Here is a 57,671-nt window from a genome sequence, read left to right on the forward strand (position 1 = left end):
CCGCTGAAGCGCCCGGAGTCACCGGCGCGTTCACTCCGCCACCACCCCGGGGATCTGCAGCACCGTCTACGCCCCGCCTGCTGCCAGGCCTGTCTGACGGGTTACCCGGCGTGGAAGCCGGCCCGTCACTGCTGTCGGCCCCGTCTGTGGTGCCATTATCCGTTCCGGTACCGGCATCATTCTTCGACACGGACCGCCCTGCAGTCTGCCTGTCGGTNGTGGTGCCATTATCCGTTCCGGTACCGGCATCATTCTTCGACACGGACCGCCCTGCAGTCTGCCTGTCGGTTTGAGAGCCCTGTCCTGCTGTGTTATTCCTGTCCGCTGAAGCCAGACCGCCATCCGGGACATCATACTGCTCTGGACCTTCATTTTTCATATCATCGGCATTTATATTCTTAAAGGCCCGTTTTTTCAGCCGACCGTCTATGACATCATCTGTTTGAGATGATGCACCCTGGGGTTGAGGGTTTTCTTTCCCTCTATCTACATTAACTTCCGCGTCTTTAGGACTCGCAGTAGTATTATTTATATTTACGGTACTAACAGGCGCATAATTAACATAAATTATCGGCTGTTGGGGCTGTTGGGGCTGAGTGGGAGAAGGTTCTGTTGGGTCCACAGTTTTTGCTGTAGGTGAGACAGGATCAGCACCATTTTTCTCAAGCCCTTTTAGTAAATCAAGGACAAGAAGTTCATGCCCTAATCTTGATTGCATCGCCTCAAAAGGATCCAAATTTGATTGATTCGTTTGATTCCACATTTCTTGATGCTGTTCAAATGATGATCGAAATATATCCCCGATGGGATCACCATTTATCAATTTATCAGGTTCAAAAGTGGCGACGTGGCCTAAAATACGTTTTGATAGCTGCTCATTGAAACTGAACACCACCCCCTTTGAAGGCTTATTTAACATAGCGATTTCATTACAGGCTTTATTTAATTCCTTTAATTTATTCTTGCCAGAGCCATTAGACTTCATTGATCCTGCAGCATAAGAGTCCATACCAAAACCGTCAGCAGCAATAATTTTAATAAACTTATTCGACAGATCATCAAGGGTTTTTAATACTTCGTCATTATTAACCAGATTATCATTCTTAATCTCTTTACGCAGAATTAAAAAAAATTCGAAACGTTTACGCGCTGTATCACTTTGATTAGTATCTGTATAATATCTTTTGAGAGCTTTATCAACGTGTGAATTTTTTTTACTACTACCATTACGTACATCTTCTAGAGCAGTATTTAATTTTTCTGTGTAAAAAGTGTGTGATGATGGCAATTCCTCTCGGCATTCTTCACTTTTATCAGTTCCTGCTGCTACGTGCGGAGATTTTGTCTGATGCGGGCCATAAACATTTGAAAAATTTTGTTTCTGAATATTTATATGTTCAATGCCCTCAGATATGTGCTTGACTAAATCATTCTTATTGGCATTTGAGGCGGCAGGTGATTTATTAGTTATGAGCGTATTGCTTACACCATTAAGCCCCTCACTTAATAAGGTAGAATTAGCTCCATAATGTTGGACTTTTGGGATGAGTACTTTTGTACTTGCGTCAGCTATTTTTGTCATTTACCTCTCCCCTATTAAATATTAAAGAACGACTTATCAGATTCCAATAAAGATGAAATAGTACCACTCAACACCTTGACTAAATTATCAAAGGTGGAGTTAGCATTAGAATATTTTTGCGTCAGGGTCTGCATTGCAGTTTGTATACTGTCTTTTTGCATATCAAAACCACTTTGCCAGGCGGCCCATTGAGCAGAATTGCACTTCATGTCCTCCCATGAATGGCTATAACCTGGCAACGTCTTTTTTATATTTTCCAAAGGTAACACATCGATGTGAACAATATAACTTCCATCTGCAAGTCGTGTAACACTTTTATCCGAATTAAGACCCATTTCTTTTGCCCATGCCTCACATTCTTCTTTATCACCACCAATCACTGCGTTGCCGCTTTGTACAGGATATAAAGTTGTTGCGGAAGAAGGCACTTTATACTTATTGATTAGTTTATCAAGTTCTGCAGCAAAGGCTGCGGTTTTGAGAATTGTTTTATCGCCATCTGCTTTGATGAATTGACTGAGCTTAGACATGAAATCAGAAAAGTCACTGTAAAATTCAGCATTTTTCTCAACCGCCTGCTGGAAGACATCGAGATAATCTTCTCCCATGGCCCCGATAGAATCAGCTACGGAATCACATATTTCCCAACTTGAAGAGGGACCGGGCCGTTCTGCCTTAACCATAGAACTCAAACTGTCAGGCCGATATAGTGGATCGTTCGTTTCATCAGGCGCCGACCGAACAGGATCAAACTTTCGTAGGTTTTGACCAAAGCTAAGCGCATCTGTAGATGTAGTAAGAGGTTGGTAAATTTTCAACATGTCTGATGAATAAGGTGATGAAATATCAGAATGCATTAATTTAACTAACGCCTTAAGCACGGTAATTTGTACTTCTCTTTGTTTTTTTTCCAGAGCAAGACTTGCCTTTATGGATTCAAGATCCTGGTGGTTTTTTTTATCCAGAGATGTACGTGCCGTTCCTGTGCGAGGAACATCTCTTAGTAGAATCTCTGACTCTTTATTTGATGTAATATTGATTTTGTCTGATGATTTTTCTGAAGTGGCATGAGCTGAATAAGAGAAGCCGGACTGTATTTTCATGATTTTTTCTCGAAAAAAGCCCCCTGCATGAGCAAAAGGCTGCCTTAGTAGGTAAGGGAAAATAGGCTATCCTTTGATGTTACTAGCCATTGCACTGATGGTATTGGAATTATTTTGAGCCACCTGTGACCACATTTCCATCAGCAATGCTCTGAACTGCATTGAAAATTGCGCACGGCGCTCATCAGCTTCTTTAGCGGCTTGATAGATAGCTTGATCTGTGCTGGACAAGCTGGCTTTAGCTTCAGCCTCTGCTTTGGCAACGTGACTATTCGCAGTGACAAGCCCGGCACTATTATTTCCAACCTGACCTGTCGCCATCCCAATACTCGCTTGATTATTGGCATCGTTCATTCGTAGCTGTAACTGTAAATCATGGGCTGCGGCATTGAATGCCAAATTGTCCGAAGTGTTTTTCAGAATCTTTGTATCTGATGCTAATGAAGTATCCGTTTTAGCAATTTTTGATGGAACAGTTTGATTTTCTAGCTTTGTCGCTTCGCGCTTAAGCTCGTTTGATTTATTCCCGTGTACTTTAATTGCATCATTCTTAGCGTTAGAAGCTTTAATCTGAAAACCAGTTGATAATGCGGTTGAGGTAATACCCACAGCGCTCTGCGTTAGAGCCGCGTTCTTGCTAATCTGGCCACCATCAACGATAGCCGAAGCACCGTTCTCCGCCTGTTTTCGGGCCATCTCATTATTCGCATTAGCTTGATTAGTAATACTTTGTGTATTCTTAAGCTCGGTCGCAAAAATAACCTGGATCAAATCCACCACTCTTCCGGTGAAACCGTTAGCAAGCGCTGAAATATTTATTTTAGATTTTTCGGATAATTCTTTAACGTCATTCTGCATAGTCTCAATTATTTGATCTCTCCTCTGCTGAGGTAAATTTGCGAATGAAGGTAGTAACTGTGAAAGTTGTTTATCCAGCAAAACTGGGTCTGCTATTCTCAGAGACTCACGAAGGTCGGGAGCCTCATCAGCCAGTTTATTGATATTTTCAATATTATTTACGGCAGCCCTGATAATAGAGTCTACGGACTCCTTAGATACATCATTTTTAAAGCCACCCTTACCTACTGGAACCGTTTCGTTACTTAATCGTGAAGGTTGCACATGGACGTCATAGCCTGGGACTGTTACTTTCATATTAGCTTCAGATATAAAACTCATATTATTTTCCTTATTAATTAATGCTAAGCTTTTATATTTCTCACTATGGAGCGGCTTGAAGAATCTGCATTCTGCAAGCTATGATTAAGCTGTTGCCCTACCGATTGAATGAGCTTTTGATCTTCTCGGAAGCGGGAAAAAATTGTAGACAACAAGTCGCGTAAAATTTTTACATCACTATTAGCAAGCTGAAATTGCGCTAATGCTTTAGAAGCTTCGAAACGAATATTAGCAATATTAATATTCATGCCGTACTGAACAATAGCATTTGAGCCTTCCACTCCAGTGCGAAGCATATTAATATGATTTAAATTGATCTCAGCCAAATTTCGCATTACTCCCGAATCGCTACTTTTTAATACTCCAGTAATATTTTTTGTGACCTGTTCAGAAATCTTATCAATTTTTTTTGTAATCTCTGAGGTAAGCTTATTGATCTCTTTTGCAGCCGCTTTCCCCGCGTTGCTCAGTGCGGAGGTGCCTTGTTTTGCAGCGTTTCTGACAATTTTGGGGATGATTTTTTTAATAACTTTCGCAATAGCACTTTTTATCGCCTGCATAATTGCAGAAGTCATTGCCTGGGTCATTTTTTCGATCAAGAATTTCGCTGCACTTTTAGCAACAAGTGCGATAGCTACAATAGCTGCAATCGCAACCGCTGCCGTCACGATGGTATGAATAGTGTCCATCATATTCGCGCCTGTTGCCTGATCAATGGCCTTTAACAGCAGCCCAATTGGGGTGGAATCAAAAATCTTTGAAACGATATCTCCCAGGAAATTCATCAGAGGCATGAGAACATGTTCCATCAATGGGTTCATAATCATTCCAGTAAGAGATTGCCCGCTGATGGCCTCAACAATAGGGTCAGCGATCATTAATGCAATGCCAACTGCCATTAAAGCCGTTCCACCTCCGCCGAATAATGTAGTTATCGCTCCCAGAGCGATGGCAATACCGCCAAGAATTTTACCAATACAACCGGCCATTTTTTGTGCTTCTTCAGCCTTACGAACCTGCTCTTCGTACTCATCAGATTTACGCTTCATTTCAGCCTGACGAGCTTGCATCTGAATGCGGTTCATTTCGAGATCGCTTTGCAGCTTATCCGAAGCAGATTCATCCATTTTCATGATGAATTCGGTAAGCAACATGATCATGATGGAAGTGCGAGTCATTGCCTTTTCCGATTGTGCCATTGCGGTACTGACCGGGCTCGCGGCGGGCAAAATAATATCGGCGTACTCTTTATTCATCTCGGCCGTTTTAGCATTAATGACATCAATAACTTTTTGTCCGGCCTCCAGGGCTTTCCGCGTTTTATTTTCGGCGACAACGAGAATGTTTTTTGCTTCAGCTACAGTATCAGACGCTTTGGCGACCTGTTTTTCCGCATTGGCGATATCGTCAGGGCTGGCATCTTTGTCATTCTGAAGATTACTAAGATTTTTTTTCGCTTCACTTAGCTTTTCATTAGCGTCACTCCACTGCGCTTGCGCACTACTTTCATTTTCCTTTGCTGTAATGATGTTTTTTTCACATGCATCGAATTCTTGATGCAGGCTATTCAGATATTCTGACATTTCATGTGCTTTATGGATTTTCGCCTCTGACTGAGCTAAAAATACTGCTAACGCATTAGCCAGCTTATCCTGATCCATATTATCGCTGAGTGACTGGTAGCGAGCCATTGCCAATAGCACCTGAGCCTTATTCGTCAGCCGACCTTCGGAAGGTCTAAGAACGGGCTGTTCATTATCATCCTCAATACTGCGGTCATAGTCTTCAGAAATACTTTTCGCTAACGCCTCCAGTTTTTTTTCCTGGGCTTTAATATGTAATCTCATCCCATTTGAAGGCGAAATATGTGTTTTATTAATCACCAAACTGTCAAGCAAAGGAGCAGCCTTAGGGAGTTCATTGGCCAGGCCTGCCGTTTTAGAAAAGCTCAGATCCATATTTTGTCCTTAATATCGTTGCTAGATATTTTCTTCGTAAATTTCCGTATTTTCATCTCGCTGGAGATCATCCTTGTTCAGTCGGATGGTATCCATGTAGATTTTTGCTTTTGTCACCAGTTTTTCATCGGGGCAACGCTGGCAAATAATATCAAAGCATTGCAGGGCTTTAACTACATTACCCATTAATAACTGGCACTGACCTGAATAATAAACAGGGTTAAAATCAGTTTCAGCCATAACATAAGCAAGAGAGTAGAAATCACAAGCCTTAATATAATTTTTCTTTAACTGGTTAACAGCACCAAGACCGATAAAATAATCTGGATTCTTCAGGTCATACATACAAAGAAAGTTGAAAAAATTCTCCGCCTCATCAAGGCGCCCCTCTTTATAATATTGGTAAGCATGTGCATAGATATTTTCCATTACATCATTCGGAATCCCGTGAATTTCACGTAATGTTGCACCATGCTCCATTGTCGCCGTCATGATTAGCTCAGCTTCTTTTTCAGTGATATTACCCTTCATCGTGCTCATCTTTCTCTCCCAGGTAGGGCCACCTCAAGCCTTGATGACCTCATTAAACCATGCATGTGTTATATGTTCTCATAGATAACGCTCATTTATTCTCTTCGTGATCCGGTTGGAGGTGCTCATTTACCCAGGCATTTTCTACCTGCTCAAGCCAAATCAAGATGTCAATGACCTCATCCAGTTCTTCCAGACTTACAAAAGAATATCTGCGATGTGATTTCAGTATACGTCGCGCCAGTTTAACGTTCTCCACCACCGGTACCCCCACTTTCTCAGCGTAGGCACGTACTGCAAGTGCCCGCTGATTCTTCTCCAGTACCGAGATAAAAGGTATACCCACTACATCCCTATTCATATAGATGCCCACGGCGATATGAGTGGGGTTAGCGATAATAACTTTGGAATTATTAATATCAGATTTAACCTGTTCAGAAAGCAATTCCATATGAAGTTCTTTACGTCTGGCTTTGATTTCCGGATCACCATCCTGTTCTTTGTATTCTCTTTTTACCTCCTGCTTTTCCATTTTGAGATCTTTGATATGTAGAAAGTATTCTGCCAGGGCATCCAGAATTAACACCAATAGCGCACAGCTCAGGCACAATTCAACTAACGAGCTAAAGAGTTCACCCCATACAGGTAGAATATGCCGAGCAGTGCCGTTAACTTGAGAAAATATAGTAGACTTATTATTATTCCAGAATATGCTGGCGGCTGCGATAAAGCTTGTCAGGAACAGCGATGATTTAATAACGTCTTTAGCTGTTCGAAGGCTAAATAATTTCTTAAATCCATTGACAGGGTTTAGCGCACCAAAGTTGATTTTTAGTGCCTTACTGGCAAGCATAAATCCAGTTTGTAACAGAGTGGGCAAAGCTGACGCAGCCACACATAATATAAGAAATGGTAGGAATATTTTAACACCTGTCCACAGTACAGCCCGTGCATAACTTTCCATGTTATTCGTAAAGTTGTTTTCAATAATGCGGCGCCAAAAAAGCATAAGCTCCATAACATCAGAGAAATTAACAAGATACTGCACGCCAACCAGAATGAGGCAGGATATAATTAGATCTTTACTTTTGAAAGATTGCCCCTTCTTTGCGGCATCCTTTTTCTTTTTAGGGGTTGGTTTTTCTGTTTTACTCCCGGCCATTAATCTCTCCTCATAATAAGAATCTTTCAGCTTATTAGAAAATTTTACCTGACCAGCCAGTTAGCGTATCAGGGAGCAATTCCAACAATATAATTTTCCCCGGCAATACTGGTGTGAAATAGATAAGTAATAAAAAGAAAGCAATTATACTCTTCACCGTCAGTGCCAACGCAAACGCATTTAACTGGGGAGCAAATCGTGCCAGCAGTCCCAGACATAATTCCGAAAGTAAAAAAACAACAATGAGTGGACTGGCCAGAATAAAGGCATTCCTGACCATCAAACTCAGGAATTCCAATACAACATTAAGGGCTGGCATACTTAATTGGTAGGGTTCCCACAGTAGATAACTCTTTTCAAATACTTCTAGCATGATAAGTAAGCCACCATTTTGTAATACCACCACGGCAGCAAACAAATTAAAAAAGTTGGCCAGCTCAGAAGTATCGACACCCGATAAGGGATCGATACTACTACTCAAAGTCGCTCCTCGTTGGTTATCAATAAAACTACCTGCTGCATGTAACACCCAACATGGCAGACAGAGGAAAAAGGCAATGATAAGACCTACGGCCAGCTCTTTTCCGATGAGGGTTAAAAACCAAATATTATCATAATCAGCAACAGGCCCCCCGGCATGTGGCCACAATCCAACACCCACGAGCATCGCCACGGGCAGCCTGATTGCACCCGTCAATGTATTAGTATTGAAGAAAGGCAATAAAATAAAAGCGGGCATTAGTCGGGCGGAGACCATTGCCATTTCGTATAGCCAGGTATGTACATTAAAAAATAATGCAGTAGACATCTTTAACGAACCAATGCCATGCGGATTACCTCACGTGAAAAACTCACCAGCACATCGCCATACCAGCCCGCGACCAGAAACAAACATAAGGTCACGCTTAATAGTTTCAGACCAAAGGGCAGCGTTTGCTCCTGCAGTTGTGTGACCGTCTGAAAAAGGCCAACTAAAAGTCCTACTATCGTCGCAACCCCTATGGGTAAAGCGGAAAGCATCAATATCAGATAGAGCGCTTTATTGCCTGCAAAAGTAATTTCGTTCATAGTTTAGTCCGACTTATCAGGAGGCCAGCTCTATATACTGCAGTATTAGGCCTTTTGATAATAAGGTCCAACCATCCAGCACGACGAAAAGCACAAGCTTAATAGGCACAGAAATAGTTACCGGACTCATCATCATCATCCCCAGAGCCAGTAATATACTGGAAATCAGCAGGTCAATAACGACAAAAGGTAAATAGAGATAAAATCCTATTTTGAAAGCACTCTTTATTTCGCTTAAGGCATATGCTGGTAGCAAAGAAAGAATAGACGCTCGCTGCTCTTCCTCAGCAGTCCCATTTTCCTGGCTATCGCGTTGACGTTGCACGTGTTCAAAGAAATTAACAAGCTCAGGATCGGAATGTTTTTCCAAATAATTACGATAGCTGTCCAACCCATGTTCAATAAAATAGGCCATAGACTGCGGATTATCCACATCCTTTCCTGAATGCTGATACTCTTCATAGCCATTTTTGACCACGGGCATCATGACGAAAAACGCAAGAACCAGGGCAATGCCGTTCAACGTCATATTCGATGGGATCTGCTGCAATCCCAGCGCATTACGTACCATGACAAATACAATAGAGAACTTAATATAACATGTACCACACGCGATGATAAAAGGGAGCAGCGTAGAGAATGCCAGCAGCGCTATAAGTGAGATATCATTACCTTGAACCATCACTGGCCTCTTGATAAAGCTCTTTAATTTCAACTCCCATGCGATCTTCGATCCAAACCAGTTCACCGCGGGCAATCGCGGCGCCGTTCGCAGTGATTGTTACATTCTTTTCAGCATCTATTTGGCAAGGCAGCACTTCACCCTGATATAACGATTCAAGCTGGCTAATGGAAAGTTTTTTTTGTTGCAGAACAAACCCCAGCCGAACTGATATTTTGTCGCAGGGAATGAGTCTTTCTGAATCGCTATTAACGGATTCATCACCCAACGCCTCTTCCTCATATGCATCAGAAAGCATTTCCTCATTATCCTCTTTAAACATAAAACCTTCCTCACCGTAGACAAAACTGCCTATTACAGCCTGGTTATTAATAATTAAATTTTTTTTAATGCTAATGAGTAGCAAATCACCCTGATGCACCTGTCTTAGCAGGGCAACGGAGATAGCGCTATGCCCTATCTCAAACTGGATATCAACAGGTACGTAGTCTAATAATATCCGTTCCTGCTCGTTTATAATGGGTGTAAACCTGGGCATTTTGCTGATCCACACGCGGCCTTGCGGGGTCAATAATGAATACATTGAATTGACTATTTGCGTGTTATCAATATTCCCTTTACTTTCCATTCGTTGATAGTCAAGTTCGGCAGGTAATCCTTCAAGAGGGCGTTCACAGCTGATGAACAGGGTTTCAAGTTGGTTCACAGACCAACAGCGACTTGCCATTTTTGCACTCTGTGGCATTACGCTTGCAAACCAGCTTTGAAGATCTATGATCCCCTCCCACCCCGTATCGCTAGTAAACTGGAACAAACGTTTTCCCGGCGGCATATTCTGCTGAACTTTAAATCCCTCTTTTACCCAGGCTAAAATCTGCTGACGCCCTAATAGCTTATTAGTTGAATAGTGGCGAAAGTGATGTCTGATCACGTTTGTTCCTCATCCGGTTGAGGTTGCTTAGGCGTACGTTGTGATTGCTCATGTTCATCGTCAAAAATCCATTCAGGCTGACCATGATGCTGTCCACCCTGGTCAGACAGCCGTTGATGTACGAGCGTGTCAGAAGGATGTAATACAATAGGTAAACCCTGATTGCTATTAATCTGGACGTTAACCTGATGGCCTTTCCCCCAATCCGAGAAGGTATAAGTCAGTTTACTGTTTCCCGACCCCTCATTTACCCCGGAAGGAGTATCAGCAACCCGTGGGGTTTCAACCATTCTGCCCCATGAAGCGGCATCCTTTGCCACATCCGTCTGCTTAAGAACTTTTTCCTGTACTGGGTCATTGACTCGCTGGGACAGGGCAGATGTATTACCCGATAGGTGGTGTAGCAAATTCTCCCTCTCAGAATGTCCTTTCCTGTCACGGGTTTGCGGCACTACTCTGTTTTCGGCAGCTTCAACTTTTTTTGTGACAGGTTCATCTCTTATTGATGACGAAGCTAAACTAACCTGCGAAGGATGCAGAGATGTTCCGTTCGCTGCCTTTATAGCGTCTGATCGGTCTGTGACAGACTGGGGTTGCTTTTTCTGCTCCGGGTTAATCATTATCCGGTCATGCAAAAGGCCCGTAGTCGTTTTTTTCTTTTCAGTCTCCATCACTGTAATGCCGTTGCTTTTTGGACTAGTCTCAGCGTTTTCTTGTAAGCGCAGAATCCTGGATAGCATTGGGTTATGCGCCTGTTTAGCCCTGATCACAGCCAATGTCCCGCCCTGCTGAGATAAAGAGGCCTCCCTGACCTCACGCTGCGGTGGTAGGTCTACGTGCTGAAGCACAGGCAAGACAGTTTTTTTGCTGGCACTGCCTTTTAGTTTTCTCTTGACGATGTCATCCAGACTTTTTGAAACCGTCTCGCCTGCTTTCTCCTGAAAACTGCTATCCGTAGTTTTGACACTATTCACCGTAGCCATGAAATCCTCTCTTCTGTTTCAGACTCTTCAATTCGTGCATCTTTGAGACGTTTTTTGTGACGCTCGGTTGTATGCAGATAACTGTATTTATCCTTCTTCCTAATCAGGGATTTTCTTTTGTCAGAAAGTTCGACTTTTTCCTGCTGGCAGGCTTCAAGTTCAAGCGAAATCTGAGCCTTCTGCATTTTCATATCTGCCAGTTTTCTCTTAATCCCCCCCTGACGACGCTGAATAGATAGCAACTGCTCCCTGGTCAACTCCCCCGTCGGGTAAAGGCTACGGCTAAGGTTAACCAGTGCTATCATTTCTTCTCTAATAGAATCAATGCGCGTAGTTATGGTACGGTGCTCACTCTCATTTCTGGCAAGGAGGAGGTCGTTCATTTCAATTTTTAATTCTGAACGAACCATTAAATTTTTAATATTAAGACGCAAGGTGTGCTAACTCCTGCATAATATCGCTAAAATCCGCATGCTCATCGCCTTTTTGATTTAACCACGCGAGTACGGCATCACGCTTAGCCATTGCGCGATCGTTTTCCTTATTTTCTCCCGGATGGTATTCACCTAAATCTATAAATATTTGGAGCTCGGCAAGCTTTGCTAAAACACGGCGTACCTCACCCGCCAGACGTAAATGCTCTGGTTCGCAGACCTGACTAACAACGCGACTAATGCTGCCCAGAATATCTATTGCTGGATAATGATTCTGTGCAGCTAATTTCCGGCTCAAATAGATGTGCCCATCAAGTATGGAGCGAATCTCATCGGCAATCGGATCGGGTTCATCATCACTTTCAAGTAAAATTGTGAACCATGCCGTAATACTTCCAGAGTGCGTACAACCTGGCCGCTCGAGTAACCTGGGTAAGGAGTCAAATACCGAAGCAGGGTAGCCGCGCCGCGCCGGAGATTCCCCCGCAGCCAGCGCTACATCTCGCAATGCTCTGGCATACCGGGTTATAGAGTCAAAGAATAACACCACGCTCAAACCAGCATCACGGAAATACTCTGCAACTGTGGTAGCCACGAGCGCTGCGTTGCAACGGTCAAGTGATGAATAATCAGACGTTGCATAGACCAGAATGCATTTCTGCTGACGACCCGACTGACGCAAGGTTTCGGTAAATTCAGTAACTTCTCGCCCACGCTCGCCGATCAAAGCGATAACAAAGACATCCGCATCCGAGTGCTCAATCAGCATGTGCATGAGGGTTGTTTTGCCACAGCCCGCTGAAGCAAAGATCCCGATCCTCTGGCCGATACCGCAGGTAATCAGTCCATCAATAGCACGTATTCCAGTGTAAAAGGGCTGACGAATGCCGACGCGATCCTGGTACGAAGGAGGTGGTGAATCTATTGGTCTGATTTCAGTAACGAATCTCCCTGCATTATTCGCAAAACGCTCCACAATCCGGCCCGAAGGATCCAGTACACAACCCAGTAAGTCCGGGCTAAGTATTACGGAGAGTCCTGATCCTGTTGGGCTGATAATTGCCTCGCGGGAAAGGCCTTTTGAGGTACCAATCAGGCTCAAAATGGTACGTTCGCCATTAAACCCTAGTACCTGGGCACGAGCCACAACCGCTGACTGACTCCAGCTTTCGCGGATTTCACAAAGCTCCCCCACTTTCACATGAGGTAACACGGCTTCAATAAGAGGACCTGAAAGCCGTAATGGGTGAGCCTGATGCCGTAATAACGCCCGCGTTGCCATTACCGAATGATCCCCAGAAATGCTTCCTGCTGAGTGAAAAATTCATCTAACGCTTCTGCAAAACGTGAGCTGTTTTCCAGAAAGTTTGGATGCACCATCCCTTTAAGTTCGATATAACCTTCATTTAAAGAAATATGAAGCTGACCGGTGATTGAGAATTGACATCCCTCTATCATTTTTTCAAGGAGAGCACTCGCTTTATATTGCATAATGCTGTCGCTAACTTCACAAAGCCGTGACCAAATCCAGACATAATTATCATCTACACTAATAAACATGCTTGGATGTTTCTCAAAATCGAGGGAAATTGTTGAATGGCTATCAAAATCACCTAGTAAGGATTCATCGCATCCATTTTCAAGTAAAGCCCCGCGAATCAATGAAACAATGTCCGTATACATTTTTTACTCCCTATTAAATAGTTTTAATAACACTAATTGATACTGTATCGGTTACCTCACCAAAAGACATAACCTCAAGATCTTTAAATCGCGCTTCTAAAAATCTTTTTAGAAAACGCCTGATATCAACGGAAGACAGAACGACAAGATCGAGACATGAAATTGTCACACTTTCCATAGCAAGTGAAAACTTATCCATAAGCTCGTCAGCGACTGCTGGCTCCAGATTGAGAAATGTTCCTGTAGAGGTATTCCTGATCCCCTGCCTGATTTTCTCTTCAAAATCACTCGAAAGCATGATTACACGTAATGTGCTTCCCGCCGAGAACTTATGGCAAATGTATCGAGCCAGCGCTCCTCGAATATGTTCAACCAGCGAAATAACATCCTTCTCTCGCGGAGCCCATAGCGCAATAGCTTCCATAATAAGTTTCATGTTACGCACGGAAATACGTTCACTTAGCAAGCGCTGTAATACCTCAGAAATTCTTTGTATGGTGGCATGCCGCATCACCTCTTTCATCAAATCAGGATATTTTTCTTCGAGTTTGTCCAACATATTTTTAGTTTCCTGAACACCAAAATACTCGCCAATATACCTGATCATAATAGCGGAGAACGCGTAGTAAACTTCATCAATACTATTTCGTAATTGGTACCCTAGCGTAGAAAGCGATTTTTTCTGCCCTTTGTCAACCCACACCATATTATCGATTGTGACAAAGGGGATTCCCATGTGCTTCAGTTCGTCAGAACTGTTAACAACCCGACAATGGGTAAATTTTACGCGAAACTGATCGGCCTTTATCTCATTAATCAGGATTATTACCGTGCCTGGTTCAGTGTTGACCGAGGGTTTTAATGTGATTTCAGGAAGATTTATACCGTAATCAATGAAGAACTGGCTGCGATAGCGATCGGTAAGTTTCTCTTTTTCGAAAATAGCTACATCACTTTCGTTGACAAGAATAATTACAGGTACTGTTTCAGATCGAATACTGTCCAGATCAGTTATAAAGCCAAGAGAACTCTCACTGTCGCCCGAGGCTGAATCAGGATCAAAACTACTTTCTACCTGCACGTCTGATTCTCTCTGAGATTTCTTCTTTTTCCAGTACTGATAGTAAAGAATGCTGGTAAGTGACGCAGCTAAAATGAGAAATACGGCAAAAGGAAAACCAGGTAAGCTGCCTATGCCAAGCGCAATGATTGCTCCAATAACCAGCACAGAGGGATTCTTGAAAAGCTGATTTATTATGGTTCGGCCCATATTGTCGCCATCGCCATTAACGCGCGTAACAATAAATCCCGCACCAATAGCAATCAATAATGCAGGTATCTGTGCGACTAAACCATCGCCAATAGTCAGCAAAGTATAAGTAGAAAGCGCGCTTGACATATCCATGCCATGCTGCGACACCCCTACGCTAATTCCCCCGATAAAGTTAATAAAAATAACAATAATACCTGCAATGGCATCTCCTTTGATGAATTTCATTGCTCCATCAAATGAACCATATAACTGACTCTCACGTTCAACCACGCTCCGGCGTTCTGATGCGCCAGCAGCATCAATTGATCCAGCACGCAAATCAGCATCAATGCTCATTTGCTTTCCGGGCATGCCGTCCAGGGAGAAACGTGCCGCCACTTCAGCAACACGCTCCGCGCCTTTGGTGATAACCATAAACTGTACAATGGTGACAATTGAGAAGATGACAAATCCCACCACCAGGTTGTCACCAATCACAAATTGTCCAAAGGTGGCAATGATTTCACCTGCGTCTGCATCATTTAAAATCAGACGACTGGTGCTTACCGACAGCGCTAAACGAAATAATGTCGTTATAAGCAGCACCGAAGGAAAGGTTGAGAAATTCAAAATCCTGTCGATGTAAAATGATGCCAGAAATACCATGATTGAAAGAACCATATTCAACCCGATTAAAAAATCGACCAGATAGGTAGGCAGGGGGATAACCAGCATTGAGATAATAACAACGACCAGCACCAGTATAAATAATTCTGGATGATTTCTTATTTTACTTAAAAATCTATTCATTTATTACGCATCCATTTTAGAATTTATTCTGCTTCCTGGCGACGTTCAATATTCTCTTCAAGCAATGTTTTGTCAGCTATATTTTCAAACGTATTCAGCATAATTTCCCGATTTCCCGGCTCGCTGAAAGCTTCATGCGGGATCCTCTTACAGGCCATGTAAATAGTTTGCAAGAGTTTTGCGCGATCATTTTTCCTGGTAAAACTAAGGTAACCCCCTAATATATCCATCAAAAGTGAACTGACATGACTGGGGTTCTCCAATACACCAAACATGAAATATATCCAGTCACACTCTTCCTTGTTAAAATCACGTATTAAAATGTTATTAACAATATTATTAATAAAGATAATGTCGCATGAACGTATTAGCTTTATCTGACCAATGCGGCCCAAAAGATACCCAAATTCAATATGACTACAGCTTGGATCGGCTGAATCAATATCTGCCAGTACAGCATCTTCCATAAAATTAATAACTATCCCACGCTTTTCTACTCCGTAGAGGCTAATCCACTCCTTATAAAGTTCAATCTCGCCCTCATTACTTTCCAGAAAGTCCCGATAGCTTTCACGCATCAGGGCGGGACTCATCATCAATTTCTTTCCAAACAAACGCGCCTTCAACGCAACGTTGATGCCCGCTTTCAAGCGTTTGGGATTTGCCTCTTTTTCTACCTGAGAGAGAAGATTTTTGAGTCGCTTACGGACAATTTCATCGAGATTTTTTCGCCGCAGCATCTCGCGCAGAACGAGTACAAGATCGCTATCATCAGGAAAAAAAGCTCGCGCCTGGCGAAGTAGATTCTCAATATTGCTTCCTTCAGCACCCTTGAGAATCTTCACCAGCTTATCGAATTTCGGTGCAATGTCCTCATCCAAAACCTGATCGAAGACAGTATCGCCCGAAGCGCCCGATTTTTTGTCATAGTCACGCCGGTTGCGAAACTGCGCCATTGCCGCTGACATTTCATCTGTAGCCTGCGCAAATTTTTGCAACATCGCTGCCGGCGACTCATCCTCAGCGATCTGTACCTCTCCTTCTGAAAGAACATCACGCCGCTCTGTCAGATCTGAGTTCACTTCCATTTCCGTAGAAAGTTTGTCTCTGCGCTGCATATAAAGCTGCATGCCCGCGCCGTCTTTACCTATCCCTAGCGCCATTTTTGACTGTCCAGGTAATTCATCATCCAGTTTTGAAGCTTGTCACTGGCAAAATCATTCTTCATCTCGCCGACCAGGGTGCTTGCGTCCGGACTGAGAGGAGCTTCTATCTCACGTGGCTGAATCAGGAAAACGCGCACCATGTTCGACGTCCTGTCTCGCGAGTAGCGGAAAAGCTTTCCGACCCAGGGGAGATCGCCCAGTAAGGGAATTTTTCCCTCAACCCTGGTATCTTCATCACGCGTATACCCCCCGATCAGCAAACTTTTACCCCTGGGTACCCTGGCAACAGTACTGATATTCGTGCGGCCTACCTCCGGTAAATCACCCACTTTGACCTGCGCGTTATCGTACTGATTGCCATCTTCGACGTTCAACATCATCTCAACCTCGCCGTTTGCAGTGAAACGAGGAAGTACACTGACCAGGGTGCCGTAAGTCACACTTTCAAGCTGTGCGGTACGCTCTCCCACCAGTTTAGAATAGAAGGTACGACTATTATCAAATATGGCAGGAATATTTTCCTGGGTAAGTAGCATGGGCCGAGACACAATATTCGCCAGGTTTTTCTCACTTAACGCCAGTGCCGTTACCATAAAGCTTGCACCATCTATGGTGCTGGAGCCGCCATTCAATGAAATACCGAGATTCGAACCCACATTGAGATTTCCGGTCCACTGAACACCTAAGTTCTCAAAAGCCTCTTTTTGCAGGTCAACAATCCATACAGAGAGTTCTATATGTCGTTTCTGTTTGTCTAATGAACTTACCAGATTACGAATATAATCAACCTGCTCTGCGCTTCCCCTTACCAAAAGACTGTTCGTTCCTGGGTCAGAAATTATGCTCATACCATTACCCGTTAGCGGGGTTCGGACCTGCCCATCAAGCATCTGAATATCTCTGGCGACCACCGCGTCTACTGAATCAGGAAAATCCTGTAGCCCCATATCATCATATTCAGCCAGCTTCGTTTTTGTGTTCTGAATACGTCCTCCCGAACTCTTACCATTCGTCATGACACGATTAACCACAGAGGATATTCCAGGGATGATGATTTTATCATTCCTGTAACTATATTCCCGGTCTTCAACGAAAGTATTATAAAGAGGTATTACAGCGATATTTTCTCGCCCATCATAACCATCACTTTTTTGATCAAGATACTTAGCTGCATTCGAGATTAAATCGATATAGATCGGTGGCCCTGAAACGTAAAATGTTGAGTTACGCAGATCAGAACGAAGCGGATAACGTGTATCATATAAGCCAGAAGTTTTCAGGAAATCACTAACCACACTGAACGATGTGTTACGCAATACAATGACGGCATTACGAATTTCTGATGCATCGTAAACATAAATAGCCTGACCATCGTTATACCAGATCAAACCAAGCTGATCGGATATAGCCGTAAGTACTCCCTGAGGTTTGGTTATGTCAAACTCGCCGCTAATTTTCTTGCGAACGGCAACTTTACTCAATATAACAGGCTTACGCATGATTGAAGAGATGGCGTCAAATATACCTTTGACGCCCTCTTCCCGCGCGATATAACCCTGTTGATTTTGCTCAGTGGCATAACCGTTTTGCGGCGCGCAAACTACCAGTAAGGCAGCAAATACAATACTCAATCTTATATGCCATTGGGATAGGGTCATGAATCATCTCGCATGTGTAAATTTTTTAATTTTCGCGGAGACACTCCGAATTCTTCCTTTACTTCATTAGAGAAATGAGACAGGGAGGCGTACCCGTGCTTCAACGCGATAGTCGTCAGATTGTTATTTTTACTTTCAATGAGATCCAGTATTGCTCTTACCAGCCTCCAGTCGCGCATTTCTACCTTGGTCGTGTTTCCTAAAGCCTGACGGGCAAGCCGCCGGAAATGGGACACAGATAACCCATAACGTAGGCTAAGGGTACTTATGCGCTGAGTTGAGCTCTCACATGACTCATCCAGCAGAAATTCAACCAGATCGTACCATTCATTATTTCTTAATGCCTCGCTGAATGACTTGATGGAATCAGCGTTTGTCAGTGATTGATTCAGGAAAAAATACTCAATTTCCCTTGTCGTCGGCTGCATACTCAGGTCCGCTGGCAAATAACCATATGTCGCGTTATGGGGTTCTTTTTTATTACTCTGAGCTTTATCAATAAAAACCTGCAGTTTGGACAGGTGAGGGAGATCAAGCATTGTATAAAACAGATTACCCATTTCAAGGGTAAGCATGCAGGGAGTCAATACCAGCATTCCGCCCTCATGCATTTCTATACAAAGTCTTTCTTCTTTGTCTCTTGAATTGATCCTTATATCACACCCAACGTGACCGGCTTTGATAAGCAGCAAAGAGTGACCTGGGAATTCGTAACTCTCCCCAAAAGTTAAGCAATCGCTCTCGATGTTACTTTTCATCACTGTCTCTTTAATAGAACAAATATCATACTTTTAGTATAGATAGTTAAGAGAGTACAATCCTGATGAAATAATGATGAGATACCTATTCAACAGATCTTATTATGTATACAACTTTTATAATAGCGCTAATTTAATAAGAAAAAATAACTTTAGCCCAATGCCTCACCGCCGAAAAAATCCGATAAATCTGGGCCGTTACGGTAACGGCTCCTACTCCCGGGAGGAGAGGTTTACATGGGTCAATGTTAACCATATTAGCTTAGACTTCAAAGCACAGAGTTAAGTTGACATTCCAATTGTAATCAATTTTTTTATAATTTCATTTTTTAGCAATTTCACCCGAGAAGAATATAATTGATCTTTATCAAGATCTTGAACCAGGTTGATCGCTATTTTTATCTTATCATTCCTGTTGAGCTGACATGAATGATAAAGTATAACTGCAGACTCATCATCATGAGCGATGTTTTTAGGCAGTGGCAAAGAAGAAACGAATGTCGCCTCCCCTTCATTTAAAACGTTAACCAACCCCACAATTTCAGGTATATGTGTCACTTTAGCGTTGTTCGCAACGCTGACAGGATATACAAAAACATACCCTTTACCGTAAAGCGTTTTTATATACTTTCCTTTTGGGTTCTCGCCGAGAATTTTTCTTACGGCATAGACACATCGTGTAAGTGACTCTCCGTTTACTTCATCATACCTCCAAATAGTTCTAATAAGCTCTTCTTTATTAACTACCTGCCCCGCGCATTCCACCAAAATGCTCAAGAGATGCATCTCCTTTGGTGGAACAGATACGACTTGCTGAGATTTATATAAAACTTCGTTACATTTCAAGTAGAAATCCCCGAAGCAATATCCTTTTATACGACTCCCCTGCATTCACAGCCCCTTATTCTCTTTTACAGAGAATATTTTCTCATAATACGTCACTGAGTACTTATATAAAACGCGGAAACATGCCTTATGCTGGGTAGTTGGACGAGACGTTCTAACTTAGATTTGATATTTATCTTCGATGCAACATCAGGATTAATTGATGAAATCATTGTCATAATCACTGAAAGAAGCGCCTGATAGTAAATATTCATATCGTCATATAAATATACCGCTTCGCGCTGCACGACGGAATGGTCTTTTGCTCTTACCAGCTCCATCCTGATAATCCCTTGATCCTTATAACTAATTTCAGTGCCCGTAATATAGTAATCTGCCTTCGATTTTTCAAGAAGCAATAGGAAATTACTGTAGCTTTTCAGGGATTCAATAAAAAATGAAGAGACAAGCTGAATTGACAAATCATTTTCTTTTTTTAAATATTGCATCCATTCAACCAGCTGATCATGCAGACAAATCGCTGTGTTTTCCCGCTTCATTTTAAAAGGAAACAATGCAATACTGCATTCTTTGACTAAATCCTCCTGAAGTGTACCTGAGTGGGTTCTATTTTCCAGCTCCTGTACCTCTGTTACATTCACCTGAGCAAGAAACCGATAACCTTTTCCATAAACTGTCTCAATGAAACGCCTGCCATCCGTTTGACCAAGGGCACGGCGCAGCACATAGATACAGCGTGTCAATGATTCATCTGATACCGCTCCTCCTTTCCAGACATCCCGGATTAATTCTTCTTTAGAAATTACTGTATTCGCCTGCTCCAACAAAAAAAGTAGAACCGATGCTTCTTTGGGGGCCAGCGCTATTTCTCCTTTATCTTTACTCAGCAAACGCCCATTTATGAAGCGAAACTGATCAAATTCATAGTAAATTGCACTCATGATGATAATTCCTTTTAATGGTTTGTCTGAATGCCGCTGCACATTATCCAGCCTGACCAGACGTTCGACATTTTCCCGATGTCCTGGCATGCGCGGTAGCAATTAATGGTCCTTTTTTTTCTTACCTGACGTGCATAAATTACTGTTTTAAATAGTTTTAAGTAAAAACATTGATGCCTTATTTAACAATAAAAACGGTTATAGATTAATTCATATTTGCATTACACAGAAATGGAGCGACCATTTTATTCTCCTTACTTATAAAGTGATTTTTCAACATTATTATACCAGCCTCATAATACATTAGAATCTTTTATATTTTCAGAGGGAGTGTATCTGTTCTGCCAGATGTTTCCAGGTCTGGACAGATTAAGGCATTAAGAGTAAAAATAATCAGATATGCGCAAATTATCGTAAATGTGCTCACATAACATCGTTTTTTTAAAAAAAAACAAACACTAATTGATATAGGATAAGTTTCTCAGTGTTCTTTTCAAAATCACCCGTAAGGATTCATAAGAGATTATGCAAAATTTGTCAACATATTCAAGGTCGTTCGTTAAATACAGCTTTACTAATAATGATCTGTCACTGAGGAGCCTGTACTCTTAATCTCGTATCTGCCTGTTTTTCATATCATCATTCCAATAACGGGGATAAAGAATTTTGTATGGAACAAAAGAAACTAAAACCCTTGCGGCTGAACGAGTTAAAGACCTTAACACCGAAGCTAATCTTAATCATTTTTCCACTATGGTGATTAAACTTACTGACAAAGATGTACGATTCCGACGTGTCGCGCACTCGGGTATCTAAAATCACCGGATTTCCTGATTATCGGCGTGGACGGGCTGAAAGCGTAGCATCAGGCAGCAAGAGAAGATGCTGAGCTAATGACTTCGAAAAATCACATAAGTTTCCGGCAAGTTCAATCTCCACAAGACAACGAGAGCTGGCGTGCGTACTGGGGAATTATCAATACCTTCCTCGGCTGCCCGCCAGGAAATATAAAAACTAAAGTGTTAACGTCGAACACATTGATACATAGCTTTGTTTATCTGGGAAGACTGTCGCCTAAAAAATGGAATAGGCCGTTCCATAACGGGTTGCTGGCGATGAGTCACTTTATTATCGAGTTCGGTGACCGCCGGAGCGATCACCTTTAATGCGGTGGCAGTTACCCAGAATTATTTACAGGGTCATTTGAAGGTCGATGCAGGCCGGTTTTTATGCTCTGCCCTTCATATCTAATTTGGTTATCTCATCCAGAACACGATAGCCGCCATAATCGGCGTAAAAGTAATTGCCAGTGGAAAGGCCAACTGAACGGTAATATTTAGCCATGCCACCAGCTTGTTTATTCTGTTTATATTACCCACGTTCTCATGGGGAAAAGCATCAGCTGACAGGAAGATTTAGAATGTAAAAAAATTTATATTTAGCTCTATGCTTCAGCGGTTAATAATGAGATTGGTGTCTGTCACTGCTTAGTGGAGGCTCAAGAGAAGCCAGTGAACAGACTTCTCTTCACGGCAGGAAACGACAGAATTAACCGTCAGCAGCACACTTAATCCTTTAATTCCCATCGTTCCGCCAGGCCGTAGTCAATATGTCATTCTACTCTGGCTACTCGCCAACAAATCCACCGGTTTGATGATGCCACAGCCGCGCATATAGCCCGCCCTTCGCCAGCAGTTCGCTATGGCTTCCTATCTCCGCAATGCGGCCCTTCTCCAGCACCACCAGTCGATCCATTTTCGCGATAGTGGACAGACGGTGGGCGATAGCAATTACCGTTTTACCGCCCATCAGCGTTTCCAGGCTCTCCTGGATCGCCGCTTCCACCTCGGAGTCCAGCGCGGAGGTCGCCTCATCCATAATCAGGACAGGGGCATCTTTCAGCAGAACCCGGGCAATAGCGATGCGCTGCCGCTGGCCGCCAGAGAGTTTTACGCCGCGCTCGCCAACGTGCGCATCCAGCCCATAACGTCCTTCGGAGTCGGAAAGCAGAGGGATAAATTCGTCCGCTTTGGCACGGTGGATGGCCTGAAGCACCTCCTCCTCAGTGGCATGTGGCCGACCATACAGCAGATTGTCGCGGATCGAGCGATGCAGCAGCGAGGTATCCTGAGTAACCATGCCTATCTGTGCGCGCAGGCTCTCCTGGCTGACCTGAGAAATATCCTGTCCATCAATGGAAATCCTGCCGCCATCCAGGTCATACAGCCGCAGCAGCAGGTTTACCAGAGTCGATTTACCCGCTCCGGACGGGCCAATCAAACCAATTTTTTCGCCCGGACGGATAGTCAGCTGAAGGTTATCAATCACCCGGCGGTCGTGACCGTAGTTAAAATCAACATTCTCATAGCGAATTTCACCGCTGTGGACCTTAAGCGTTGGCGCCTGGGGTCTGTCGGTGACGCTGACCGGCTGGGCAATTGTTTTCAGCCCATCCTGTACCATACCAATATTTTCAAAAATGCCGTTCACCACCCACATGATCCAACCCGACATATTCACAATGCGTATAACCAGCCCGGTCGCCAGCGCAATGGCCCCCACGCTTATCAGCGACTGCGTCCACAGCCAGAGCGCCAGGCCGGTAGTACCGACGATCAGCAGGCCGTTCAGCGTGGTGATCGCCACATCCATATTGGTCACCATACGGCCCTGCTGGCGGGTTTTCTCGGTCTGATCGCCAATCGCCTCACGCGCATACTGACGTTCCAGATCGCTGTGAGCAAACAGCTTAAGGGTGGTGATATTGGTGTAGCCATCCACAATGGTGCCCATCAGCTTTGAACGGGCATCAGAAGAGGCCACCGAGCGGGATTTTACCCTGGGCACAAAGTAGATCAGACTGATGATGTAGCCCACTATCCAGACCAGCAGCGGGATCATCAGCCGCCAGTCCGCTTCGGCAAACAGCACCAGCGCGGTGATGGCGTATATCAGTACGTGCCACAAAGCGTCCACCGCCTGTACCGCAGAGTCGCGCAGGGCGTTGCCGGTCTGCATGATGCGCTGCGCAATGCGTCCGGCAAAATCATTCTGAAAGAAGTTCATGCTCTGGCGCAGCACATAGTTATGATTCTGCCAGCGGATCATACTGGTCATCCCGGGGTTAATGGTCTGGTGCACCAGCAGGTCGTGCAGGCCGATAAAGAGTGGCCGCAATACCAGCGCAACCACGGCCATCCAGATAAGCGTCGACGCATGATCGCTGAAAAAGGTCGCGGCCGGGGTGGCGTTGACCATATCAATAATGGTGCTGAGATAGCGAAAAAGGGCGACCTCAATCAGCGAGGCAACCAGCCCCACGACCAGCAGCAGGGCAAAACTCTGCCATACCTGGCGCAGGTAGTAGACATAAAAGGCCCAGACGCTATTGGGCGGCGTAGAAGCAGGGGCATCCCGGAAGATATCAATCAGTCGTTCAAAGCGGCTGTACAGCATAGTTAAGGCTCACATCTACGGCTAAAGGAATTAATTTTAGTCCATTGACGCGTCGTAAGGTGGACATTTGGGCTGTGTATAAATCCGATACCACACCCTATTTGATGACATCCATGACTTCACACTCTCTGTGAACCCGGTCCGCCTTTAACAACATTACCCGTTAAGCCGGTGAAATGGTCCTTAAACAAAGCTTACATATTTTGCGCACTAACCTTACGTTTGGTAATATCCTAAGCGCTTCTGGCTACGTACGACATGGCAAATAAGAAAAACAGGCCTTAACACTATGATCTATGATTGCTTCACCTATTATGATGAAGACATGCTTCTGGAATTACGTCTTAACACCCTTCACCAGCACGTTGATAAGTTTGTTATCGTTGAATCGCGTTACACCTTTACAGGTAAAAAACGTGAAAAACTTAATTTCGATATTGAAAAATTCTCCCGCTTCCGTGATCAAATTATTTATGTCGTTAATGAGCACGTCCCAACTGTTCATCAGCATGAATTTGTATCGAATGGATCCGTTATTGCCCCTGGCGAATCCGATCCCTGGGAAAACGAAAGGGTGGCGCGCAACGCGATTATGCGCGGATTAACCTGTGCGAAGGATAACGACATCATCATTGTGTCCGATGTTGATGAGATACCCCGCCCGGAAGCCATCGCGCGATTCAGCCCACGGCACCTGTGCACCACGCTCTATCAACATTTCCATAACTATAAATTCAACGTACAGGTTTTTAATGATGACGGCTCCCCCCGCTGCGCAACGTTAACCAAAATGGTGCATTTCAGTACGCTACGCGACTTCTTTTATGGGCAACCCGAACTGCTGAGGAATGTGAAACGCCGGGGCAATCCCATTCGTGATAACTGGTTTCGCTGGAACTGGTTAAAATACCGAACCCAGGTAGTTAATAACGGAGGCTGGCATTTCTCATGGGTAATGACCGATGCCCGTATCAGCGAGAAGATGTCTACCATCGCCCATACCGAACATGACCTGCCGGAGTTTAATAACCCGGACCATATTCGCCGCTGTGTCGAAAATAATATTGATATCTGGAACCGCCCTCGCAGAATGGAAATCATCCCGGTGACAAAGGAGAATCTTCCTGGCTGGCTGGTGGAAAATCGTCAGCGCTTTGCCGAGTTTTTCAGAAGCTAAATCCCGACGTATACTCAGCGCTGCTCACCCGGCTCATACTCTTCAATCATCGGCGGCGTCTGCATCGTCAGGGTAATAATGAAACGGGCACCGCCCTCAGGGCGGTTCTCCGCACGGATCTGCCCGCCGTGGATATCAACAATGGCATGGCAAATGGCCAACCCCAGACCGACGCCCGGCACCGCTGACTCTTTATCCCCGCGTGAGAACTTCTCAAATATCTGCGCTTCCTGCCCACCGGGGATCCCCGGCCCGCCGTCCCAGACCTCAAGGGTAAGCTGCTGCATCCGGTTCTCAGCCTCGTTCATCGCTGCCCCACGCTGCATCCGGTTTCCAGCATCGCGCCCTGTTGAGCCGCCCGGCCTCTGGCCTTCGCCAGCCATCATCTGTGGCTCGACGCGCGCGCGAATGCCGATGTCAGCCACTGGCCCGGCATACTTGAGCGCATTCTCCAGCAGGTTGGTCAGCACCCTCTCCATCAGCGGGCCGTCCACCTGAATCAGCACGAGCTCAGGCGGCAGATCCAGTGCGATATGTCGTCCGGCCAGCGACGATGCCATCATTCTCAGCGTACTACCGACCAGCTCATCCAGCGCCATCCATTCGGTACACAGGCTGAACCCACCGGACTGCAGGCGTGCCATATCCAGCAGATTATTCACCAGCCGGATGGTATTCAGCGTCTGCTCCCGCATCGCGCTGGCCTGCGGCGCATGTTCAGAACCCGCCGTGGCCAGATCCAGCGTCAGTATTTCCGCCTGGCCAAACAGTACCGTCAGCGGCGTGCGCAGGTCGTGAGACAGCGCCGACAGCAGCGCGTTACGCAACTGCTCCCGCTCGGCGGCGAGACGCGCGGCGGCTTCCCGCTGGCTGAGGGCCATGCGCTCCAGCGCATTAGCGATCAGTACGATAAAGGTCTCAATCAGCCGCTGCTGCTCGGGGATCATCAGCTGGCGCAGGTTCACGGGCTCCAGCACCAGCAGCCCCAGCGTTCCGGGGCCACTTTTTAGCGGCAGGATCTGCCAGGGTACGCCCGGCAGCGTATCGGTTCCTGCACCGGCGGGCTGGCCCCGATCAAAGCTCCAGCGCGCGATTGCCCTGTCCGGGACGGTACTGAGTTCTGGCACGCCCGCTGCGATAAGTTCGCCCTGCTCATCCGGCAGTAGCAGCTCGCTACGCGCCTGAAGCGTAATGTGCGCGCTGCGCTGTAGCGCCGCGGCAATGTCCTGCGGCGTCAGTGCGCGACTGAGTGATTTCGCCATTTCATAGAGATGCCGAACACGCCGTTCGCGGTAGCGGGCGACCCGCGCCTGATAGCGTACCCCCGCCGTCAGATTACCCACAATCACGCCAACCGCCAGCATCACGCCAAAGGTCACCAGGTACTGCACATCTGACACCGCGATGGTGCCGGTCGGCATAACAAAAACCACGTCAAAAGCGACAATATTCAGGATAGTCGCGACCACCGATGGCCAGCGGCCATAGCGCAAGGCCACCACCACCACCGCCAGCAGATAGACCATTACCAGATTAACCGAGTCGACGCCCGGCAGCAGCCAACGGCCAGCCAGCGTAACCAGCGCGCACAGCGCCGCTGCCGCCGTGCAGCCTTTCATCTGCATGCGCCATTTATCCTGGGTGAGGCGCTGACCCTCTGCCGGGCCGGGCGGCAGTGGGGTCGACTCATCCAGCGCCACAATGACCAGATCGAGATCCGGCCCGAGCTGGCCCAGGCGATCGGCGAAGCTGTCGCGCTTCCAGCGACGTGCCGGCCGGCGACCAATAATGATTTTCCCCAGATTATTTTCGCGCGCGTAGCGCAGCACCGCCACCGCCTCGCTGGGATCGGAAAGGGTCGCCGTTTCGGCACCCAGATCCTGCGCCAGCCTTAGCGTCCGCAGAATATTGCGCCGTCGCGCTTCATTCAGCTTGTAGAGCCGGGGCGTCTCAACGTAGACGGCATGCCATACGCAGTCGAGCCTGGCGGCCAGCCGTGCTGCCGTCCGCACCAGCTTTTCGCTGCCGGTATTATCGCCAATGCAGAGCAGCAGGGCATCGCGGGTATGCCAGACTTTTTCCCGACCCTGGCCGTCGCGCCACGCACGCACCTGATCGTCAACGCGATCGGCAGTGCGCCTTAGCGCCAGTTCGCGCAGGGCATATAAATTTCCCTTGCGGAAGAAGTTCTCAATGGCGCGTTCGGCGCCCTCGCCGATGTAAACCTTGCCCTCTTTCAGGCGCTGACGAAGATCGTCGGCGGGCAGATCGACCAGTACCACCTCGTCGGCGGCATCAAAAAAGGGATCGGGAACGGTTTCACGCACGCGGATGCCGGTCACGCCGCCGACCACATCATTCAGGCTTTCCAGATGCTGAACGTTGACCGTGGTCATTACGTCAATCCCCGCCTCCAGCAGCTCATCAATATCCTGCCAGCGCTTAGGATGACGCGAACCGGGCGCATTGGTATGCGCCAGCTCATCCATCAGGATCACCGCCGGATGGCAGGCCAGCGCGGCGTCCAGATCAAACTCCGGATGACGGTTCTGGCCAGTGGCGCGGCGCGGCAGGAGGGTTAGCCCCTCCAGCAACGCCGCCGTTTCGACCCGGCCGTGCGTTTCGACCACGCCCACCAGTACCGCCAGCCCCTGCGCCCGCAGGCGCTGCGCCTCCTGCAACATGGCCCAGGTTTTGCCCACACCCGCACAGGCCCCGAACCAGATTTTCAGCCTGCCGCGCCCCGTGTCGCGGGTTTGCATCAGCAGTGCGTCCGGATCCGGGCGCTGAAGTTCATCGTTCATCCTGTTCCTTATGACTGGCAGACCCTTTATCGTTCCCGCTTAATCACTGCGCCGTCAGATCGTCCAGCGCCAGGTTCAGCGTCACCACGTTCACCCCCGGCTCGCCGATAAAGCGGGGAAAGGGCGTTTGGATATTGTCGTTAATCAGCCGCTTTACCTCTTCCAGCGGCAGGTTACGGGCCGCCGCGACCCGGGCCGCCTGCCACAGCGCCGCCTGCGGCGAGATTTGCGGGTCCAGCCCGCTGCCGGAAGCCGTCACCAGGTCCACCGGCACCCTGTCGCTGGCCTGCGGGTTCGCGCGACGAAGCGCCGTCACCCGCTGTGTTACCGCCTCATCCAGCGCCGGATTGCTGACCGCCATATTGCTGCCTGACGAAGCCAGCGGATTATAAGGAGAATCGCCGGTCGCGGAGGGTCGGCTCCAGAAATAGTCCGGTCGGCTAAAATTCTGCCCGATCAGCGTCGAGCCAACCGGTTTATCCTCTCTGTAGAGCAACGAGCCCGTAGCCTGGGAGGGAAACCACCACTGTGCCAGCAGGGTCGTCATCAGAGGATAGAGTAAACCGGTTATTAAGGTTAGTAGCAGCAGCAAAATCACTGCGGGTCGTAACTGACTCATGATGATAATTCCTTAAAACAGACCGGTCAGGGTCAGCAAGATATCAATAAGCTTGATGCCCACGAAGGGCACCAGCAGGCCGCCAACGCCGTAGATCCACAGGTTGCGTCGCAGCAGCGCGGCGGCACTCAGCGGGCGATAGCTCACCCCTTTCAGCGCCAGCGGGATGAGAAAGACAATCACCAGGGCGTTAAAGATCACCGCCGAGAGGATCGCCGAGTCCGGCGAATGCAGCCGCATCACGTTCAGGGCGTTTAGCTGTGGATAGGTCACGGCAAACGCCGCCGGGATAATGGCGAAATACTTCGCCACGTCGTTGGCGATGCTGAAGGTGGTCAGGGAGCCGCGGGTCATCAGCATTTGTTTACCGATATGCACCACTTCCAGCAGCTTGGTGGGGTTGGAGTCCAGGTCGACCATATTTCCCGCCTCCTTTGCCGCCTGGGTGCCCGAGTTCATGGCGACCGCCACGTCGGCCTGAGCCAGCGCGGGCGCATCATTGGTGCCGTCACCGGTCATCGCCACCAGCCGTCCTTCAGCCTGATACTGGCGGATCAGCGCCAGCTTGGCCTCCGGCGTCGCTTCGGACAAAAAGTCATCCACGCCCGCCTCGGCGGCTATCGCGGCGGCGGTCAGCGGGTTATCGCCGGTGATCATAATGGTCTTGATGCCCATTTTACGCAGCTCGGCAAAGCGTTCCTTTATGCCGCCCTTAACGATGTCCTTAAGCGCCACCACGCCCATCACCTGCGCGCCGTCGCACACCACCAGCGGCGTACCACCGCCGCGCGCCACCTCTTCAACCTGACGGTTGACCTCCAGCGGGAACTGTCCGCCGCCGCTGTCGATATGACGGCGCACGGCATCCACCGCCCCTTTACGCACCATTCGATCCTGGACGTTCACGCCGCTCATGCGGGTTTGTGCCGAGAACGGGATAAAAGTGGCCCCCATGCTGGTCAGATCGCGCTCACGCAGGTTAAATTTCTGCTTCGCCAGCACCACAATGCTGCGCCCTTCCGGCGTTTCGTCAGCCAGCGAGGCCAGCTGCGCCGCGTCTGCCAGCTGTTCTTCACTGACCCCCGGCGCGGGAATAAACTGCGTGGCCTGGCGGTTCCCGAGGGTAATGGTGCCGGTTTTATCCAGCATCAGCACATCCACGTCACCGGCGGCCTCCACCGCACGACCGCTGGTGGCGATCACGTTCGCCCCCAGCATGCGGCTCATCCCGGCCACCCCAATCGCCGACAGCAGCCCGCCGATGGTGGTGGGGATCAGGCAGACCAGCAGCGCTACCAGCACGGTTACGCTGACGGCATGACCGCCCCAGGCGGAAAAAGGCCAGAGCGTGGCGGTCGCCAGCAGGAAGACGATAGTCAGCGCCACCAGCAAAATAGTGAGGGCAATCTCATTCGGCGTTTTACGGCGGGTCGCCCCTTCTACCATGGCGATCATCCGGTCAAGAAAGGTCTCGCCGGGATTAACGCTGCACTGAATAATCAGCCAGTCAGAGAGGATACGGGTGCCGCCTGTCACCGAAGAGAAGTCGCCGCCGGATTCCCGGATCACCGGCGCGGATTCACCGGTAATGGCGCTTTCGTCCACCGACGCGCCGCCTTCCAGGACTTCACCATCGCACGGAATAATGTCCCCGGCCTCCACCAGTACCACGTCGCCTTTACGCAACGTATCTGCCGAAACCTGACGATGAGGCGCACCGTAGCGCGTCCCGGCCAATTTTTTGGCGTAGCTGGTTTTCTGCACGCCCTTCAGGCTGTTGGCCTGCGCCTTACTGCGTCCCTCCGCCAGCGCTTCAGCAAAGTTGGCGAACAGCACGGTAAACCAGAGCCACAGCGAGATAGCGGCGGTAAAGCCCGCGCTGCCGGGCGTTTTACCGGCCAGCATCGCCAGGGCCAGCAGGGTAGTCAGTACGCTACCCAGCCAGACAACAAACATCACCGGATTTCGCAGCTGTACGCGGGGGGTGAGTTTTTTCACCGCATCACCTGCGGCGGTCCGCATCAGCGCAGCATCAAACAGCGCCTGTTGATTACGCATTCTCTTTCTCTCCGGCATTAATGACTGTACGTTTGCAAATGTTCTGCCACCGGCCCGAGGGCCAGCGCAGGGATAAACGTGAGCGCGCCAACCAGCAATACGGTGCCAATCAGCAGCGCGATAAACAGCACGCCGTGGGTCGGCAGGGTGCCGTTGCCCGCAGGCTGGATCTTTTTCACCGCCAGCGAACCGGCAATCGCCATCACGGGAATGATGATACCGAAGCGGCCAGCCAGCATGCAGAACGCCAGCAGCAGGTTCCAGAAGGGCGTATTGGCACTCAGTCCACCAAAGGCGCTACCGTTGTTGTTCGCCGCCGAAGAAACGGCATACAGCACCTCGCTAAAGCCGTGAATGCCCGGGTTGAAGATGCCGCTGCGTCCGGCATCGGTCATCATCGCCAGCGCGGTGCCCAGCAGGACCAGCGCGGGCGTAACCAGAATGGCCAGCGCGGTCATTTTCATCTCCCAGACGTCGATTTTTTTGCCCAGATATTCCGGCGTACGACCAATCATCAACCCGGCGATAAACACCGCCAGCAGCACAAACAGCAGGATGCCGTACAGCCCCGCGCCCACGCCGCCAAATACCACCTCACCAATTTGCATCAGCCACATCGGCACCATGCCGCCCAGCGCGGTGAAGGAGTCATGCATCGCATTGACCGCCCCGCACGAGGCCGCCGTGGTGATTGCCGCAAACAGGCTGGAGTTAAGGATGCCGAAGCGCGTCTCTTTGCCCTCCATATTGATCGCGCTGTCGGCGCCCAGGCTGAGGAAATGAGGGTTTCCCCGCAGCTCGGCCCACATCACCACCACTACGGCAGCAATAAACATCATCGACATCGCCCACAGCAGCGCGTGGCCCTGACGACCGTCTTTCACCACCTCGCCAAAGGCGAAGCAGAGCGCGGCGGGGATCAAAAAGATCGCCAGCATCTGCACAAAATTGCTCAGGGCGGTAGGATTTTCAAACGGGTGCGCCGAGTTAGCATTGAAGAAGCCGCCGCCGTTCGTGCCCAGCATTTTGATCGCTTCCTGCGAGGCGACCGGTCCCATCGGCAGCGTTTGCTTCACACCCTCCAGCGTATGCAGGTCAACGTAACCGCTGAAATTTTGCAGCGTCCCCTGACTGACGAAGAACAGCGCCATCAGCAGCGAGATCGGCAGCAGAACGTACAGGGTGATGCGCGTCATATCCCGCCAGGCATTGCCGAGGGTGCCCAGTGACCGGTTGGCAAAGCCACGGATCAGCGCAAAGGCCACGGCAATACCGGTGGCAGCGGAGAGAAAGTTTTGCACCGTCAGCCCAGCCATCTGGCTGAAATAGCTCAGGGTGCTCTCGCCCGCATAGGCCTGCCAGTTGGTGTTGGTGACAAAGCTGACGGCGGTGTTTAGCGCCAGATGCCAGCTAAGATTGGGCAGCTGCTGCGGGTTAAGCGGTAGTGAGGCCTGGGTCATCAACATGACCGTCAGCAGGATTAGGCCGCCCAGGTTAAACAGCAGGATGGCCAGCAGATAGCGCTGCCAGCTCATTGGCTTAGCATCGACCCCGCTGACGCGCCATAGTCGCCGCTCGAATCCCGCCAGACCCGGCATGGGCCGGTCGTCGATCAGACGAACCAGCCCGGTTCCCAGCGGCCTGGCCAGGACAATCAGGATCACCATGTAGCTGGCGATCAGTAAAAATGCGCTGGCAGCCATCAGAATGCCTCCGCATTAATCAGGGCATAGACCAGATAGCCCATCAGCAGAAAAACCAGCACAATGCCGGCAATTAACGCCATGCTCACAACACACCTCCAGAGCCTTTTCAGATGGCGTTAGTGTGGCGTGACGGATGAAAAGTTAATGTAAAAATGGCGGGGTGCGGCGTAAAAAAAGTATAAAAATTTGGAGGTGAAGTGGCTTCAACGAAAGCCAGGATAGGGGTGCAGTCATGCACACTGAAGCGCGACGCGGCGGTTATTTTTTTGTGAATGCTTTATTTATAAGAAATACGGTTAACCCTGCCAATAGTAAAGGGCAAACCACAAGGGCGACGATCAAAGAATTAGCCGTTGAGCCAAACAGGTTAAATGGATTAGTAAGATTAACAATGACGTGATAGCTGGCACTCGACAAAAATCTGAATAGCACCTCAGGAAGAATGAATAAGTAGATTAATGCCGAAGTAACAAAAACCAGGATATTTTTCAACCTTGTCAGCTGTGCTTATCCTTGCAACAGGGGAACCTGAACGGTACTAAACTAACGCTTTTATTTTTGAAACAGCTATCTGTCAGAATGTCATGGGTTACTAAATAGCGGTTCCACATAGCGCCACAGGTGGGGCTATGGCAATAAGCAGGCCTTAGAACGCACGCAACATTATATCGCCAGCAGCGCGGCCGCTGGCTCTGATAATCAGGTGGTCAGCAGGGTATGTAGCGCCTGTAGGTCACGCTTCATCCACTCCAGGTCCTGAGAAAATTTCTCGTCGGACATCAGCGGCTGACGAAATACGGTAATCAGCACTTCCGCACCCGCTTCATTCTCCACCACGCGCATCGGTACGTACACCTCTTTGCCATAACCGCTGTCCACGTAGTGATCCATCACGCCGAAAGGGTTGTGGTCGGTGAAGCGGATTTTTACGTTTTCATCTGTTCCGGTGGCCTTCCAGTAATTGCCTTCCTGTACCAGCGTCGACTGGCTCAGGCCCGAGGCCCACTTTGGAAAATAGTCGGGCTTCCAGATGGTTTCATACAGATCAACCCAGTTACGGGGAATGGTCATACTGATGGTTTGCGATGGCAGCATAGATTCTCCTGAAAAAACATATCACCCTGATTTAACCATTCGACGGCCGGGATGGAAAGCACTCTGCAGCCATTATGTTAGCTGCATGCCGCTATATATAATCTTACATAGCGTTATGCTAATCTTTGCGCTCTTTTGACAGCATCCCCGGCGCAGTCGACCGTTCGAGTCGTCACCGTCTCTTTAAGGTATCTAAATGGCAGTGGTAAAAACGTCCCTGGTGGCAGGGAAAAGCGCGCTCTGCGTGTTAATTTGCTTTGCGCTACAGGCTCAGGCCGCCGCGCAGGACAAGACATTAACGGTAGAGGCTACCGCCCCCACCACGGAGGTTGCCGCCCCCGATAAGCAGGCAACGCTCGGTAATCTGGGTAAGCAGGCGGTACGCAATACGCCTTACTCGGTGCAGGTTATTTCGCCGGGACTGATGAAGCAGCAGCAGCTTAAGAGCGTCAGCGATATCTATCGCTATATGCCGTCCGTACAGGGCGATGGCGCCCGGCCCCAAACGCGCGGCATGCAGGGGAGCGTGGTGCAGAACTCGATGATCGACGGCTTAAACGTGGTATCCACCACTGACTATGCCGCCGAACAGTTCGATCATATTGAAGTCCTGAATGGCCTTGCGGGTTCACTTTACGGCCCGGCCAACCCGGCAGGGCTGTTTAACTTTGTCGCTAAGCGTCCGACCGATATCGCGCAGCACAGCCTGACGGTGGGTGCGGGCACCGGCCTCAGCCATCTGGTGTCCGGCGACTTTAGCGGCCCGCTGGATGATAACGATCGCCTGCGCTATCGCGCCAATTTCCTTGATGACGAGGGAAGCGGCTACGTTAGCGGCAGCAAAAAGCGCCGCCAGCTTTTCAGCCTGGCGCTGGATGCTAACCTGAGCGATAAAACGGTGCTGGAGACTAACTTCAGCTACTACCATTTTTACGATAAAGGCCTGCCGGGAAAATTCGCGCTGGGTAGCGGGCTCTCTTTCCCCTCAGCACCGAACCCTAAAACAAAAAATCTTGGCCAGTACTATGCCGGGGACGATAATCATACGCTGACCGCCGGCCTGCACCTGAAGCATGACTTTGACGGCAACTGGCAGGGCGAGGTGGGCGTACTGCGCCAGATTGCTGACCGCGAGTCCACGGCGGTCACCAATACCTTTACCGATAACCGCGGTCATTACAAAACCACGACCTCCTCTGCCACCGCCAGCCGTTTTACGGTTAACAGCTATATGGCTAACCTGAATGGCGAAGTGGATACCGGCTGGCTGCATCATCAGATTTCAACTGGCGTTCGCGGCTTTGTGCTGAAGAACGAAAATCCACGCAGCGGCGGCACATTCACGCTGGGCAGCGCCTCGCTGGATAATCCACAGGCCTTTGCCGAGCCGAATTACCCTGACTTTACCCGACGCTATCACTCGGCGACGGCCACGCAGCAGTCATTACTGCTCAGCGATACCCTGACCTTCTCCCCCCAGTGGAGCCTGCTGCTGGCGGGCAGCGAGAGTCTGCTTAACTCCGCCAACTACGCCAAAACCGGCAGCCGTACCAGCGAGTCCAGCGACAGCGGCTTTAGCGGGTCGGCCAGCCTGATGTATAAACCCGTCGATCCACTGACGCTGTACGTCACTTACGCAGACAGCCTGCAACAGGGCGATACCGCCCCCGCGGGTGCCAGCAACGCGGGCAATATTCTCTCTCCTTACCGCAGTAAGCAGGTGGAGGCTGGCAGCAAGCTGGCCGTGGGGAACGTGTTGCTAACCGCCGCCCTGTTCCAGATTGACCGTCCCTTTGCCTATACCACCACCCGTGGCGACTACGCGGTAGAGGGTAATCAGCGCAACCGCGGACTGGAGCTGATGGCCGACGGCGACCTGAGCGATAATCTGCATCTTTACGGCGGCATGACGTGGCTCGACCCACGCCTGCGTGATACCGCCAGCACCCGCACCGAAGACAAGCAGATCACAGGTCTGGCACGCTATACCGCCAGCCTGTTCGCCGCCTGGGACCTGCCCTTTATTCGCGGTGCCGACCTGCACGGTGGCATGCGCTACGTAGGCCGACGCAGCACCGACAATGCTAATGACAGCTGGGTGGGCAGCTACGCCACCTTTGACGCGGGCACGCGCTACAAAACCCGCCTGTTCAATACCGACACCACGTTCCGGCTGGATATGACCAATCTGACGAACCGCCACTACTGGACTAACATTGTGCCGGGTGGCCTGAATGGCTACAGCGGCGCGGGCTATGCCAGCGCGCAGATTGGTGAGCCGCGGATGGTGCAGGTTTCCATGCAGCTGAGTTTCTGATGAGGATATGATGAAAAAGCGTCTGATTTTGCCGCTGCTGGCGGCACTGAGCCTGACGGCGGTCAGCCACGCCACGGTTGCCCGCACGGTGACGGATGATGGAGGGAACCGGGTTGAGGTGCCGCAGGAAGCGCATCGCATTGCCGATGCCTGGTATGCACATCATTCCTTGCTGATGACGCTTGGGGCGGGCGATCGCATCGTCGCCACGGTCAATCATCCCCAGGACCGGCCCTGGATGTTCAAAATCCAGCCCTCTCTGAATCAGGCGCTGTCGGTGCATGGCCGCAGCTTTGAAAGCGAGGCGCTGCTGGCGCGTAAGGTCGATGTGGTTTTTGTACCCGCCGAAGATGCCGATGCTGCCGCCTATCGCCAGGCGGGTCTGCCGACGCTGGTAATGCGCTTTGATGATTTCCCGTCGATGAAGCGCTCACTGCTGACCACTGCTGAAGTTATCGGCAGCGACGACGCCAGGCAGCGCGCAAAAGCGTATAACGCCTGGCTCGACGGCGAGATAGCGGCCATCAGTGCGAAAACCGCCAGCCTGACCGAGGCCCAGCGCCCGCGCGTCCTGCATATTCAGTCGCTTCATCCCCTTAAGGTCGACGGTCGCAATACGCTGATTGATACCTGGATTAAACTGGCGGGCGGGCGCAACGCGGCGGCGGAGGTGGAAGGCAATATGAAGGAAACCTCGCCGGAGAACGTCCTGTTCTGGCAGCCGGATATCATCATCATCGGTGCCGGTGCGGGCACCATAGAGGCGTCGGACTATGCTTCGCTGTTCAGCAATCTTAACGCGGTGAAAAACCATCAGGTATTCCAGAATCCGGCCGGGGTATTCCCCTGGGATCGCTACGGCACCGAGGCCGCGCTGCAAATCCAGTGGGCCGCTAAGCTGCTGCATCCGGCGCTGTTTAAAGACCTGGATATGGTGAAAGCGACGCAGGATTTCTATCATCGCTTCTTTAACTACGATCTGAACAAAACCCAGGCAGCAAGGATTCTACAGGGCCAGGGGCCAGAGAACTAAAGCGAGGGTCTGTCACGCCCGTCGGTAAACACGACTCCCGGGGGTAAACTATACTTAAGTCAAACCTCACTGACTGGCTACTGGAGCAGATTATGAAACTCAGCGGCATTCTGGCTATTCTGTGCCTCGCCCTGCCGGGCGTGGGCTGTTCACAGCTTCCTCCCGCCTCCGTATTTCAGCCGAAGCCAGCCAGCACGCTTTTCACTCCGGCGGCGGCAAAATGCGATGTCAGCCTGTGCCAACAAAACTGCTACGTCCAGAACAGCCAGTGCGATCGTAATGACAGCAGCGGCTGTGGAGCGAAGATGCAGGCGTGTATACAGGCCTGCACCTCACAGTGCCATTAGCCGCATTAAGGCCGTTTCAGATCCTCAATCAGCCGCTGGTTAAAACGCGCAGGCTCTTCCATCTGCGGCGCATGGCCCAGCCCGGGGAACTCAATCAGCGTGGAGTGCGGAATAGTGGCAGCGACCTGTTTGCCTAATTCGTTATAGTGGCCCAGGGTCGCCTTTACCGCCGGAGAGGCAATATCGCTGCCAATGGCGGTGGTGTCAGCGGTGCCAATCATCAGGGTGGTCGGAACGTTCAGATCCCGAAATTCGTAGTAAACCGGCTGAGTAAAGATCATGTCGTACAACAGGGCGGAATTCCATGCCACGACCTGCTTGCCCGGGCCATTATTCAGCCCGGCCAGCATGTTTACCCAGCGGTCATATTCCGGTTTCCAGCGGCCCACGTAATAGGTGTTCAGCTCATATTTCTTAATGCTGGCGGCGGAGGTTTTCAGCTCGCGCTGATACCAGTCGTCTACGCTCCGCCAGGGTACACCCTTCGCTTTCCAGTCCTCCAGACCGATGGGATTCACCAGCACCAGCTTCTGCACCGCCTGCGGATACATCAGCGCAAAACGCGTTGCCAGCATGCCGCCGGTGGAGTGACCCACCAGGACGATGTTATCAAGGTGCAGACTCTCCAGCAGCTGATGCGTATTCAGCGCCAGCTGCTGGAAGCTGTACTGATACTGTGCAGGTTTGGATGCGGTACAGAAGCCAATCTGATCCGGCGCAATGACCCGGTAACCCGCATGGCTCAGGGCTTCAATTGTCTGCTGCCAGGTTACGCCACAGAAATTTTTACCATGCAAAAGCACCACCGTGCGGCCGTTGGCCCTGTTCTGGGGTTTGACGTCGATATACCCCATCGTGAGCGACTGGCCCTGCGAGGTGAAGGTAAATTTCTGCACGGGATAAGGGAAGGAAAAACCCTGGAGTTCGGGGCCATAGGCTGGCGTCGGGGGGGATATATTCACCTGAGCAGTGACCTGGGGTGGCAGCGTTATCGCCGCCAGCATCAGCAGGCAGTAAAGGCGTCTTAGCACGGGGATCCTCGCTATAGATGTTGATGGGTCTGCAACAGACAATGCTGATTTTTACATTTCAGGCACGGCGGAGAAGCGGGTGAGTGCGAAATTTCACGACTATTGATGGCAATACAGAGGCTCATTTGGGGAAAGATATAGAAATAATTTCATATTCTTTAACAAAAAAAGCGACAACCCCTGGCAGATTTGGCTTTTCAGGTTACATTTATGGGAATATCTGCGTGTACCAAGGAAACACTCATGCTGAGTAACACGAACTGGTTGGTTTCACTGCTTTGGCTACGCCTGTATACCCTTCTCGAACCCAGAGCCTCCGAGCGCTCCAGCTTTTATATGCAAGCCTGACGCCGTTATATGCCCGCCGCTCCGGCCGCCCATTCTTTCCGATCGGCAGCCGAAGCTTGAGGCGCTGCGAATTATTCGCTATCGCACGGGCTATTTCCCGGTGAAATCAATCACCATGCGTCCTTTAATTTTGCCGTCCAGCATCTCACTGAAAATCGCGTTGATATCCTCAACCGGCCTTTTGGTGACTTTCGGCACGACTTTCCCCTCGGCGGCAAACTGGAACGCCTCGGCCAGATCTTCCCGGGTGCCCACCAGTGAGCCAACGACCTGGATACCATCGAGTACCAGACGCGGGATATTCAGGCTCATTGATTCTGGTGGCAGGCCAACGGCAACGATGCGGCCACCGGCGCGCATCGCATCCACCGCTGAGTTAAACGCAGCCTTTGCCACGGCGGTCACTACGGCAGCATGAGCGCCGCCCGTTTTTTCCTGAATAACCTTCGCCGCGTCTTCTTTCAGGGAGTTGACGACCAGGTCGGCCCCCATTTCACTGGCAAACTGGAGCTGCGCATCATTCACATCAACCGCGATCACTTTGGCATTGAAGACGTTTTTTGCATACTGTAACGCCAGGTTGCCCAGACCGCCGAGGCCGTAAATAGCAATCCACTTACCGGGCTGAATACCTGAAACCTTAACTGCCTTGTAGGTGGTAACGCCTGCACAGGTCACGCTGCTGGCCGCCGCCGAGTCCAGCCCGTCCGGCACCCTGACCGCGTAGTCCGCAACAACGATGCACTCCTCTGCCATGCCGCCATCGACGCTAAATCCAGCGTTTTGCACGTCGCGACACAGCGTTTCGTTACCGGTCGTACAGTATTCGCAATGGCCGCAGCCCTTATAGAACCAGGCAACGCTGGCGCGATCGCCCACCTTAAGAGAGGTCACGCCGGGGCCAATTTCTTTAACAATACCCACCCCTTCGTGGCCGAGAATGACGCCGGTTTTATCGCCGAAATCACCGTTTTTAACGTGCAAATCGGTGTGGCATACGCCACAGCAGTCCATTTTCAGCAGTGCTTCCCCGTGCTTTAAGGCACGCAGTGTTTTCTCAACAATGTCGACTGTATGATCTTTATTTACCACAGCAGCTTTCATAGCCTTTCCCTCACTTTTCAGGATTGATTTCCCTGCTAACTATACAGATAATTTTTAGCCTGAAGATTGATTTCAGTAAAGAATGAGCGCTGGATTCAAAAAACGAGCAGGCGGCCGCGCCTTCCCTCCTGGATAGCGCATCATTCGCTAAGCCGCTAAACTTTTCAGTAAGACAGGTTAAAATGAGTCCCTCGTTAATCTCGTAACAAGGAGCGAAAATGAAAAAAGTACTGATGCTTCTCGCCGCCGTAGCGATGGCAGGCAGCGCCCAGGCCGATGAGGGAACCGATGATGGTTCTCAGAGCTATATCACCAATCTTTGCACGATAGTGACGCAGGAAAAGAGCCCTGCAACAGCTGATGCTTACATCAACCAGCTAAAAGATTTGGACGCGCGAGGACATTCCTCCTCATCAATGAATACGTCACAATTTGACGAAGATGAGGCCAGAACCGTGGTGGCAGCATGGATGAATCTGAACGATGCGCAGAAAAAAGAGGCGCGCCAGAGCGAACAGGCCTGCCACGATGCCACCCTGAATGAGTATCAGAGTCAGGATTAACGCCTGATCCAGCGGCTTACACCTGAAGCAGTCGGTCCAGCTGTCGCCGTAGCTGCGCATTATCATGCTCAAGGCGGTCAATTTTTTCCAGCAGGGTCAGCACCATTGCCGTCCCTGCCCATTCCAGATCCAGCTCAATTCGCAACCGTCTGGCGCGGCGTAGCGCGCTCAGCGCCTGATAATCAAACAGCCAGATCGCTTCGGCGTCGAGCGGGGAGATGACCCCCAGGCCAACAATTTCGTACAGATCGTCCTGTGAAATCTCTACCACCTGGCAGAGTTCAGTGACGGTAAACCGGGTAAGTTCAGTCATCAGGGTTTCTCCCATGCGGCACGGGGATCAAAGGCGGCCTGACGTGACAGTTCCCGCCACAGTTCACTGGCTTTATCATCGCCTTTCGGCGGCATCACGACGTTGAGTATGGCGTAGAGATCGCCGGTCCCTTTTTTGTTGGCCAGTCCCTTACCTTTTATCCGCAGACGTTGACCGTTTTGGCTGTTCGCAGGCAGAGTGAGCGCAATCTTTCCGTTCAGGGTCGGGACCTGAAGCGTTGCGCCCAGCGCCGCCTCCCAGGGGGCAATAGGCACGATGATATGAAGATCCTGTCCTGCTACCTCATAAAGTGGATGCGGGGCCAGACGTATCACCAGATAGAGATCGCCATTTGCCGCCCCCTGAGTCCCCGCCACGCCCTGACCTTTCAGGCGTATACGCTCACCCTCAACCACGCCGGCCGGAATTTTAACCTTAAGGGTTTTGACCTTAACATCCGTCTGGCGACCCAGCGCATCATAAATGGGTAGCTTATAGGAAACAGAGCGCGTCTCTTCGGCCAGCGTTTCTTCCAAAAACAGCGGCACTTCCATCTCAAGGTCTTCACCTCTGCGAGGCTGACGGCGCGTGGCCCCCTGCTGTGCCGAATGAAAGCGCTGCCCAAAAACGGATTCAAAAAAGTCAGAATACCCGGCACCACTTCCCTGGGTATGCTGCCAGCTCTCGCCGCCGAAACCCGCAGAAGCGCCGGAGAAACGCGGATCGTTGCGATGAAGCCTGATCTGATCGTATTCGGCGCGGCGCTCGCTGTCCTTAAGCACTTCGTAAGCTTCAGCAACCGCTTTGAAGTGACTCTCCGCGTCTTTTTCATCGCTGACGTCAGGATGATACTTTCGCGCCAGTCGTCGATAGGCGGTTTTAATCGCCTTGAGATCCGCTGTCGGCTCCACCTCCAGCAGCGCATAATAGTCTTTAAATTCCATCTGTTATCACCTTATATTCATTATTTTAGTCGATATAAGTTCGGCTCATTCCATCGAACTCCACTGCGCCCTGGCTCCTGTCCCCAGCCCTGATAAGGATTAATCGGTGTCAGACGGGATCGACGAAGCGGCGCAAAGCCCGAATGAATAGTAGCCAGCTATTGAGTGGGTGAAAAGAGAGAACGGTGAAATTACGGTTGTCATTCCATCCTGACAGGGACAGTAAAAGGAGTCAGCCGGTGACGGGGCAGAGATAAATAACAGGAGCAGTTAACAGAGGGAGATTAAGTGATAGCCAGCGGTCCTTCCATGACCGTGACTATCGAGGGTTTCGGGCCAGAACGCCTCAGGAGAGTGCGCCCGGCGGTACGTGTTTGAACGTTTCAACATAGGTGCGAAACACGTACTTAAGGAATTTTTTCATAAGCCTGCCTGTATCAACTTTTGTTAATAAAACACAAAAATTATACAGCCGGTGGGTTTTTCAGGCAATTTAATTTGAAGTGGATCACAGAAAATCAGCGGAATTATGAATTTATCGAAGTAAACAGCGGCTTAACAAATCGCATTTTGTTAAGCCCTGTAGAAGTGACTGCGGACGGCCAGGCTATCAGAGATAAGCGCGGCCCCCTTAATCAGGCAAACAGACCCAGGTGCTCAATCAGGATATTACTGCCAATACCTATCAGCACCAGACCGCCAAAAATTTCCGCCCATCTCCCCATCATCGGACCCAGGAAGCGGCCGAGAAGAATACCGGCAGAGGCCATAATCATGGTTGAAGCGCCAATCGCGAGCGCGGTCGTTACAATATTAACCTGAAGGAAAGCCAGCCCGACGCCGACGGCCATCGCGTCCAGGCTGGTGGCAACGGCGGTACCGGCCAGCAGCCAGAAGCCGTGACGCTCAGGGGCCTCTTCCGGCGCGTTAACTTTCTTACGCAAGCCTTCCACAATCATTCGCGCACCGAGAATGAACAGCAGAATAAACGCCACCCAGTGGTCCCATGACATCACGTAGCCGCTGGCGGCAATACCCACGCCCCAACCAATCAACGGCGTCAACGCCTCGATAACGCCAAAGATAAGCCCCGTGCGGAGAGCTTCTTTCAGGCCCGGACGGTTCAGGCTGGCACCTTTCCCGATTGCCGCCGCGAAGGCATCCATGGACATACCGAAAGCAAGAATGAGTGTAGCGTATAGATTCATTGTGGTTATACCGGCCCGGAAGCGTAACAGCCGCTCAAAGCATCAAAAGAACAGATCCCGCTGAAAAAATGGGGCGAGAAGGTTAATGTGGGACGCATGCTACCATGGGATGCCTTGAAAAAAAAGACAGTAAAATCAGGGATTTAATTATAGCATCGGCTATACTTTTTAACGAATGCTAATTTCGTGCCTATAAAAAGGCCAAAAAGCCTAAAAGAATTACTACTTTACCCGTTTCGCCCCTAAAACCGCAGGGAATTGCCCCTTCTTTAAGCAGCGCCATTTCTTCTCTGACAGGAAAAAAAGATCCGCCCTGCACCGCGAGGAACGTCAGGGATTGAAGATTGGCAACGATTGCCGGAAAATAGCCCGCAATGACCCGTGATGGAAATCCGATGAAAAATCCCTTTCTGACTTTTTTGATGCCCATGAGCACCCTGATGCTGGGTTTTCTCTCGGCTCTGCTGCTGCCCGCTCCGTGGTTCGGCCTCAGCCTCACCCACAGGCTGGTTGAGATGTTTCACCTGAGCGATATCGGCCAGCTCTATACGCTGGTGTTCTGCCTGTGGTTTTTGCTGCTGGGCGCGGTGGAATACTTTGTGATTCGCTTTCTCTGGCTGAAGTTTTATAAGGTTTAGCCACAAAAAAGGGACGAGTCACAGACCCGCCCCTTCAAATTTTACTGCTGAGCATCAGCTGGCTGGCTATCGCGCTTAGGCTGAATATTGTGAGCCGCCTGTTATTACCTGCCCGCTGAATATCCGTTAGCCGCTCACCTGCCTACGCGCTAAATATCATTAGCAGCCCGCTGGAGAGTATCATCAGCCCCACGAAGAACAGCACGATAGCGGTTACCGCGTTATTGTGTTTCATTTTTTAATCCTCTTCAGAACCACTGACCAAAGCGGCGCATATAAATACGTTTTATGCTCTGGGCAACGATGCAATATCCGAACAGCGTAGCGACCAGCCACGGGAAATAAGACCAGGGCAGCGGCACCAGGCCAACGGCATGACCCAGCGGCGAGAACGGCAGATAAATACCCAACGCCATGACCAGCCCGGTCATCAGCATGACCGGCAGCGCAGCGCGGCTCTGGATAAACGGGATTTTCTGCGTGCGCAGCATATGTACCACCAGCGTCTGTGACAGCAGCCCTTCCACAAACCAGCCGGACTGGAACAGGGCCTGATGTTCAACGCTGTTCGCAGCAAATACATGCCACATCACCAAAAAGGTGGTGATGTCGAACAATGAGGAGGTGGGCCCCACCCACAGCATAAAGCGGCCAATATTCTTCGCATCCCATTTGCGGGGCTTGCGTAAAAACTCCCTGTCCATTTTGTCCCACGGCAGCGCCAGCTGGGACAGGTCATACAGCAGGTTCTGCAGCAGCAGCTGAATTGCCAGCATCGGTAAGAATGGAATAAAGGCGCTGGCCACCAGCACTGAAAAGACGTTGCCGAAGTTAGAACTGGCGGTCATGTTCAGGTATTTGATGATATTGCCGAAGGTTTCCCGGCCCTTAATGACCCCCTGCTCCAGCACCATCAGGCTCTTTTCCAGCAAAATAATGTCGGCTGACTCTTTGGCGATATCCGTCGCGGTGTCTACCGAAATACCGATGTCCGCATCACGTAGCGCGGGAGCGTCGTTAATCCCGTCACCAAGAAATCCCACCGTATGGCCATTCTGTTGCAGCGCCTTAAGCACCCGTGATTTCTGCTGCGGCGTGAGGCGGCAGAACACCGTACGGGATTCAACTTCTGCCCGTAATGCTTCATTACCAAGACGATCGATCTCCCCGCCGGTCAGCGGTTCGCCGGGCTCCAGCCCCACGTCACGGCAAATTTTCGCGGTAATCACGGCATTATCGCCGGTGAGCACCTTCACCGTAACGCCGTTTTCCATCAGTGCTGCAATTGCCTCGCCTGCGCTTTCACGCGGCGGATCGAGAAAGGTCAGCAGTCCGCAGAGGGTCAGATCGCGTTCGTCATCCCTGTGCAGCGGGAGATGCAGCGGCGAATCTCCCAGATCGCGTTCGGCGATAATTAATACGCGAAAGCCCTGCTGATTCAGATGTTCAGCCTGCTGCAACCAGCGCTGGCGCGCGGCCTCATCCAGCTCGCAGCGCTGGCCGTTATCCAGCCAGTGGCTCGCCACCTTCAGCATTTCATCCACTGCGCCCTTGCAGATCAGCTTCTGCTGATTTCGCTCGTCGGCGACCACCACCGACAGGCGACGGCGTTCAAAATCAAACGGCAGCTCATCGACCTTGCGCCAGCGCCACAGTCCGCTGGTGGCCAGTTTGCCCTCGCTGAAGCGCAGAATCGCCTTGTCCATCAGGTTCTTAATGCCGCTCTGGTGACGGCTGTTCAGCCACGCCAGCTGTAGAACCTGCTCATCGGCACGACCCTGAACGTTGAGGTGCTGGCTCAGAATTATGCGGTCCTGAGTCAGCGTGCCGGTTTTGTCGGTACAAAGGACATCCATCGCGCCGAAATTCTGAATCGCATTCAGCCGCTTGACCACCACCTTCTGGCGCGACAGGGCAATCGCTCCTTTAGCCAGATTTGAACTGACGATCATCGGCAGCATTTCAGGGGTCAGGCCAACCGCAACCGCCAGCGCAAACATCAGCGCATCGGTCCAGTCTCCTTTGGTAAAGCCGTTAATCAGCAGAACGACAGGCACCATCACCAGCATAAAGCGGATCAACAGCCAGCTGACGCTGTTCACCCCACGATCGAAAGCGGTCTGGGGCCGGCTTCCCACCACTGACTTCGCCAGGGAGCCAAACCAGGTGTGGCCGCCGGTTGCCACCACAACGGCAGTGGCCGTCCCGCTGGCTACGCTGGTTCCCATCAGGCAAATGCCGGGAGCATGCAGGATATTATCCTCCACTTCGTCCGCCGCGCCCGACTCCTGCGCGCGCGCGCTTAGCGGGTCATATTTTTCAACCGGAATGGCCTCACCGCTCAGCGCAGCCTGGCTGACAAACAGGTCGCGGGACGACAGCAGGCGCACATCGGCTGGAACCATATCGCCAGCGGAGAGAAAAATAATATCGCCAGGCACCACATCCTGAAGGGCAATCTCCATCTTCAGGGGCTGGCCCATGATGCCGCTGCGACGGATCACGGTCGCGGTAGTGCGCACCAGTGATTTCAGTGCCTCCGCCGCTTTATTGGTACGGTATTCCTGCCAGAAGCGCAGCAGGCCGCTAAGCATGACCATGCACAGCATAATGCTGACACCGGTCAGGTCGGTCTCTTCCCCCCGGCGCGCTGGAAGCAGGTAGTCGGTAACAAAACTCACCGCCGCCAGGATGACCAGAACCCAGATAAAGGGATTATTGAAGGCCTGAAAAAGCTGCACCAGTGCGTGCGGCGCTTTCTCATTAGCGACCTGATTTTTCCCGTAGTGCAGCAGCCGCTCTGCGGCATCGTCCTGAGTCAGGCCGTTACGCTGGGAACCCAGTCGCGCAAGCGTGTTGTCCAGGCTCTGTTTTAGCTCGCTGCCAATTGCCAGTTCGCGGGCAAGCGTTAATTTGGCGTTATTCATTTTCATCAGCCAGATCCTTTATTCTTCTTTTATTCAGGCGTGGGGACGCTGTCCTGCATGTGAGGATGTTTTAAAAGCGTGAAGATCGGGACGAAGGAGGCGATGTCATGGCGGGGAGGTTGTTATGGGTTAGGCCACCTCCCGGCGCTACGCTGCTCTCTTCGCCCATCGCTGGACGGAGGTTCTTTCATCACAGGCTCCTAAAAGAGATAACAGGCCAGCTGCCGGGCAGCGATAATTACCGATGTCGGCCACATGACAATAAGCCTGTGGCGCGGCCAGTAACGTTCTGGCTGGAGGAAAAATTTGCGTACGCGGGCATTACGAGGCTGGGCGCAGGTAATTCCTGTACGGCGTAGCCAGTACAAAAAAGGTTATTTCGGGGATGCGACAGCTCTGAGAGGAGGTGAAACATTGCCCGCCGACGGTCGGCAAGCAAACAACGGAGTTGGCTTACCTTAGCGCGTATAACCTAAAGGGTGACTGTCCAATTTTTGACTCCATTGTGAAATTCGCCGCCACTATAAGCCCGGCCTGAACAGAAGTAAACTGGAAATATCCGGACCGAAAACCAGAGGTTATTTCTTAAAAAAAGTTTAACTAACAATGGATTACCTAATAACATCCGGTAACTAACCATCAGGATTTGTTTAAACGATTTATCAACCAGCGCGTTATTTATGCCACTCACAACCCGGTTTTAACCTGTGCTAACCCTTCCATCCGTTTCTCACTGCGACTTTCCTCCTAACGCGTCCCCTACCCGATCGCGTCTGTGCAGCGACGCCTGCACTCTTTATTGTCCGTTTTACAGTGGTTACCGCCAGCAAAAAGAGGTTTCACCCTGATATCAGCCAGCAAATATTCCCACATGCGAACAATTCACTTTTCAGCGGGCAACGCCCTGCCCAGCGGGCTTTTCGGCATTGAACGAGGCCGTTGCAGTGCGTAAAATTCTGTAACACGTCTTAAAAATAAGAAACTGCTATGCAAGCCTCTATCGCACCTGCTTCCGCCGGCCAACCCGATGCCGCCCCCGTAAACTCACGCGGTAAAGTCCTGATCGCTTCACTGGTTGGTACCGCCATTGAGTTCTTTGATTTCTATATTTATGCCACCGCTGCGGTAATCGTTTTCCCGCATATCTTCTTCCCACAGGGTGATGCCACCGCCGCGACGCTCCAGTCGCTGGCGACCTTTGCCATCGCTTTTATTGCACGTCCAATCGGCTCGGCGCTGTTTGGTCACTTTGGTGACCGCGTGGGCCGCAAGGTCACGCTGGTGGCCTCGCTGCTTACCATGGGCATCTCAACCGTGGTGATTGGCCTGCTGCCAGGTTATGACACCATCGGGGTGTTCGCCCCGCTGCTGCTGGCGCTGGCGCGCTTTGGACAGGGCCTGGGGCTGGGCGGAGAATGGGGCGGCGCGGCGCTGCTGGCGACGGAAAATGCGCCGGCAAAGAAGCGTGCGCTGTATGGCTCCTTTCCACAGCTTGGCGCGCCTATTGGCTTTTTCTTTGCCAACGGAACCTTCCTGCTGCTTTCCTGGCTGCTGACCGACGCGCAGTTTATTCAGTGGGGATGGCGCGTACCCTTTATTCTCTCGGCGATTCTGGTGCTGGTCGGCCTGTACGTTCGCGTTTCGCTGCATGAATCACCGGTGTTTGCCCGGGTGAAAAAAGAGCATAAGCAGGTTAAGGTGCCGATCGGTACGCTGCTGACAAAGCATCTGAAGGCCACCGTTCTCGGCACCTTTATTATGCTGGCGACCTATACGCTGTTCTATATTATGACTGTCTATTCCATGACTTACGGCACCACCCCGGTACCCAACGGGTTAGGTTTCCCCCGCAATACGCTGCTGTGGATGCTGATGGTGGCGGTGATTGGCTTTGGCGTGATGGTCCCGATTGCCGGACTGCTGGCCGATCGTTTCGGCCGCCGCAGGACGATGATTGTGATTACGCTGATGATTATTCTTTTTGCGCTGATTTTCCCGTCCATGCTGGGATCCGGCAACCAGCTGCTGGTGATGGCGTTCCTGCTGTGCGGCCTGAGCGTAATGGGGCTGACCTTTGGTCCAATGGGCGCCCTGCTGCCGGAGCTGTTTCCCACGGAAGTCCGCTATACCGGAGCCTCTTTCTCCTACAATCTGTCGTCGATTCTGGGTGCCTCCGTGGCCCCCTGGATCGCCACCTGGCTGGCGCATAACTACGGTCTGTTCGCAGTGGGCATCTATCTTGCGGCAATGGCCTGCCTGACGTTAATTGCCCTGCTGGCCTGCAAAGAGACGCGCCACGAAACGCTCTACGACTAATTATCCTGGTCAATAAAAAGCCTGCTCAATCACACATTGAGCAGGCTTTTGTGTCTTCTGAAGCCGGGCCAGATTAAGTCCCTGGCCCGCTGCGGTTATTTCTTACTTTTCATTTCCTTTAGCACGTTAGTACACTGGTTCTGCTCGTTATCGCTGGGCGAGACCAGTGCCAGCAGCGCCGCTGCGGGTGCGACCACGGCGCCCAGCGCGACGGCCGCGGCACCGCGCGCAATCAGCGGGCCAGCTTTTACCCCGGCGTCGGGCTTCTTAAAGGTGCCGCGTACGTAGAGCGGCGAGCGCAGGGTGACGATGCGCACCCCTTTACTCTCCGGATTGATCGACAGATCCATTCTCTCGTTGGCAAAATTGGTGGTGCCATTAATATTAATTACTGCGTTTTCCGTATCGAAAACAAAGAGTTTACTGGTGGCCAGTCCGTTCCTGACGTTGAGATCGGCTGCGGCGCAGTTAATACGTACCTGGTCGTCGCCAAACAGCTTGCCCACCACGTAGTTACCCACGTTAAGACCGACAATTTCCATCAGGCTACGGCTGATTACGCCGTCGTTCATCAGCATTTTCAAATCGCCGTTGCTGGTCGCCAAAATATCCGCCACGGAGTTGCCGGTGCCGCTCAGGCTGGCATCGCCGTTCATCTGTCCCATACTGCTCTGCATTGCCGCCACTTTAGGGAACAGCTGCTTTAGCTTCAGATTACGGGCGTGCAGATCGGCCCGCGCGCGCATCGGCGTATGATTCCCTTCCATATGAATGGTGGAGTTCAGGCTGCCGCCCGCCACGCCGAAGCGCAGCGGATCGAGCAGCAGGTCGCCGTTCTTCAATACCAGATGGGTATAGAGATCGCTTAGCGGCAGCGAGGTACTGTGTTCAATGCGCTTGCCGCTAAACTTCACGTCGGCATCCATCACGCCCCAGCTTTTGGTATCAAACTTGTCGTGCGGCAGTACGCGGTCAGCGGGCTGATTTGAAACATCGCCCCGCTTCGCCTTAGCCTGTTCAGTCTTACTGCTGTTCTTGCCGGAGTTAACCCCTATGAGCGGGCCAAGATCGGCCATACGCAGCTGGCGCGACTCCAGCGATCCTTCCAGTTTGGGCCGTGGCTTGCTCTGGGTGTAGGTCATGGAACCATGGATATCACTGTCGCCAATATGGCCGTTGAAGTTTTCATAGTTGAACACCGGGCCGCCTTTTTGCTGGAAATGCGCAATCAGGTGACCATCGGTTTCGTAAGGAGGCGTATCGGGCAGCACAATCCCGGTCAGGCCATAAAGGTTAGCCAGCGTGTCGCCCGAGAAGCGCAGGCGAATATTCAGCCCGCCGAGATTGAGCGGATCCTGTAGGGTGCCCGCCACCTGGACACGCGTACTGCCGTTACGCACGTCGGCCTGTAGCGGGAATGGGTTGGTTTTACTGCGCAGCGAGAGCATTCCGCCAATTTTACCCTCTCCGTTAAGCTTTTCGCCGTTGTAAGTTCCGTCTGCTTTCCAGCCGAAAACGAAGTCGGATGCGCCCTTCTGGCCGGAATCATCTTTACTGCCGGCGACCTGGCCATAAGGCACGGGTTTACCCAGCGGATTCACGGTCACCTGGAGATCGGCCTTATTGATAGCATCTTTCACGGCAATCTGTGCACGATCAAACAGGATGTTATCCAGACGGAATGTCCAGGCAGAGGGAGGCTGGTTCGGGTCTGCATTCTCACTGCTGGCCAGATTAAAGGTCCAGTTATTTTTATGGTCAGCGGTCTGGAGCAGCCTGGCATCCGGCTGGGTCAGGCGGATCCAGGGAAGGTAAATCTCCTTGCCTAACAGCGCAAGCGGCGAGAGCGTGGCATCCACCCGATTCAGGTGCACCATGGTGACTTCAGGTATGTTTGCCGGGTTACCCAACATAATATCTTCCGCGTGTACCTGCGGCCAGGGAACCCAGCTGCGCCAGCCATGCTCTTCCCGATTACGCGCCCAGTTGACGCCCAGATCGCCGCGTATGGCAAAGGGCCGGTTCAGCTCGGTTGAAACTTTCTGGTTTATGGTGGGCTTAAGTCGGTTCCAGTCAAACAGGGCGATGATCACCACAATCACCACAACCAGTAACAGCACTATTCCGACAATCCAGCTAATTATTTTTCCCGTACGCGACATACCTGGTCTCCTTGCTCGCTTCGGCTTTCACTAAAGATAGTCCAGAGAACAGGAAACGGCACCCGACAGGGTTGATTAGCAAGGTTTTAGCCTGCGAACGCGGTCACATTAATGCGGGCTAAAATCAGGAAGCGCCAGCAGCCAGGTATCACGCCGGGCGCTGATTAGCGCGCCGCGCTGCGCATGCCCGCTATCAGTCTGTCCCGGCGTAAAGGTAGCCTTTTCGATATCGCGCCGATAGCGCAGACTGTGCAGATGATTGTCCGCCTGCGAAAGGAGCGGGATGAGCCGGGCGCTAATGCGATCGCGCGATGGGTAAGGCCAGACCCGGTTATCGTCGGTCCAGGGGGCCATAAAGTCGAGCGCGGTCAGGATACCGACGCCGCCCGCCCGCGCTGGCCGCCATAGATCATCCGCGCTGCTTTTGTCCGCCAGCGTGGCCAGTGCGACCAATGCCTGGAGATTGAATATACTGTAGTGAAAAGAGCGCGTACGGGCCAGCTCCAAAGGTTGAGTCCCATCCGCCAGAATCTGGTGATCCATTCGCGCCCGTGCCGCTGTAACCTGTGCACGAACGGTGGCGGGCTGCCGCACATACCAGGCAATCCCCGCCACCTGAACGTTGTACCAGCTGCCATGGTTATTTTTTGCCCGGGCCTCGCGTTTTCCCTGCGGGCTGTTTTGTAACCAGCCCAGATAGTCCGTCATCCACGCCTGCATCTGCTGTTCATCAGACTCATGCCAGCCAGGCGCCTGTCGCAGGAGGATCAGCGAGTCGACCACCCGCGTGGCGAAGTAGCGACCGTCCAGAATCCCCGTCGACCGTCCCGTCGCCATACCCGGAACGCCCTGCGCCCAGTTCAGGTTGGGGTTCATCCGGCTTTCCGGTTCAATAAACCAGTGTCGCATCAGCTCAAGGGCTTTCTGCGCATAGCGGGGCTGTCCGGAGAAGTACCATGCCAGGGTAAGGGATTGCAGACGGGCGGTAAACGCGGCCAGCCTTACACCATCCGACTGGTTATTTTTGCTGGCAGGGTTAATTTCCCCATCGCGTCGTATCCAGCGCCCCTGCGGATTATGCGGATCCGGCCACCAATACGCGCTAATGCTGAGATAGTCATGCCTGGTGCCGCCCAGCGGCACCTGCCCCTTTTCCGTTACGCTCATGAGCGGAGCGTCCAGTGCCCGGTCAGCCTGACGCTGAAGCTCTTCCCATGCCAGCTGCGTCTGCGCAGAGGCGCGGTGGGTCTGAAGCTGTGCCTTTACCTCTGCCAGCACGCGCATATCCATAAAGGCAGGTTGCTGCGCCCGGGCGCAGAGGCAAACCAGCAGGAGTGCCAATGTAACCGTTACAAGTCGACCCATTTGGCTGCTCTCCAGTTCAGGTTCAGGTTCAGGTTCAGGTTCAAGAGGTTCACTCTACCGCTGAGCGGGCCAGTTGAAAATGGTAAGCGGATGGATAAAGAGCGGAAAAAAGTAGCCGCGGGGCAATTCGCCATATTCGTTATTTCCGCTTGATCGACACAGGGTAATACCTGTTAATTTGCGTGAAGGAAATATATTACGCTGAATCCGTAAAGCAGATTAACTCTACTGCCAGCAACAAACCTGCCCGGGCATATTTATTAATTTATCATTCGACTTATCAGACATTGATTAGCGTTATTCGCGCGTGAATGCCACCCTGATTAAGCGAGGAAAATCCGCCTCCGATTATACCTGGGTATAAGTCTGAAACTGGCTATTCCCGCCTTTGTTTAACTGGACGCTTTATTAATAAACGGGCAATGTTTCAGCCATTCGATATGACCTGCTGCCCCGTTTTTCTTCGCGGCTCACCTTTGCAAATAATATAAATCAGGAGCGCCCATGAGAACTGAAATTATAAATATCTGGCCGCAGGGTGATGCACCCGGCGCCAGCGATTCACGGGCGCAACCGCAGATTATTGACCTGGCGCGAGAATATGAGCCTTTCGATCGTGCCGCCAGCGGCGTGCGCTGCCCGGAACTGGCGTTCTGGTATCCCGAGGAGAAGAGCGACAACGGCGTGACCCTGCTGGTCGCGCCGGGCGGGGGCTTCGAGCGTATTATGATTGATAAAGAGGGCAGCGCGCTGGCGATGTTCTTTACGGCGATGGGCTATACGCTGGCGGTGATGACCTATCGTCTTCCTCAGGATGGCCATCATGAAGCCGCAGACGCCCCGCTGGCGGATGCCCAGCGTGCCGTTCGGGTGCTGCGCCACCGGGCGGCTCGCGGTCTGAACGGTAAGCGTATCGTGATGATGGGCTTTTCTGCCGGGGGCTACGTCGCCGCCAGCGCAGGGACCCGCTTTAGCGAAAAACTCTATCCGGTACAGGATATCGCCGATTCGCTGGCGGCGAAGCCTGACGCGCTGGTGCTGGTTTATCCGGTTATTAGTATGCGTGAGGGGCTGGCACATAAGGGTTCGCGGCTGAGGCTGTTAGGCGAGCACCCTACCCAACGGGAGATCGACGCTTATTCACTGGAGACGCGCGTCACGGCGCAAACGCCACAAACGCTGCTGATACACGCGGTTAACGACGAATCAGTGCCGGTCAATAACAGTATGGTAATGTTCAGCGCGCTGCGTGAACACCACGTCAGCTGCGAACTGCATTTTTACGAAAAAGGCGGGCACGGCTTCGGCATCCGTAACGTCGCCGACCTGCCGCTGGCCAGCTGGCCAATGCTGGTGAACGAATGGCTGCGCGCGCGAAGCTGGTAAGAGGTGGCTAAGCGGCGACTGACGTAATTAGGCCGCGACTGACGTAATAAGGGCGGCCTGTCGCCGCCCTTAAGCCTTAGTTCTGCGCGGGGGGGATATCGGAAACCGCAGGACGGGTATCCTCAATGCCGCCCGATGGCGTCGCCTGCATTGGGGTCATGATTTTATGCCAAATATCCTGTAGCCCGGCAACGTTATTTTCCACTTCTCCCTGCGGCTGCATCAGCACCAGCGTCGGTTCCTGTGAAAGCTGCTGGCGCAGTTCCTGATTCATCATCGGCAGCGTCAAACCTGCCAGAAAGCTCTGACGCAGCTTTTGATACTGCTCAGGCGCAATGTCCACCACCGCATTTTGCTGCGAGCGCAGCCGCTGACTAATCAGCACGTCAGTGCCGGTTCGCGCATAGGTGGCGAACAGCTTATTCAGTTCAGCCGTCTTCTGCGCCATCAGTGCATCAAACTCATCCTGCGGCAGGCCGTTGTCGCGAATATTCGCCATCTCACGAGCAATCAACGTCAGGTTGCTTCCCAGCGCGGCGTTATCCGTTTCCATATTAATGGCACACTGGGCGCGCTGATAAAATACGCGGCAGTCAAACCCCACCTGGGCTTTTTGCGCTTTATTATCGGCGAGCATCTTCTGCACGTGCCAGAAAAGCGCCTCGCGAGCGAGGTCGCTTTGCCAGTAGCGCAGCAAATTCTGCGAGTCCCGGATAGGCTGCCAGGCGGTATCCCACACCAGTGACAGGCGATCCTGGCCGAGGGTGTTGTTACCCGCCAGATTGATCGGCTTCTGCGCCAGAGGGGAGAGCGTGGGCATCGGTGAAGGAACATCACGCTTACCGCTGAGTGGGGAGAACGTCTTACCAATCTGCTCGACCAGAGCACGGCTGTCGACGTTACCCACCACCAGCAGCGTCATGGCATCCGGCGTATACCACTGCTTGTAGAAGGCATTAAGCTTGTCGGGATCGACCGGCGTTCGCGTTTCCGCCGACGGATCGTGACCCAGCAGCACCGATCCCTTCAGGCGGTAGCGCCACCAGGGATCGCGCGGATCGGTAGGCCAGCTGGCGCCGGGATCGTCAGCCTGGAGGGCAGTGTTCACCGTCTGCTCGTTAATCGTCATATTTCCCCCGGTTGCCGCCAGCCAGTTCATGGCTTCTTTCAGCAGCTCCGGCCTGTTGTTCGGCAGGCTCAGGGAGTAGATCGTAAAATCATAAGACGTGACGGCGGGCGGCTGAGGATGTTCAGAATCGATGGCCTGCTGCCAGAGCGCGCGCTGCTGGGCAGGGTCGAGCTTCGCATTGTGCACAAGCGCAAGACGCGGAAGTAAATGGCTGAAGCCAGCCTGTTCGGTATTTTCAACCAGCGATCCGGTATTAACAATCAAACGCACTTCGATGCGGTCACTCGGCCGCTGCGGCGTGGTCAGAACCTGCCAGCTAAACCCGTTATCAAGCTTTCCCTGCTGCCAGGCAGGATCGGGTTGGAGCGTTTCAGCCTGCGCAGTGATGCTGGCGACGGCCAGCAGTATCCCGCCAACCAAAAGACGAATTCTGGTGCCCTGCATGTGAACCCCTAATCAATCACAAACCCAAAAATGACTAACAATCTGCGGCCTGTGGTTATCACAAGGATGGATAACTCTGTAAAACCGCTGTTTTTAAAACGAAGCAGCTTTTTAGACCGCGACGAGGCGAGGATGTCGCATTTTTGAGTGAAAAATCTTAAAAAGATATGCAGGTTATTATGCAAATGCCCGCTGCGAGGGCAAGTCGCGACGGGCATTTTGGGGAATATTTAGCGATTTAGCGAATTAAAGCGTGGTTTCCGGCAACTTTTTTCCCTTTTTAGAGGCGGTTAACGTCGCTTTGAGCTGTTGCTCATCCAGCTGTCCAACCCATTTTGCCACCACCAGGGTCGCCACGCCGTTGCCGACGAGATTGGTTAGCGCGCGCGCTTCCGACATAAAACGGTCAATACCCAGAATCAGCGCCAGCCCCGCCACCGGCAGATGCCCGACGGCTGAAAGGGTGGCAGCCAGCACGATAAACCCGCTGCCGGTCACCCCTGCGGCCCCTTTTGACGAGAGCAGCAGCACCACCAGAAGCGTGATTTGGTGCATGATATCCATATGCGCGTTGGTCGCCTGAGCAATAAATACCGCCGCCATCGTCAGATAAATAGAGGTACCGTCGAGGTTGAACGAGTAGCCGGTCGGAATGACCAGCCCGACGACGGACTTTTTACAGCCCAGCTTTTCCATTTTATCCAGCATGCGCGGCAGCGCGGATTCAGAAGAGGACGTGCCCAGTACGATCAGCAGTTCCTCTTTGATATAGGCAATGAACCTGAAGATATTGAAGCCGACCGCGCGGGCAATCAGCCCCAGCACCACCACCACAAACAGGATGCAGGTCAGATAGAAGCAGAGGATCAGCTGGCCCAGCTGCACCAGTGAACCGACGCCATATTTACCGATGGTAAAGGCCATCGCGCCGAAAGCACCGATCGGGGCCAGGCGCATGATCATATTGATAATGCCGAAGATCGCCTGGGAAAATCCCTCAATAAAGTTAAAGACCAGCGTGCCTTTGTCGCCCAGACGGTGCAGGGCGAAGCCAAACAGAATGGCAAACAGCAGTACCTGGAGGATGTTGCCGCTGGCGAAGGCCCCAATAACGCTGCCCGGGATGATATCCATCAGGAAGGCGACGACACCCTGCTGCTCGGCCTGCTGCGCATAGACTGCAACTGCTTTGGCATCCAGCGTTGCGGGGTCTACGTTCATTCCCGCGCCGGGCTGCAAAACGTTCACTACCACCAGCCCGATCAGCAGCGCAATGGTGCTGACCACTTCAAAATAGAGCAGCGCCACGGCACCGGTACGGCCCACGGCCTTCATGCTTTCCATTCCGGCGATGCCGGTAACCACGGTGCAGAAGATCACCGGGGCAATAATCATTTTAATCAGTTTGACGAAGCCGTCTCCCAACGGCTTCATCTGGGCACCCAGCTCGGGGTAGAAGTGCCCCAGCAACACGCCGATGGCGATCGCCGTTAATACCTGGAAATAAAGGCTCTTAAACAGAGAAGTTTTCATAAGAATATCCGTTAACGGCAGGTGGCAGCGGGTTAAATCGCTTTCGTTATAATCACAATGCTCTGCGAAAATAACACCCTGTTAACGGGATTGATATAAGTTGACACAATTTGCCGCCGCTCTGAATGTCATTATTTGAGCTGCATCACGTAAGCAAAGCTGAGAGGCCTTTTCTGACCGTGGCGGGCCACTCTGAGAGGATTGAGAGATGCGTCAGCCAGCATTGAATCCATCCTGTCACGGGGGATCGACTCACCCTGCCACAGGGGATACTTCACACCCTGCCGGAAGGGATTGAACCTAACCTGCCAGATAGCGCTCGGTGAAAATCGCCACCGGCAGCGCCTCTGAATAGAGATAGCCCTGACCGATATGGATGCCGCGCGCCAGCAGCCAGTCGCGCTGCCCGCTGGTTTCAACGCCCTCGGCAATCACCTCAATCTTGATGATGCTGGCGATAGCCGCCACGATACGCACCATGGTGTCGTCCTGTGGCAGCGAACAGACAAAGCTGCGATCCATTTTGAGCTTGCTGATCGGCACCGACTTAAACTGACTCAGCCAGTTCAGATTCGCGTAGCCCATGCCAAAGTCGTCCAGCGCAACCCTGATACCCACCTGCTGTAGCTCGCGGAGCAGCCGCAGCGCCAGCGCGGGCTCGCCAATCTGCGCCGTTTCGGTAATTTCCAGCATCAGGCTACCGGCGTCAATCCGATGGCGCTGAATAAGCCCCTGTAAATGCGCCACCATATCGCGCTCGCGCAGCTGAGTGGCAGAAATATTCACGCTGAGCGCCAGGTCAATACCGCGCTTCTGCCAGGCGGCCAGCACCCGGCAGGACTCCTCAAGTACCCAGCGGCCCAGCGCACCAATCACGCCAATCTCTTCCGCATTCACGATCAGCTCTTCGGGCAGCGACCA

Annotated in this window: 47 protein-coding genes (1 of these 47 running past the window's edge); 8 read left to right on the forward strand and 39 right to left on the reverse strand. The window is 51.1% G+C overall.

Features of this window, described 5'->3' with window-relative positions:
- Positions 1-1,596: 1,596 nt before the first annotated feature.
- The 20 genes from A1830_RS22030 to A1830_RS00670 form a co-directional block, all read right to left on the reverse strand.
- Positions 1,597-2,685: an IpaD/SipD/SspD family type III secretion system needle tip protein gene (locus tag A1830_RS22030; RefSeq protein WP_067700190.1), complete on the reverse strand. Its 1,089-nt coding sequence runs from the start codon at positions 2,683-2,685 to the stop codon at positions 1,597-1,599.
- Positions 2,686-2,751: 66 nt separating this feature from the next.
- Positions 2,752-3,864 (reverse strand): hypothetical protein, encoded by a 1,113-nt coding sequence (locus A1830_RS00580; RefSeq protein WP_067700193.1) that lies wholly within the window; start codon positions 3,862-3,864, stop codon positions 2,752-2,754.
- Between the two features lie 23 nt (positions 3,865-3,887).
- The gene (sctE, locus tag A1830_RS00585) at positions 3,888-5,822 is read right to left on the reverse strand and encodes a type III secretion system translocon subunit SseC family protein (RefSeq protein ID WP_067700196.1); all 1,935 of its coding nucleotides are present in this window, start codon (positions 5,820-5,822) and stop codon (positions 3,888-3,890) included.
- A gap of 21 nt (positions 5,823-5,843) precedes the next feature.
- Entirely contained in the window at positions 5,844-6,362 is a 519-nt protein-coding gene (sicA, locus tag A1830_RS00590) for a type III secretion system translocator chaperone SicA (RefSeq protein WP_067700199.1), read from the reverse strand.
- Between the two features lie 82 nt (positions 6,363-6,444).
- Entirely contained in the window at positions 6,445-7,515 is a 1,071-nt protein-coding gene (locus tag A1830_RS00595; RefSeq protein ID WP_067700202.1) for an EscU/YscU/HrcU family type III secretion system export apparatus switch protein, read from the reverse strand.
- Between the two features lie 34 nt (positions 7,516-7,549).
- Entirely contained in the window at positions 7,550-8,323 is a 774-nt protein-coding gene (gene sctT, locus A1830_RS00600; protein WP_067700206.1) for a type III secretion system export apparatus subunit SctT, read from the reverse strand.
- Positions 8,324-8,325: 2 nt separating this feature from the next.
- Positions 8,326-8,583, reverse strand: a complete 258-nt coding sequence (locus A1830_RS00605) for an EscS/YscS/HrcS family type III secretion system export apparatus protein (protein WP_067700209.1) — start codon at positions 8,581-8,583, stop codon at positions 8,326-8,328.
- Positions 8,584-8,599: 16 nt separating this feature from the next.
- Positions 8,600-9,265: an EscR/YscR/HrcR family type III secretion system export apparatus protein gene (locus A1830_RS00610; protein ID WP_067700212.1), complete on the reverse strand. Its 666-nt coding sequence runs from the start codon at positions 9,263-9,265 to the stop codon at positions 8,600-8,602.
- Complete coding sequence (locus A1830_RS00615) at positions 9,252-10,196, reverse strand: FliM/FliN family flagellar motor switch protein (protein WP_067700215.1); 945 nt, start codon at positions 10,194-10,196, stop codon at positions 9,252-9,254. Before A1830_RS00615 ends, A1830_RS00610 begins: the two co-directional genes overlap by 14 nt.
- Entirely contained in the window at positions 10,193-11,179 is a 987-nt protein-coding gene (locus A1830_RS00620) for a SpaN/EivJ family type III secretion system needle length determinant (protein WP_067700218.1), read from the reverse strand. The genes A1830_RS00615 and A1830_RS00620 overlap by 4 nt, the downstream gene beginning before the upstream one ends.
- A complete protein-coding gene (locus tag A1830_RS00625; RefSeq protein ID WP_156484903.1) occupies positions 11,167-11,613 on the reverse strand; it encodes a hypothetical protein in 447 nt (148 codons plus the stop codon). Before A1830_RS00625 ends, A1830_RS00620 begins: the two co-directional genes overlap by 13 nt.
- Positions 11,603-12,895, reverse strand: a complete 1,293-nt coding sequence (gene sctN / locus A1830_RS00630; protein ID WP_067700224.1) for a type III secretion system ATPase SctN — start codon at positions 12,893-12,895, stop codon at positions 11,603-11,605. Before sctN ends, A1830_RS00625 begins: the two co-directional genes overlap by 11 nt.
- The gene (spaK, locus tag A1830_RS00635) at positions 12,895-13,296 is read right to left on the reverse strand and encodes an InvB/SpaK family type III secretion system chaperone (RefSeq protein ID WP_067700227.1); all 402 of its coding nucleotides are present in this window, start codon (positions 13,294-13,296) and stop codon (positions 12,895-12,897) included. Before spaK ends, sctN begins: the two co-directional genes overlap by 1 nt.
- 13 nt (positions 13,297-13,309) lie before the next feature.
- Positions 13,310-15,358 carry an EscV/YscV/HrcV family type III secretion system export apparatus protein gene (locus tag A1830_RS00640; protein ID WP_067700230.1) on the reverse strand — a complete coding sequence of 683 codons (2,049 nt, stop codon included), beginning with the start codon at positions 15,356-15,358 and terminating at the stop codon, positions 13,310-13,312.
- A 23-nt stretch (positions 15,359-15,381) separates the two neighbouring features.
- Positions 15,382-16,521, reverse strand: a complete 1,140-nt coding sequence (gene sctW / locus A1830_RS00645) for a type III secretion system gatekeeper subunit SctW (protein WP_067700233.1) — start codon at positions 16,519-16,521, stop codon at positions 15,382-15,384.
- On the reverse strand, positions 16,512-18,182 hold the full coding sequence (gene sctC / locus A1830_RS00650) for a type III secretion system outer membrane ring subunit SctC (RefSeq protein WP_067700237.1): 1,671 nt from the start codon (positions 18,180-18,182) through the stop codon (positions 16,512-16,514). The genes sctW and sctC overlap by 10 nt, the downstream gene beginning before the upstream one ends.
- On the reverse strand, positions 18,179-18,940 hold the full coding sequence (locus tag A1830_RS00655; protein ID WP_082804046.1) for a helix-turn-helix domain-containing protein: 762 nt from the start codon (positions 18,938-18,940) through the stop codon (positions 18,179-18,181). The genes sctC and A1830_RS00655 overlap by 4 nt, the downstream gene beginning before the upstream one ends.
- Positions 18,941-19,222: 282 nt before the next feature.
- Positions 19,223-19,831, reverse strand: coding sequence for a winged helix-turn-helix domain-containing protein (locus A1830_RS00660; RefSeq protein ID WP_067700240.1), 609 nt, complete (start codon positions 19,829-19,831; stop codon positions 19,223-19,225).
- Positions 19,832-19,878: 47 nt separating this feature from the next.
- On the reverse strand, positions 19,879-20,829 hold the full coding sequence (locus tag A1830_RS00665; protein ID WP_156484904.1) for a winged helix-turn-helix domain-containing protein: 951 nt from the start codon (positions 20,827-20,829) through the stop codon (positions 19,879-19,881).
- 1,524 nt (positions 20,830-22,353) lie between these two features.
- Positions 22,354-24,183 carry an ABC transporter ATP-binding protein gene (locus tag A1830_RS00670; protein WP_067700246.1) on the reverse strand — a complete coding sequence of 610 codons (1,830 nt, stop codon included), beginning with the start codon at positions 24,181-24,183 and terminating at the stop codon, positions 22,354-22,356.
- A 289-nt stretch (positions 24,184-24,472) separates the two neighbouring features.
- Here A1830_RS00670 and A1830_RS00675 point away from each other — a divergent pair, with 289 nt between their 5' ends.
- Positions 24,473-25,360, forward strand: a complete 888-nt coding sequence (locus A1830_RS00675) for a glycosyltransferase family 17 protein (protein ID WP_067700249.1) — start codon at positions 24,473-24,475, stop codon at positions 25,358-25,360.
- Between the two features lie 14 nt (positions 25,361-25,374).
- On the opposite strand, the gene kdpD is transcribed toward A1830_RS00675, so the two are convergent.
- From kdpD to A1830_RS00705, 6 genes are all read right to left on the reverse strand, one after another.
- A complete protein-coding gene (kdpD, locus tag A1830_RS00680) occupies positions 25,375-28,164 on the reverse strand; it encodes a two-component system sensor histidine kinase KdpD (protein WP_067700252.1) in 2,790 nt (929 codons plus the stop codon).
- A gap of 43 nt (positions 28,165-28,207) precedes the next feature.
- Positions 28,208-28,783, reverse strand: a complete 576-nt coding sequence (kdpC, locus tag A1830_RS00685) for a potassium-transporting ATPase subunit KdpC (protein ID WP_067700255.1) — start codon at positions 28,781-28,783, stop codon at positions 28,208-28,210.
- A 12-nt stretch (positions 28,784-28,795) separates the two neighbouring features.
- The gene (gene kdpB, locus A1830_RS00690; RefSeq protein WP_067700257.1) at positions 28,796-30,841 is read right to left on the reverse strand and encodes a potassium-transporting ATPase subunit KdpB; all 2,046 of its coding nucleotides are present in this window, start codon (positions 30,839-30,841) and stop codon (positions 28,796-28,798) included.
- Positions 30,842-30,858: 17 nt separating this feature from the next.
- Entirely contained in the window at positions 30,859-32,544 is a 1,686-nt protein-coding gene (gene kdpA, locus A1830_RS00695) for a potassium-transporting ATPase subunit KdpA (RefSeq protein WP_067700260.1), read from the reverse strand.
- Positions 32,544-32,627, reverse strand: a complete 84-nt coding sequence (gene kdpF / locus A1830_RS20945; RefSeq protein ID WP_082804047.1) for a K(+)-transporting ATPase subunit F — start codon at positions 32,625-32,627, stop codon at positions 32,544-32,546. The genes kdpA and kdpF overlap by 1 nt, the downstream gene beginning before the upstream one ends.
- Positions 32,628-33,246: 619 nt before the next feature.
- Positions 33,247-33,642 (reverse strand): polyketide cyclase, encoded by a 396-nt coding sequence (locus A1830_RS00705; RefSeq protein WP_067700263.1) that lies wholly within the window; start codon positions 33,640-33,642, stop codon positions 33,247-33,249.
- A gap of 196 nt (positions 33,643-33,838) precedes the next feature.
- Here A1830_RS00705 and A1830_RS00710 point away from each other — a divergent pair, with 196 nt between their 5' ends.
- From A1830_RS00710 to A1830_RS00720, 3 genes are all read left to right on the forward strand, one after another.
- On the forward strand, positions 33,839-35,959 hold the full coding sequence (locus A1830_RS00710) for a TonB-dependent receptor (protein ID WP_067700266.1): 2,121 nt from the start codon (positions 33,839-33,841) through the stop codon (positions 35,957-35,959).
- A 10-nt stretch (positions 35,960-35,969) separates the two neighbouring features.
- Positions 35,970-36,992, forward strand: coding sequence for an ABC transporter substrate-binding protein (locus tag A1830_RS00715; RefSeq protein WP_067700712.1), 1,023 nt, complete (start codon positions 35,970-35,972; stop codon positions 36,990-36,992).
- Positions 36,993-37,084: 92 nt separating this feature from the next.
- The gene (locus A1830_RS00720) at positions 37,085-37,339 is read left to right on the forward strand and encodes a hypothetical protein (protein ID WP_067700269.1); all 255 of its coding nucleotides are present in this window, start codon (positions 37,085-37,087) and stop codon (positions 37,337-37,339) included.
- 5 nt (positions 37,340-37,344) lie between these two features.
- Here A1830_RS00720 and A1830_RS00725 read toward each other — a convergent pair whose 3' ends face one another.
- Complete coding sequence (locus tag A1830_RS00725) at positions 37,345-38,343, reverse strand: alpha/beta fold hydrolase (RefSeq protein ID WP_067700271.1); 999 nt, start codon at positions 38,341-38,343, stop codon at positions 37,345-37,347.
- 465 nt (positions 38,344-38,808) lie between these two features.
- Entirely contained in the window at positions 38,809-39,822 is a 1,014-nt protein-coding gene (adhP, locus tag A1830_RS00730) for an alcohol dehydrogenase AdhP (RefSeq protein ID WP_067700276.1), read from the reverse strand.
- 218 nt (positions 39,823-40,040) lie between these two features.
- Between adhP and A1830_RS00735 the strand changes: the two genes are divergently transcribed.
- The gene (locus tag A1830_RS00735) at positions 40,041-40,385 is read left to right on the forward strand and encodes a hypothetical protein (RefSeq protein ID WP_067700278.1); all 345 of its coding nucleotides are present in this window, start codon (positions 40,041-40,043) and stop codon (positions 40,383-40,385) included.
- Positions 40,386-40,401: 16 nt separating this feature from the next.
- Here A1830_RS00735 and A1830_RS00740 read toward each other — a convergent pair whose 3' ends face one another.
- From A1830_RS00740 to A1830_RS22445, 5 genes are all read right to left on the reverse strand, one after another.
- Entirely contained in the window at positions 40,402-40,698 is a 297-nt protein-coding gene (locus tag A1830_RS00740) for a chaperone modulator CbpM (protein ID WP_067700281.1), read from the reverse strand.
- Positions 40,698-41,642 (reverse strand): curved DNA-binding protein, encoded by a 945-nt coding sequence (cbpA, locus tag A1830_RS00745; RefSeq protein WP_067700283.1) that lies wholly within the window; start codon positions 41,640-41,642, stop codon positions 40,698-40,700. The genes A1830_RS00740 and cbpA overlap by 1 nt, the downstream gene beginning before the upstream one ends.
- A 346-nt stretch (positions 41,643-41,988) precedes the next feature.
- Positions 41,989-42,066, reverse strand: coding sequence for a stress response protein AzuC (azuC, locus tag A1830_RS23815; protein WP_156484915.1), 78 nt, complete (start codon positions 42,064-42,066; stop codon positions 41,989-41,991).
- Positions 42,067-42,277: 211 nt separating this feature from the next.
- Positions 42,278-42,850: a manganese efflux pump MntP gene (mntP, locus tag A1830_RS00750; protein ID WP_067700286.1), complete on the reverse strand. Its 573-nt coding sequence runs from the start codon at positions 42,848-42,850 to the stop codon at positions 42,278-42,280.
- Between the two features lie 190 nt (positions 42,851-43,040).
- Entirely contained in the window at positions 43,041-43,280 is a 240-nt protein-coding gene (locus A1830_RS22445) for a hypothetical protein (protein ID WP_156484906.1), read from the reverse strand.
- Between A1830_RS22445 and A1830_RS00755 the strand changes: the two genes are divergently transcribed.
- Positions 43,246-43,488: a DUF1158 family protein gene (locus A1830_RS00755; RefSeq protein ID WP_067700715.1), complete on the forward strand. Its 243-nt coding sequence runs from the start codon at positions 43,246-43,248 to the stop codon at positions 43,486-43,488. The two genes, A1830_RS22445 and A1830_RS00755, sit on opposite strands and share 35 nt — an antisense overlap.
- A 248-nt stretch (positions 43,489-43,736) precedes the next feature.
- Here A1830_RS00755 and mgtA read toward each other — a convergent pair whose 3' ends face one another.
- Positions 43,737-46,421 carry a magnesium-translocating P-type ATPase gene (gene mgtA, locus A1830_RS00760; protein WP_067700289.1) on the reverse strand — a complete coding sequence of 895 codons (2,685 nt, stop codon included), beginning with the start codon at positions 46,419-46,421 and terminating at the stop codon, positions 43,737-43,739.
- Positions 46,422-47,402: 981 nt separating this feature from the next.
- On the opposite strand from mgtA, the gene A1830_RS00765 reads away from it, so the two are divergent.
- Positions 47,403-48,731, forward strand: coding sequence for an MFS transporter (locus tag A1830_RS00765; RefSeq protein ID WP_067700292.1), 1,329 nt, complete (start codon positions 47,403-47,405; stop codon positions 48,729-48,731).
- Positions 48,732-48,826: 95 nt separating this feature from the next.
- Here the strand turns inward: A1830_RS00765 and A1830_RS00770 are convergent, their stop codons facing one another.
- Entirely contained in the window at positions 48,827-50,893 is a 2,067-nt protein-coding gene (locus A1830_RS00770) for an AsmA family protein (protein WP_067700296.1), read from the reverse strand.
- Between the two features lie 108 nt (positions 50,894-51,001).
- A complete protein-coding gene (locus tag A1830_RS00775) occupies positions 51,002-52,258 on the reverse strand; it encodes an alginate lyase family protein (protein WP_067700299.1) in 1,257 nt (418 codons plus the stop codon).
- Between the two features lie 504 nt (positions 52,259-52,762).
- Here A1830_RS00775 and A1830_RS00780 point away from each other — a divergent pair.
- Entirely contained in the window at positions 52,763-53,644 is an 882-nt protein-coding gene (locus A1830_RS00780; RefSeq protein ID WP_067700302.1) for an alpha/beta hydrolase, read from the forward strand.
- Between the two features lie 76 nt (positions 53,645-53,720).
- Here the strand turns inward: A1830_RS00780 and A1830_RS00785 are convergent, their stop codons facing one another.
- The 3 genes from A1830_RS00785 to hmsP form a co-directional block, all read right to left on the reverse strand.
- Positions 53,721-55,217: a M16 family metallopeptidase gene (locus A1830_RS00785; protein ID WP_067700305.1), complete on the reverse strand. Its 1,497-nt coding sequence runs from the start codon at positions 55,215-55,217 to the stop codon at positions 53,721-53,723.
- Between the two features lie 246 nt (positions 55,218-55,463).
- Positions 55,464-56,750, reverse strand: coding sequence for a dicarboxylate/amino acid:cation symporter (locus A1830_RS00790; protein WP_067700308.1), 1,287 nt, complete (start codon positions 56,748-56,750; stop codon positions 55,464-55,466).
- Positions 56,751-57,050: 300 nt separating this feature from the next.
- Positions 57,051-57,671, reverse strand: partial view of a biofilm formation regulator HmsP gene (hmsP, locus tag A1830_RS00795; protein ID WP_067700311.1) — the final stretch only. Its footprint extends 1,374 nt past the window's final position; the window shows 621 of its 1,995 coding nt (coding positions 1,375-1,995); its start codon lies beyond the right edge, outside the window; it ends in the stop codon at positions 57,051-57,053.

The sequence above is a fragment of the Erwinia sp. ErVv1 genome, assembly GCF_900068895.1.
Classification (GTDB): Bacteria; Pseudomonadota; Gammaproteobacteria; order Enterobacterales; family Enterobacteriaceae; genus Erwinia.

Excerpts from the sequence above, each read along its gene's own strand:
- A1830_RS22030 (WP_067700190.1), bottom strand. The coding sequence starts at position 2,685 with ATGAAAATACAGTCCGGCTTCTCTTATTCAGCTCATGCCACTTCAGAA.
- A1830_RS00580 (WP_067700193.1), bottom strand. The coding sequence starts at position 3,864 with ATGAGTTTTATATCTGAAGCTAATATGAAAGTAACAGTCCCAGGCTAT.
- sctE (WP_067700196.1), bottom strand. The coding sequence starts at position 5,822 with ATGGATCTGAGCTTTTCTAAAACGGCAGGCCTGGCCAATGAACTCCCT.
- sicA (WP_067700199.1), bottom strand. The coding sequence starts at position 6,362 with ATGAGCACGATGAAGGGTAATATCACTGAAAAAGAAGCTGAGCTAATC.
- A1830_RS00595 (WP_067700202.1), bottom strand. The coding sequence starts at position 7,515 with ATGGCCGGGAGTAAAACAGAAAAACCAACCCCTAAAAAGAAAAAGGAT.
- sctT (WP_067700206.1), bottom strand. The coding sequence starts at position 8,323 with ATGTCTACTGCATTATTTTTTAATGTACATACCTGGCTATACGAAATG.
- A1830_RS00605 (WP_067700209.1), bottom strand. The coding sequence starts at position 8,583 with ATGAACGAAATTACTTTTGCAGGCAATAAAGCGCTCTATCTGATATTG.
- A1830_RS00610 (WP_067700212.1), bottom strand. The coding sequence starts at position 9,265 with ATGGTTCAAGGTAATGATATCTCACTTATAGCGCTGCTGGCATTCTCT.
- A1830_RS00620 (WP_067700218.1), bottom strand. The coding sequence starts at position 11,179 with ATGGCTACGGTGAATAGTGTCAAAACTACGGATAGCAGTTTTCAGGAG.
- sctN (WP_067700224.1), bottom strand. The coding sequence starts at position 12,895 with ATGGCAACGCGGGCGTTATTACGGCATCAGGCTCACCCATTACGGCTT.
- spaK (WP_067700227.1), bottom strand. The coding sequence starts at position 13,296 with ATGTATACGGACATTGTTTCATTGATTCGCGGGGCTTTACTTGAAAAT.
- A1830_RS00640 (WP_067700230.1), bottom strand. The coding sequence starts at position 15,358 with ATGAATAGATTTTTAAGTAAAATAAGAAATCATCCAGAATTATTTATA.
- sctW (WP_067700233.1), bottom strand. The coding sequence starts at position 16,521 with ATGGCGCTAGGGATAGGTAAAGACGGCGCGGGCATGCAGCTTTATATG.
- sctC (WP_067700237.1), bottom strand. The coding sequence starts at position 18,182 with ATGACCCTATCCCAATGGCATATAAGATTGAGTATTGTATTTGCTGCC.
- A1830_RS00655 (WP_082804046.1), bottom strand. The coding sequence starts at position 18,940 with ATGAAAAGTAACATCGAGAGCGATTGCTTAACTTTTGGGGAGAGTTAC.
- A1830_RS00660 (WP_067700240.1), bottom strand. The coding sequence starts at position 19,831 with ATGCAGGGGAGTCGTATAAAAGGATATTGCTTCGGGGATTTCTACTTG.
- A1830_RS00670 (WP_067700246.1), bottom strand. The coding sequence starts at position 24,183 with ATGCTGTACAGCCGCTTTGAACGACTGATTGATATCTTCCGGGATGCC.
- A1830_RS00675 (WP_067700249.1), top strand. The coding sequence starts at position 24,473 with ATGATCTATGATTGCTTCACCTATTATGATGAAGACATGCTTCTGGAA.
- kdpD (WP_067700252.1), bottom strand. The coding sequence starts at position 28,164 with ATGAACGATGAACTTCAGCGCCCGGATCCGGACGCACTGCTGATGCAA.
- kdpC (WP_067700255.1), bottom strand. The coding sequence starts at position 28,783 with ATGAGTCAGTTACGACCCGCAGTGATTTTGCTGCTGCTACTAACCTTA.
- kdpB (WP_067700257.1), bottom strand. The coding sequence starts at position 30,841 with ATGCGTAATCAACAGGCGCTGTTTGATGCTGCGCTGATGCGGACCGCC.
- kdpA (WP_067700260.1), bottom strand. The coding sequence starts at position 32,544 with ATGGCTGCCAGCGCATTTTTACTGATCGCCAGCTACATGGTGATCCTG.
- kdpF (WP_082804047.1), bottom strand. The coding sequence starts at position 32,627 with ATGGCGTTAATTGCCGGCATTGTGCTGGTTTTTCTGCTGATGGGCTAT.
- A1830_RS00705 (WP_067700263.1), bottom strand. The coding sequence starts at position 33,642 with ATGCTGCCATCGCAAACCATCAGTATGACCATTCCCCGTAACTGGGTT.
- A1830_RS00710 (WP_067700266.1), top strand. The coding sequence starts at position 33,839 with ATGGCAGTGGTAAAAACGTCCCTGGTGGCAGGGAAAAGCGCGCTCTGC.
- A1830_RS00715 (WP_067700712.1), top strand. The coding sequence starts at position 35,970 with ATGAAAAAGCGTCTGATTTTGCCGCTGCTGGCGGCACTGAGCCTGACG.
- A1830_RS00720 (WP_067700269.1), top strand. The coding sequence starts at position 37,085 with ATGAAACTCAGCGGCATTCTGGCTATTCTGTGCCTCGCCCTGCCGGGC.
- A1830_RS00725 (WP_067700271.1), bottom strand. The coding sequence starts at position 38,343 with ATGCTGGCGGCGATAACGCTGCCACCCCAGGTCACTGCTCAGGTGAAT.
- adhP (WP_067700276.1), bottom strand. The coding sequence starts at position 39,822 with ATGAAAGCTGCTGTGGTAAATAAAGATCATACAGTCGACATTGTTGAG.
- A1830_RS00735 (WP_067700278.1), top strand. The coding sequence starts at position 40,041 with ATGAAAAAAGTACTGATGCTTCTCGCCGCCGTAGCGATGGCAGGCAGC.
- A1830_RS00740 (WP_067700281.1), bottom strand. The coding sequence starts at position 40,698 with ATGACTGAACTTACCCGGTTTACCGTCACTGAACTCTGCCAGGTGGTA.
- cbpA (WP_067700283.1), bottom strand. The coding sequence starts at position 41,642 with ATGGAATTTAAAGACTATTATGCGCTGCTGGAGGTGGAGCCGACAGCG.
- azuC (WP_156484915.1), bottom strand. The coding sequence starts at position 42,066 with ATGAAAAAATTCCTTAAGTACGTGTTTCGCACCTATGTTGAAACGTTC.
- mntP (WP_067700286.1), bottom strand. The coding sequence starts at position 42,850 with ATGAATCTATACGCTACACTCATTCTTGCTTTCGGTATGTCCATGGAT.
- A1830_RS00755 (WP_067700715.1), top strand. The coding sequence starts at position 43,246 with ATGAAAAATCCCTTTCTGACTTTTTTGATGCCCATGAGCACCCTGATG.
- A1830_RS22445 (WP_156484906.1), bottom strand. The coding sequence starts at position 43,280 with ATGGGCATCAAAAAAGTCAGAAAGGGATTTTTCATCGGATTTCCATCA.
- mgtA (WP_067700289.1), bottom strand. The coding sequence starts at position 46,421 with ATGAAAATGAATAACGCCAAATTAACGCTTGCCCGCGAACTGGCAATT.
- A1830_RS00765 (WP_067700292.1), top strand. The coding sequence starts at position 47,403 with ATGCAAGCCTCTATCGCACCTGCTTCCGCCGGCCAACCCGATGCCGCC.
- A1830_RS00770 (WP_067700296.1), bottom strand. The coding sequence starts at position 50,893 with ATGTCGCGTACGGGAAAAATAATTAGCTGGATTGTCGGAATAGTGCTG.
- A1830_RS00775 (WP_067700299.1), bottom strand. The coding sequence starts at position 52,258 with ATGGGTCGACTTGTAACGGTTACATTGGCACTCCTGCTGGTTTGCCTC.
- A1830_RS00780 (WP_067700302.1), top strand. The coding sequence starts at position 52,763 with ATGAGAACTGAAATTATAAATATCTGGCCGCAGGGTGATGCACCCGGC.
- A1830_RS00785 (WP_067700305.1), bottom strand. The coding sequence starts at position 55,217 with ATGCAGGGCACCAGAATTCGTCTTTTGGTTGGCGGGATACTGCTGGCC.
- A1830_RS00790 (WP_067700308.1), bottom strand. The coding sequence starts at position 56,750 with ATGAAAACTTCTCTGTTTAAGAGCCTTTATTTCCAGGTATTAACGGCG.